At 61.1% G+C, this 57,671-nt stretch carries 50 protein-coding genes, 4 tRNA genes and 1 pseudogene (2 of these 55 cut by a window edge); 17 read left to right on the plus strand and 38 right to left on the minus strand.

Annotated elements, in window-relative coordinates; genetic code table 11:
* From rnr to nnr, 13 genes are all read right to left on the minus strand, one after another.
* Positions 1-754 carry the 5' portion of a ribonuclease R gene (gene rnr / locus GF111_RS11100; RefSeq protein WP_015376392.1) on the minus strand. 1,721 nt of this gene lie to the left of the window's left edge, so 754 of the gene's 2,475 nt are visible here — the first part of the coding sequence; its start codon is at positions 752-754; the stop codon falls past the left edge of the window.
* 59 nt (positions 755-813) lie between these two features.
* On the minus strand, positions 814-1,239 hold the full coding sequence (gene nsrR / locus GF111_RS11105) for a nitric oxide-sensing transcriptional repressor NsrR (RefSeq protein ID WP_015376391.1): 426 nt from the start codon (positions 1,237-1,239) through the stop codon (positions 814-816).
* Between the two features lie 233 nt (positions 1,240-1,472).
* A complete protein-coding gene (locus tag GF111_RS11110; protein WP_033648701.1) occupies positions 1,473-2,771 on the minus strand; it encodes an adenylosuccinate synthase in 1,299 nt (432 codons plus the stop codon).
* A 98-nt stretch (positions 2,772-2,869) separates the two neighbouring features.
* Positions 2,870-3,070: a DUF2065 domain-containing protein gene (locus GF111_RS11115; protein ID WP_055311884.1), complete on the minus strand. Its 201-nt coding sequence runs from the start codon at positions 3,068-3,070 to the stop codon at positions 2,870-2,872.
* Between the two features lie 63 nt (positions 3,071-3,133).
* Entirely contained in the window at positions 3,134-4,138 is a 1,005-nt protein-coding gene (hflC, locus tag GF111_RS11120; RefSeq protein WP_004933669.1) for a protease modulator HflC, read from the minus strand.
* A 3-nt stretch (positions 4,139-4,141) separates the two neighbouring features.
* Positions 4,142-5,392, minus strand: a complete 1,251-nt coding sequence (gene hflK, locus GF111_RS11125) for an FtsH protease activity modulator HflK (RefSeq protein WP_038879209.1) — start codon at positions 5,390-5,392, stop codon at positions 4,142-4,144.
* A 68-nt stretch (positions 5,393-5,460) separates the two neighbouring features.
* Positions 5,461-6,741 carry a ribosome rescue GTPase HflX gene (gene hflX, locus GF111_RS11130; RefSeq protein ID WP_004933675.1) on the minus strand — a complete coding sequence of 427 codons (1,281 nt, stop codon included), beginning with the start codon at positions 6,739-6,741 and terminating at the stop codon, positions 5,461-5,463.
* Between the two features lie 98 nt (positions 6,742-6,839).
* Entirely contained in the window at positions 6,840-7,148 is a 309-nt protein-coding gene (gene hfq / locus GF111_RS11135; protein ID WP_004933678.1) for an RNA chaperone Hfq, read from the minus strand.
* A 114-nt stretch (positions 7,149-7,262) separates the two neighbouring features.
* Complete coding sequence (gene miaA, locus GF111_RS11140) at positions 7,263-8,204, minus strand: tRNA (adenosine(37)-N6)-dimethylallyltransferase MiaA (RefSeq protein ID WP_038879212.1); 942 nt, start codon at positions 8,202-8,204, stop codon at positions 7,263-7,265.
* On the minus strand, positions 8,197-10,080 hold the full coding sequence (gene mutL / locus GF111_RS11145; RefSeq protein ID WP_060433556.1) for a DNA mismatch repair endonuclease MutL: 1,884 nt from the start codon (positions 10,078-10,080) through the stop codon (positions 8,197-8,199). Before mutL ends, miaA begins: the two co-directional genes overlap by 8 nt.
* Before the next feature lie 22 nt (positions 10,081-10,102).
* Positions 10,103-11,899 (minus strand): N-acetylmuramoyl-L-alanine amidase AmiB, encoded by a 1,797-nt coding sequence (gene amiB / locus GF111_RS11150; RefSeq protein WP_047729293.1) that lies wholly within the window; start codon positions 11,897-11,899, stop codon positions 10,103-10,105.
* Positions 11,900-11,906: 7 nt separating this feature from the next.
* Positions 11,907-12,377: a tRNA (adenosine(37)-N6)-threonylcarbamoyltransferase complex ATPase subunit type 1 TsaE gene (gene tsaE, locus GF111_RS11155; RefSeq protein ID WP_038879220.1), complete on the minus strand. Its 471-nt coding sequence runs from the start codon at positions 12,375-12,377 to the stop codon at positions 11,907-11,909.
* 10 nt (positions 12,378-12,387) lie between these two features.
* Complete coding sequence (nnr, locus tag GF111_RS11160; protein WP_055311882.1) at positions 12,388-13,902, minus strand: bifunctional ADP-dependent NAD(P)H-hydrate dehydratase/NAD(P)H-hydrate epimerase; 1,515 nt, start codon at positions 13,900-13,902, stop codon at positions 12,388-12,390.
* Between nnr and queG the strand changes: the two genes are divergently transcribed.
* Positions 13,901-15,040: a tRNA epoxyqueuosine(34) reductase QueG gene (gene queG, locus GF111_RS11165; RefSeq protein WP_047729298.1), complete on the plus strand. Its 1,140-nt coding sequence runs from the start codon at positions 13,901-13,903 to the stop codon at positions 15,038-15,040. The two genes, nnr and queG, sit on opposite strands and share 2 nt — an antisense overlap.
* Before the next feature lie 311 nt (positions 15,041-15,351).
* Here queG and GF111_RS11170 read toward each other — a convergent pair.
* The 4 genes from GF111_RS11170 to orn all read right to left on the minus strand — a co-directional run bounded on the left by GF111_RS11170 (position 15,352) and on the right by orn (position 16,437).
* Positions 15,352-15,427 (minus strand) — tRNA-Gly (locus tag GF111_RS11170).
* 54 nt (positions 15,428-15,481) lie between these two features.
* Positions 15,482-15,557: transfer RNA gene (locus tag GF111_RS11175), tRNA-Gly, on the minus strand.
* Positions 15,558-15,623: 66 nt separating this feature from the next.
* A tRNA-Gly gene (locus GF111_RS11180) sits at positions 15,624-15,699 on the minus strand.
* Between the two features lie 192 nt (positions 15,700-15,891).
* A complete protein-coding gene (orn, locus tag GF111_RS11185; protein ID WP_033636776.1) occupies positions 15,892-16,437 on the minus strand; it encodes an oligoribonuclease in 546 nt (181 codons plus the stop codon).
* Between the two features lie 240 nt (positions 16,438-16,677).
* On the opposite strand from orn, the gene rsgA reads away from it, so the two are divergent.
* The 3 genes from rsgA (at position 16,678) to mscM (ending at position 22,058) form a co-directional block, all read left to right on the plus strand.
* Positions 16,678-17,727 carry a small ribosomal subunit biogenesis GTPase RsgA gene (gene rsgA, locus GF111_RS11190; RefSeq protein WP_038879228.1) on the plus strand — a complete coding sequence of 350 codons (1,050 nt, stop codon included), beginning with the start codon at positions 16,678-16,680 and terminating at the stop codon, positions 17,725-17,727.
* Between the two features lie 76 nt (positions 17,728-17,803).
* The gene (gene asd / locus GF111_RS11195) at positions 17,804-18,697 is read left to right on the plus strand and encodes an archaetidylserine decarboxylase (protein ID WP_038879230.1); all 894 of its coding nucleotides are present in this window, start codon (positions 17,804-17,806) and stop codon (positions 18,695-18,697) included.
* 13 nt (positions 18,698-18,710) lie between these two features.
* A complete protein-coding gene (gene mscM, locus GF111_RS11200; RefSeq protein ID WP_038879233.1) occupies positions 18,711-22,058 on the plus strand; it encodes a miniconductance mechanosensitive channel MscM in 3,348 nt (1,115 codons plus the stop codon).
* Between the two features lie 68 nt (positions 22,059-22,126).
* On the opposite strand, the gene epmA is transcribed toward mscM, so the two are convergent.
* Entirely contained in the window at positions 22,127-23,104 is a 978-nt protein-coding gene (epmA, locus tag GF111_RS11205; RefSeq protein ID WP_004929681.1) for an elongation factor P--(R)-beta-lysine ligase, read from the minus strand.
* Between the two features lie 385 nt (positions 23,105-23,489).
* On the opposite strand from epmA, the gene frdA reads away from it, so the two are divergent.
* From frdA to blc, 5 genes are all read left to right on the plus strand, one after another.
* Entirely contained in the window at positions 23,490-25,286 is a 1,797-nt protein-coding gene (gene frdA / locus GF111_RS11210; RefSeq protein ID WP_038879239.1) for a fumarate reductase (quinol) flavoprotein subunit, read from the plus strand.
* Positions 25,279-26,013, plus strand: a complete 735-nt coding sequence (locus tag GF111_RS11215) for a succinate dehydrogenase/fumarate reductase iron-sulfur subunit (RefSeq protein ID WP_033648713.1) — start codon at positions 25,279-25,281, stop codon at positions 26,011-26,013. Before frdA ends, GF111_RS11215 begins: the two co-directional genes overlap by 8 nt.
* A 15-nt stretch (positions 26,014-26,028) precedes the next feature.
* Positions 26,029-26,421 (plus strand): fumarate reductase subunit FrdC, encoded by a 393-nt coding sequence (gene frdC, locus GF111_RS11220; protein WP_038879241.1) that lies wholly within the window; start codon positions 26,029-26,031, stop codon positions 26,419-26,421.
* A 12-nt stretch (positions 26,422-26,433) separates the two neighbouring features.
* On the plus strand, positions 26,434-26,793 hold the full coding sequence (gene frdD, locus GF111_RS11225; protein WP_004929672.1) for a fumarate reductase subunit FrdD: 360 nt from the start codon (positions 26,434-26,436) through the stop codon (positions 26,791-26,793).
* An 84-nt stretch (positions 26,794-26,877) separates the two neighbouring features.
* Positions 26,878-27,411 (plus strand): outer membrane lipoprotein Blc, encoded by a 534-nt coding sequence (blc, locus tag GF111_RS11230; RefSeq protein WP_038879243.1) that lies wholly within the window; start codon positions 26,878-26,880, stop codon positions 27,409-27,411.
* On the opposite strand, the gene sugE is transcribed toward blc, so the two are convergent.
* The 4 genes from sugE to efp form a co-directional block, all read right to left on the minus strand.
* Positions 27,405-27,722 carry a quaternary ammonium compound efflux SMR transporter SugE gene (sugE, locus tag GF111_RS11235; RefSeq protein WP_004929669.1) on the minus strand — a complete coding sequence of 106 codons (318 nt, stop codon included), beginning with the start codon at positions 27,720-27,722 and terminating at the stop codon, positions 27,405-27,407. The genes blc and sugE overlap by 7 nt on opposite strands.
* A gap of 192 nt (positions 27,723-27,914) precedes the next feature.
* Positions 27,915-28,046, minus strand: a complete 132-nt coding sequence (locus tag GF111_RS11240) for an entericidin A/B family lipoprotein (protein WP_033636766.1) — start codon at positions 28,044-28,046, stop codon at positions 27,915-27,917.
* 121 nt (positions 28,047-28,167) lie between these two features.
* Positions 28,168-28,299, minus strand: coding sequence for an entericidin A/B family lipoprotein (locus GF111_RS11245; RefSeq protein ID WP_038879245.1), 132 nt, complete (start codon positions 28,297-28,299; stop codon positions 28,168-28,170).
* Positions 28,300-28,369: 70 nt separating this feature from the next.
* Positions 28,370-28,936 (minus strand): elongation factor P, encoded by a 567-nt coding sequence (gene efp, locus GF111_RS11250; RefSeq protein WP_004929666.1) that lies wholly within the window; start codon positions 28,934-28,936, stop codon positions 28,370-28,372.
* 42 nt (positions 28,937-28,978) lie between these two features.
* Between efp and epmB the strand changes: the two genes are divergently transcribed.
* Positions 28,979-30,007, plus strand: a complete 1,029-nt coding sequence (epmB, locus tag GF111_RS11255) for an EF-P beta-lysylation protein EpmB (RefSeq protein WP_033636765.1) — start codon at positions 28,979-28,981, stop codon at positions 30,005-30,007.
* Between the two features lie 81 nt (positions 30,008-30,088).
* Here epmB and GF111_RS11260 read toward each other — a convergent pair whose 3' ends face one another.
* From GF111_RS11260 to GF111_RS11280, 5 genes and pseudogenes are all read right to left on the minus strand, one after another.
* The gene (locus GF111_RS11260) at positions 30,089-30,433 is read right to left on the minus strand and encodes a DUF4156 domain-containing protein (RefSeq protein WP_025305007.1); all 345 of its coding nucleotides are present in this window, start codon (positions 30,431-30,433) and stop codon (positions 30,089-30,091) included.
* A gap of 191 nt (positions 30,434-30,624) precedes the next feature.
* A pseudogene (locus GF111_RS11265) lies at positions 30,625-31,122 on the minus strand (transposase); the annotation flags it as partial.
* A gap of 60 nt (positions 31,123-31,182) precedes the next feature.
* A complete protein-coding gene (gene groL / locus GF111_RS11270) occupies positions 31,183-32,829 on the minus strand; it encodes a chaperonin GroEL (RefSeq protein WP_004929662.1) in 1,647 nt (548 codons plus the stop codon).
* A gap of 44 nt (positions 32,830-32,873) precedes the next feature.
* A complete protein-coding gene (locus tag GF111_RS11275) occupies positions 32,874-33,167 on the minus strand; it encodes a co-chaperone GroES (protein WP_004952634.1) in 294 nt (97 codons plus the stop codon).
* Between the two features lie 189 nt (positions 33,168-33,356).
* The gene (locus GF111_RS11280) at positions 33,357-33,845 is read right to left on the minus strand and encodes an FxsA family protein (protein ID WP_019453406.1); all 489 of its coding nucleotides are present in this window, start codon (positions 33,843-33,845) and stop codon (positions 33,357-33,359) included.
* 369 nt (positions 33,846-34,214) lie between these two features.
* Between GF111_RS11280 and aspA the strand changes: the two genes are divergently transcribed.
* The 6 genes from aspA to GF111_RS11310 all read left to right on the plus strand — a co-directional run bounded on the left by aspA (position 34,215) and on the right by GF111_RS11310 (position 40,391).
* Positions 34,215-35,651, plus strand: a complete 1,437-nt coding sequence (gene aspA, locus GF111_RS11285; protein WP_147190231.1) for an aspartate ammonia-lyase — start codon at positions 34,215-34,217, stop codon at positions 35,649-35,651.
* 249 nt (positions 35,652-35,900) lie between these two features.
* On the plus strand, positions 35,901-37,202 hold the full coding sequence (locus tag GF111_RS11290) for an anaerobic C4-dicarboxylate transporter (RefSeq protein WP_038879248.1): 1,302 nt from the start codon (positions 35,901-35,903) through the stop codon (positions 37,200-37,202).
* Between the two features lie 109 nt (positions 37,203-37,311).
* Positions 37,312-37,635, plus strand: coding sequence for a divalent cation tolerance protein CutA (gene cutA, locus GF111_RS11295; RefSeq protein ID WP_004929657.1), 324 nt, complete (start codon positions 37,312-37,314; stop codon positions 37,633-37,635).
* Positions 37,611-39,332 (plus strand): protein-disulfide reductase DsbD, encoded by a 1,722-nt coding sequence (locus tag GF111_RS11300; protein ID WP_047729307.1) that lies wholly within the window; start codon positions 37,611-37,613, stop codon positions 39,330-39,332. The genes cutA and GF111_RS11300 overlap by 25 nt, the downstream gene beginning before the upstream one ends.
* A gap of 247 nt (positions 39,333-39,579) precedes the next feature.
* Entirely contained in the window at positions 39,580-40,155 is a 576-nt protein-coding gene (locus GF111_RS11305) for a transcriptional regulator (protein ID WP_047729309.1), read from the plus strand.
* 160 nt (positions 40,156-40,315) lie between these two features.
* Positions 40,316-40,391 (plus strand) — tRNA-Phe (locus GF111_RS11310).
* Between the two features lie 396 nt (positions 40,392-40,787).
* Here GF111_RS11310 and GF111_RS11315 read toward each other — a convergent pair.
* The 10 genes from GF111_RS11315 to fes all read right to left on the minus strand — a co-directional run bounded on the left by GF111_RS11315 (position 40,788) and on the right by fes (position 54,082).
* Positions 40,788-41,168, minus strand: a complete 381-nt coding sequence (locus GF111_RS11315; protein ID WP_038879301.1) for a hypothetical protein — start codon at positions 41,166-41,168, stop codon at positions 40,788-40,790.
* Between the two features lie 158 nt (positions 41,169-41,326).
* Entirely contained in the window at positions 41,327-41,947 is a 621-nt protein-coding gene (locus GF111_RS11320) for a DUF2238 domain-containing protein (protein ID WP_038879304.1), read from the minus strand.
* 121 nt (positions 41,948-42,068) lie between these two features.
* Positions 42,069-43,088 carry a PQQ-binding-like beta-propeller repeat protein gene (locus GF111_RS11325; RefSeq protein WP_369916763.1) on the minus strand — a complete coding sequence of 340 codons (1,020 nt, stop codon included), beginning with the start codon at positions 43,086-43,088 and terminating at the stop codon, positions 42,069-42,071.
* Positions 43,089-43,193: 105 nt separating this feature from the next.
* On the minus strand, positions 43,194-44,054 hold the full coding sequence (locus GF111_RS11330; RefSeq protein WP_004930014.1) for an isochorismatase: 861 nt from the start codon (positions 44,052-44,054) through the stop codon (positions 43,194-43,196).
* Between the two features lie 3 nt (positions 44,055-44,057).
* On the minus strand, positions 44,058-45,686 hold the full coding sequence (locus tag GF111_RS11335; protein ID WP_038879311.1) for a (2,3-dihydroxybenzoyl)adenylate synthase: 1,629 nt from the start codon (positions 45,684-45,686) through the stop codon (positions 44,058-44,060).
* A 7-nt stretch (positions 45,687-45,693) separates the two neighbouring features.
* Positions 45,694-46,899, minus strand: a complete 1,206-nt coding sequence (locus tag GF111_RS11340) for an isochorismate synthase (RefSeq protein ID WP_038879314.1) — start codon at positions 46,897-46,899, stop codon at positions 45,694-45,696.
* Positions 46,900-47,111: 212 nt separating this feature from the next.
* Positions 47,112-48,368 (minus strand): enterobactin transporter EntS, encoded by a 1,257-nt coding sequence (gene entS, locus GF111_RS11345; RefSeq protein WP_110610717.1) that lies wholly within the window; start codon positions 48,366-48,368, stop codon positions 47,112-47,114.
* 176 nt (positions 48,369-48,544) lie between these two features.
* The gene (locus tag GF111_RS11350; RefSeq protein ID WP_224217839.1) at positions 48,545-52,489 is read right to left on the minus strand and encodes an enterobactin synthase subunit F; all 3,945 of its coding nucleotides are present in this window, start codon (positions 52,487-52,489) and stop codon (positions 48,545-48,547) included.
* 32 nt (positions 52,490-52,521) lie between these two features.
* Entirely contained in the window at positions 52,522-52,728 is a 207-nt protein-coding gene (locus GF111_RS11355; protein ID WP_038879323.1) for an MbtH family protein, read from the minus strand.
* The gene (gene fes / locus GF111_RS11360; protein ID WP_164491938.1) at positions 52,703-54,082 is read right to left on the minus strand and encodes an enterochelin esterase; all 1,380 of its coding nucleotides are present in this window, start codon (positions 54,080-54,082) and stop codon (positions 52,703-52,705) included. The genes GF111_RS11355 and fes overlap by 26 nt, the downstream gene beginning before the upstream one ends.
* 284 nt (positions 54,083-54,366) lie before the next feature.
* Between fes and GF111_RS11365 the strand changes: the two genes are divergently transcribed.
* Entirely contained in the window at positions 54,367-56,661 is a 2,295-nt protein-coding gene (locus GF111_RS11365; RefSeq protein WP_055317486.1) for a TonB-dependent siderophore receptor, read from the plus strand.
* A gap of 219 nt (positions 56,662-56,880) precedes the next feature.
* Here GF111_RS11365 and GF111_RS11370 read toward each other — a convergent pair whose 3' ends face one another.
* Positions 56,881-57,671: the 3' portion of a YncE family protein gene (locus GF111_RS11370; protein ID WP_038879328.1), read on the minus strand. Its footprint extends 442 nt past the window's final position; only the last 791 of its 1,233 coding nucleotides appear in the window; its start codon lies off the right edge, out of view — the gene reads right to left on this strand; its stop codon occupies positions 56,881-56,883.

The following is a 57,671-nucleotide window of genomic DNA, read 5'->3' on the forward strand; positions in this document are numbered from 1 at the left end:
CCTGCTCACTGAGATCGGCCACCTGCTTTTCCACCTGCGGCGGCCAGGTATGCGGGATCTCATGGGTGCGCAGCGCGATGTCCACCGCCATGCTGGTGCCCATCTTGTCGCCGAGGATCTCGACGATCTTGCCGACCGCCTTGGTGCGACGGGTCGGACGCTGCGTCAGCTCCACCACCACCATAAAGCCCATGCGCGCGCCGCTGACGCTGTCCGCCGGGATCAGAATATCGAAGCTCAGACGGCTGTCATCCGGCACCACGAAGCCGGTGCCGGCATCCATAAAGAAGCGGCCGACAATCTGGCTGGTTTTCGGCACCAGCACGCGCACGATGCGCGCTTCGCGGCGCCCTTTGCGATCCGCGCCCAAGGCCTGCGCCAGCACCACGTCACCGTGGATCGCCATTTTCATCTGTTCGGCAGACAGGTACAGATCGTCTTTGCTGCCTTCCACGCGCAGGAAACCGTAGCCGTCGCGGTGGCCGATCACCGTGCCGCGCAGCAGATCCAGACGTTCCGGCAGCGCGTAGCACTGGCGGCGGGTAAACACCAGCTGGCCATCGCGCTCCATGGCGCGCAGGCGGCGGCGCAGCGCTTCCAGCTGCTCTTCACCGCTGAGGCCCAGTTCGTTGCCCAGTTCTTCGCGGCTGGCCGGCGTTTCACGTTTCGCCAAATGGGCCAGGATATATTCACGACTGGGGATGGGGGATTCGTATTTTTCTGCTTCTCGTTCCAGGAATGGATCTTGTGACATTGCGGTTCCTCCGTTGTCATCAGCAGGATGACGTTGAGCCTTGTCTTCTCAACGTCGTTTTATTCGACAAGCAATAGCTTGTAGAGCGGCGGATTGTCTTCGACCATATCGGCCAACGTATGCTTATCCAGCTCTTCAAGGAAATTCTGTACGCCCTGTTGGAGCACCTGCTTCAGTCGGCAGGCAGGGGTGATGTGGCAAAACTCGCTGCTGCAGTTAACCAGCGCAAGCGGCTCCAGCGCCCGCACCACGTCGCCGAGGCGAATGCTCTCGGCCGGTTTGCCCAAACGGATGCCGCCATGCTTGCCGCGCACCGCCGTGACAAAACCTACCCGGCTCAACTGATTGATGATCTTCACCATATGGTTGCGAGACACGCCGTAAACCTCGGTCACTTCCGAGATACTGGTCATCTTGTCCTGCGGCAACGAGGCCATGTAGATCAACGCCCGCAGGCCATAATCAGTAAAACTTGTTAACTGCACATCTTACCTCTGGGTATCACTTTACCCGTCTGATACGCCGCTTTTCGGCGCTATTCAAAAGATTACTCATTGGATAATAAACCAGCCGGAGAGTTCGTCGCTAATTATTTAGCGAATCCCGCGCCCTAAGGCGGGTTTATGAAAGGATTTTTTGACGTGAAACCGCAATCGGAGGGAGTCAGGATAAAAACAAACCGGGACGCGCCCGGTTTGTTTAATGCCGCAAAGCCTGATTATGCGTCGAACGGGTCGCGCAGGATCATGGTTTCGCTGCGATCCGGGCCGGTAGAGATGATATCTACCGGTACGCCGGTCACTTCTTCGATGCGCTTGATGTAGTTCAGCGCAGCCTGAGGCAGCTTGCTGTGCTCTTTCACGCCAAAGGTGGTTTCGCTCCAGCCCGGCATGGTTTCGTAGATAGGCTCAATGCCTTCCCAGCCTTCAGCCGCCAGCGGAGTGGTATCCACTTCACGGCCGTCCGGCATGCGGTAACCCACGCAGATCTTCACTTCTTTCAGGCCGTCCAGGACGTCCAGTTTGGTCAGGCAGAAGCCGGACAGGGAGTTGATCTGCACGGCGCGACGCACCGCTACCGCGTCCAGCCAGCCGGTACGACGACGACGGCCGGTGGTGGCGCCGAACTCGTTACCCTGCTTGCACAGGTACTCGCCGGTTTCATCGAACAGTTCGGTTGGGAACGGGCCTGCACCCACGCGAGTGGAGTAGGCTTTCACGATGCCCAGCACGTAGTCCACATAACGCGGGCCGATGCCGGAACCGGTAGCCACGCCGCCGGCAGTGGTGTTGGAAGAGGTGACGTACGGGTAAGTACCGTGGTCGATATCCAGCAGGGTGCCCTGAGCGCCTTCGAACATGATCAGGTCGCCACGCTTGCGCGCGCCGTCCAGCAGTTCGGAAACGTCAACCACCATGGCGGTCAGGATGTCGGCGATAGACAGCACGTAGTCCAGCGTCGCCTGATAATCGACGGCTTCAACTTTGTAGTAGTTGACCAGCTGGAAGTTGTGGTAATCGACGATCTCTTTGAGCTTAACGGCGAAGGTTTCTTTGTTGAACAGGTCGCTGACGCGCAGGCCGCGACGAGCCACTTTATCTTCGTAAGCCGGGCCGATACCGCGACCGGTGGTGCCGATCGCTTTCGCGCCGCGCGCTTTCTCACGCGCGTTGTCCAACGCGACGTGGTAAGGCAGGATCAGCGGGCAAGCTTCAGAGAGTAACAGACGTTCGCGTACCGGGATGCCACGCGCTTCGAGTTCACCCATTTCTTTCATCAATGCGTCCGGCGCCAGAACAACACCGTTGCCGATGATGCTGGTGACGTTTTCACGCAGAATACCTGAAGGAATTAAATGAAGGACGGTTTTTTCACCGTTGATTACCAGAGTGTGGCCAGCGTTATGGCCACCTTGGTAGCGCACAACATATTGAGCCCGTTCAGTCAGCAGGTCTACAACCTTGCCTTTACCTTCGTCACCCCATTGGGTGCCCAGTACGACGACGTTCTTACCCATTTTTCAAAATCACCGATTGCTTAAAAATGGATTCTACCACCGTAATTTTCGATTTTCAGCACTTTTAGCATACGATTGCATAAATTTTGGGCTAGACTTTAAAGACCCGTGCGGCCGCTCAACATGTAGTAGATCACGCAGCCCGCAACCACTATTCCACCGCCAAATCGCCGCAGCGTCGCGTCCGGCAATTGCGACATCGCCAAAATCATTTTGCGCCAGGCCTGCGGAAACAGCATCGGCCCTAATCCTTCCAGCACCAGAACCAGCCCGAGCGCCAGCCAAATCGTTGAGTTCATGCATCCCCCAAAAACGAGAAAGGGCCCGCGTAAACGGGCCCTCGATCAGATTGCCTGCCGCGCTTACTTGCGCAGGGTATCAGGCGACTTCATGTAGCGGAAGAAATCGCTGTCCGGGCTCAGTACCAACACGTCCTGGTTGTCCTTGAAGCTGGCTTCATAGGCACGCAGGCTGCGGATAAAGGCATAGAAGTCCGGATCCTGGCTGAACGCGTTGGCGAACAGCTTGGCCGCTTCGGCATCGCCTTCACCGCGGGTGATACGCGCCTGACGCTCGGCTTCCGCCAGGGTACGGGTCACTTCGTAGTCCGCGCTGGCGCGCAGCTTCTCGGCTTCTTCCTGGCCCTGCGAGCGCAGACGACGGGCTACCGCTTCACGCTCGGCGCGCATACGCTGATAGATAGCGTCGGACACTTCCGCCGGCAGGTTGATCTGCTTGATACGCACGTCGATCACTTCGATGCCCAGCGCCGCCATGCTGTTCGGGTTCACCTGCGGCTGTTTGCCGGTGGTTTCCCGCTCAACGCGCGCCGCCGCAGAGGCGATAGCGTCATCGGCTTCGGTGGTCGCCACTTCTTCGCCGTCACCCACGGTGCCGGTGTTCAGCGCGTCACGCACGTCGGACATCAGCTTGCCGCGCGAGTCGGTCACGATGTCTTTCACGTCCAGGCGGCCGATTTCGGAACGCAGACGGTCGCTGAACTTACGCTTCAGCAGCACTTCAGCCTGGGAGACGTCGCCGCCGCCGGTCGCCAGATAGTAACGGCTGAAGTCGCTGATGCGCCACTTCAGATAGGAATCGACGATCAGGTCTTTCTTCTCGCTGGTCACGAAGCGATCGGCCTGGTTGTCCATGGTCTGGATGCGCGCATCCAGGTTCTTCACGGTCTCGATGAACGGGATCTTGAGGTGCAGACCCGGCGCATACACCAGCGGCTTGTTTTCGCCGTCGCGCAGAACCTTGCCGAAGCGCAGCACGATGCCGCGCTGGCCTTCCTGCACCACGAACAGCGAAGCGTACAGCACCACCAGCACCGCGAGGACAATAACTACAAAAGACTTACGCATTGATTACTCTCTCCCTACGCGAGTGGTGTCGTCACGCTGCGCATTCGCCCGGCGCTGATCCATAATCGAACCGCCGCTGGTACGCGGAGTGCTGCTGTTGGCAGCCGGCGCAGGATTCGGATTGAGGCGAATCAGGCTGGTATCCTTGTTGCCGCTCTCCGGCGCCGCGCCTTGACCGCGCAGCATCTGATCCAGCGGCAGCACCATCAGGTTGTTGCCTTTGTCGCTCACCAACACCTTACGGGTATGGCCCAGCACTTTTTCCATGGTTTCGATATACAGACGCTCGCGGGTGATCTGCGGAGCGGACTTGTATTCCGGCAACAGTTTGGCAAAGCGCGCCACCTCACCCTGCGCTTCCAGGATGGTACGGTCTTTATAAGCCTTGGAATCTTCCAGCAGACGCTGCGCCTGGCCGTTCGCACGTGGCTGAACTTCGTTGGCGTAAGCTTCCGCTTCACGGATGTATTGCTGCTCGTTTTCACGCGCGGCGATCGCATCGTCGAACGACGCCTTCACCTCTTCCGGCGGACGCGCCGCCTGGAAGTTGACGTCCAGCAGCGTGATGCCCATGTTGTAAGGACGAATGGTCTCTTCCAGCATGCGCTGCGTATCGTTACGCACCACGGTACGGCCTTCGGTCAGGATGCGGTCCATCGAGTATTTGCCGATCACGCCGCGCAGGGCGCTGTCGGTCGCCTGGCTCAGGCTGTCGTCGGCATTGACGACGCTGAACAGGTACGCTTCCGGGTTGGTCACGCGGTACTGCACGTTCATTTCCACGCGCACCACGTTTTCATCGGAGGTCAGCATCACGCCGGACGCCGCCAGCTCGCGCACGGATTCCACGTTCACCGGACGCACGTCGTCGATGAAGGTCGGCTTCCAGTTCAGGCCCGGCTGCACCAGGTGGCTGAACTTGCCGAAACGCGTCACGACGCCGCGCTCGGCTTCCTTGATGGTGTAGAAGCCGCTGGCGGCCCAGATCACCACCACGGCCACCGCCGCGATACCGATAATGCGGCCGCTGAAGCCCGGACCAGAGGTGCCGGTGCCGCCACTATTGCTGTTGGAGCCTTTGCCCCCGCCAAAACCGCTCAATTTCTTGCTCAGTTTACGGAAGATATCGTCCAAATCAGGTGGCCCTTGATCACGACCGCCTTTGTTGTTACCGCCAGAGTTGCCGCCATTGTTATTGCTGCTCCCCCACGGGTCGCGGTCCTGTCCGTTATTACCGGGCTGATTCCACGCCATGTTTTAGCTCCATATTCTGTGATTGGGTACTTCAGGCTTTCGCGAAGCATAAATGTAACAGGATATGATCATACGATAAAGTCAATCAGGTCCTGTTCTTGCTTGCAGAGACGACGCCATTCGACGATCGGCATTCGCACCACCACGCCAATGCTGCCGTCCTCTTCGTTCCACTCTTTTTCAATCGCCTGAAGCTGGTAAAAACGGCTGCGAAGACGGCCTGCCCGTGGCGGTAAGCGCAATTCGTAATGCGCGATCTCCCCCGATAAGCGCTCCGTCAACGCCTGATACAGCAACGGAATACCCTCTCCGCTGGCGGCGGACAGCCACACCCGGATCGGCAGGTTTTCGTCGTTGCGGTCGATACGCGGCACAAAATCGTCCAGCATATCTATTTTGTTCATCACTAACAGTGTAGGGATTTCATCCGAGTCTATCTCCGCCAACACGGTGTTCACCGCTTCGATGTTCTCATCGACGCGCGGATCTGCGGCATCGATGACGTGCAGCAGCAGAGATGCCTGGCGCGTTTCCTGCAGCGTCGCCTTGAAGGCGGCCACCAGATCGTGCGGCAGGTGCCGGATAAAGCCTACGGTATCCGCCAACACGGTATCCCCCACGTCCGGCACGTCAATGCGCCGCAACGTAGGATCCAGGGTGGCAAATAGCTGGTCCGCCGCATACACCTCGGCAGACGTTATTCGGTTAAACAGGGTGGATTTGCCGGCGTTGGTGTAGCCCACCAGCGATACGGTCGGCACATCGGCGCGGGTCCGCGCGCGTCGGCCTTGTTCACGCTGCTTTTCTACCCGCTCAAGGCGGCGCAGAATCAAGCTGATGCGATCGCGTAACAGGCGACGGTCGGTCTCAAGCTGGGTTTCCCCCGGCCCGCGCAGGCCAATCCCCCCTTTTTGCCGCTCCAGGTGCGTCCAGCCGCGTACCAGACGCGTGGCGATGTGACGCAACTGCGCCAGCTCCACCTGCAGCTTACCTTCATGGGTGCGGGCACGCTGGGCGAAGATGTCTAAAATCAGCCCGGTACGATCGATCACCCGGCATTCGCACAGGCGCTCAAGGTTTCTTTCCTGCGCCGGGGAAAGGGAATGATCAAACAGGACAACAGACGCGCCGCTGGCTTTCACCGCATCTGCAATTTCTTCGGCCTTTCCTTCGCCGACAAAGTACTTCGGATGCGGGGCTTTGCGGCTACCAGTCACCACTTGCAAAGCTTCGACACCGGCTGAGGAAACCAACGATTCGAACTCGTTGAGGTCTTCCGTATCTTTGTCTTGCGAGAAATAGATATGAACCAGTACGGCCTGCTCACCGGCTTCATAACGGTCAAACAAGCGTGCAACCTCTCAAACGGACACTCACCGTGAGTTTGGGGGACATAAACAGCCCGCGGCTGCTTATGCTCCCCGTCATGGTTGACTTGCAACGCGCTTTATTCAGCGTCATCGCTTTCCTGCTGCGGCTGTTGCTGCGCAGACGGATTGTTGCCATGGTGATAGTTGCTTGAACCGCCGCTCGGGTTGTTGCTGTGATGCGAAACCGGACGTGACGGGACAACGGTAGAGATAGCGTGCTTGTACACCATCTGGCTAACCGTGTTCTTCAACAGGATGACAAACTGGTCAAAAGACTCAATCTGGCCTTGCAGCTTAATACCATTCACCAAATAAATAGAAACCGGAACACGTTCACGACGCAATGCGTTCAGGAACGGATCTTGCAAAGATTGCCCCTTAGCCATTCTATCTTTTCCTTATTTGCTTGTTGTTTGTAACTAAGAACCTGTCGGCTCTAAAATAAACGACGTAAAAAATTTGCGCGCTGAATACTCAGCAATTGTACACAATCACCCAACCTATGCACTAACAACCTGTATCACCGAGTCCAAAGCCTCTCCCGGCTTTTCACTGTCCAACCAATGGACCGACTCCCAACCCCGTAACCAGGTCATCTGGCGTTTAGCCAACTGACGTGTTGCGCAAATACCACGATAAACCATCTCATCGTAACTAATTTCACCAGACAAGTATGACCACATCTGGCGGTAACCGACACAGCGAATGGAGGGCAAGTCCGTATGCAAATCACCCCGTGCGAAAAGTGCACGCGCTTCCGTCTCAAAACCCGCCGCCAACATTTGATGGTACCGCAGCTCGATGCGTTGATGGATCAACTCACGGCTGGTCGGCGCTATCGCAAATTGGTGAACTTGATACGGTAACGATTCACCCGAAATTTTAGTCAGTTCCGTTAAAGTTTTACCCGAAATAAAAAAAACTTCCAGTGCTCTGGACAGTCTCTGCGGATCATTCGGATGAATTCTCAATGCCGCGACCGGATCGATCGCCTGTAACTGACGGTGCAGCGCCTCCCAGCCCTGCTCCGCCGCTTGCCGTTCGATGCGCTCGCGCACCGCGGGATCGGCGGACGGCAGCGGCGACAATCCTTCCAACAACGCCTTGAAATACAACATGGTGCCGCCGACCAGCAGCGGAATGCGCCCGGCGGCGGTGATGTCGGCCATCTCCTTCAGCGCGTCGGCGCGGAACTCCGCGGCCGAGTAAGCTTCGGCGGGATCGCGAATATCGATCAGCCGATGCGGCGCCTGCGCCAATTCTTCGGCGCTCGGCTTGGCGGTGCCGATATCCATGCCGCGATAAATCAGCGCGGAATCGACGCTGATCAGTTCCACCGGCAGGCGTTCGCGCAGCGCGATCGCCAGCGCGGTCTTGCCCGAGGCGGTCGGCCCCATGATGAAAATAGCCGGGGGACGTGGTGTCATTTCAGTTTCAGTCATGCTTGAGGGCCGCCAGTGCAGCCTGTAAATCAACGGGTTGTAAAAGTCCGCTCGGTGGCGATTTGACCAGCTGCGGGCAAAGTCGTTCAACGTCGGTCAGCAATTGTATCGCTTGCGAGGTGTTCCACTGCTCATGTTCGCTGCCAAGGCGGCGAGCGAGCCAGGTGGCCAGCACCGCGGGCGACATCTCCTGATGTTCGGCCAGATAGCCTAACAGTTCGGGTATCAGTTTTTGTAAATTTTGTTGGCGTAATGGTAAAGGCACTGCGCGCAGCGTCACACGGCCGTGATCCGCCTGCAGATCCAGCCCCATCATCGTCAGCAGCGCCTGATGCCGCGCGATGGCCGCCACTTCGCGCTTGTCCAACGTCAGCTTGACAGGGATCAGCAGCGGCTGCGGCCGCAACCCTTCCGTCGGCGGGTTGAGCTGCGCCTGGCGCAGCCAGCGCTCGGCCACCGTCAGATTGAGCAACGCCGGCTGCTGGCGCTGTTCAATCAACGCGTAGCACGGCGGGTGAATCATCAGCACCCGGCCAAAACTGTGCTGGCCGCTCGCTAACGGCGTTTCCGCTGCGGCTTTCGCCGGCGGGAACAGCGGCGGCTTGCTCGAAACTTCCGGCGCTGCATCGGCCTGCGGCTCGGCGGCGGGCTGCATCAGTTTACCGTACAGCTCGCCTTCGCGTTTCTGGTAACCACCCGCCGTTTGCCAACCCGGCTGCGGTGCGCGCTCGCGGGCGACGCCGGCCGGTGGTGGCGTTTCGCGACGCGGCGCAGGCTGAGAAAAATGGTTGCCGCCGGCGGCGACGCGGTTTTCCGGCTGCCAGACCGGCGCAGGCGCTTCGTCAGGCGTTTCCGCCAGCGGCAGCGGCGGCGTCTGACCGGCCTGCTGCAGCACGGTGGTTACCGCCTGGTAGATAAAATCGTGCACCAGCCGCGCCTGATGGAAACGCACCTCGTGCTTGGCGGGATGAACGTTGACGTCCACCTGGTGCGGATCGACCTCCAGATACAGCACGTAAGCGGGCTGCTGATCGTCCTTCAGCTGATCCTGATAGGCCTGACGAATGGCGTGATTGATCAAGCGATCGCGCATCATGCGGCAGTTGACGTAGCAGTACTGCATTTCACCCAGCTGGCGCGCCCCGGCCGGATCCGCCACCCAGCCGCGGATGCTCAGATCGCCGTGTTGCCAGTCGATGTTCAGCGCATGCTGCAAAAACGCCGGACCGCAGATGCTGCCCAAACGGCGCTCGTGCTGGCTCTCTTCTTTCGCCGCCCGGTATTGGCGGATCAGTTTGCCGTTGTGGCTGAGGTTGATCGCCACATCGAAACGCGCCAGCGCGATGCGCCGTACCACTTCGTCGATATGGCCGAATTCGGTTTTCTCGGTGCGCATGAACTTGCGGCGCGCCGGGGTGTTGTAAAACAGATCCAGCACTTCCAGCGTGCTGCCGACCGGGTGCGCGGCGGGTTTGACCGTCACCGCCTGCTCGCGCCCTTCGGCATAGGCTTGCCACGCCTCGCTCTGGTCGGCGGTGCGCGACGTCAGGGTCAAACGGGAAACCGAGCTGATACTGGCCAGCGCTTCGCCGCGAAAACCGAGGCTGACGATCGCCTCCAGGTCGTCGAGCGTGCTGATTTTACTGGTGGCGTGCCGCGCCAGCGCCAGTGCCAGATCGTCCTTGCCGATGCCGCAGCCATTGTCGCGAATGCGGATAAGCTTGGCGCCGCCGCGTTCAATATCGATATCGATGCGCGTCGCCCCGGCGTCCAGGCTGTTTTCCACCAGCTCCTTGACGACCGACGCGGGGCGTTCAACCACCTCTCCGGCGGCGATCTGGTTGGCAAGCTGTGGCGGTAACACCTGGATAGGCATGCTGACTCCTGTAGCGATGGCGCTAGGCCTGCGGAATAGTCAGCGTCCGATCCAGCGGCGCGACGTCCGACTTCAGATTATTGACCCGTTTCAGATCGCCGACGCTGACCCCGTAGCGAGAAGCGATGGAGGAGAGCGTATCCCCGCGGGCCACTTTATGTTTAGACGGCTTCTTGGCCGGCGTTTTCGCCTTGGCGACGGTAGTGACGGCGGCGGTTTTCCCCGCCGGCACCTTCAGGCGTTGCCCCACCCACACGCCGTCTTTTTTCAGTTTGTTCAGATCCCGCAGCGCCGCCATGGTGGTGCCGTAGCTGTCGGCGATGCCGGACAGCGTTTCCGCCCGCTTCACCACGTGGATCTGGGTCTTGCCGCTTACGCTGCGGCTCGCGCCGGCCGAGCTGACGATAGGCTCAGGCTGGCGCACGTCTGGTGTTGAGGTGTTAACCGCCGCTGCGACGTCCAGCGGTCGGTTTTCCACCTTTGGGTCGGCTTGCAGCGGATGCGCCAGGAAGTAGCTGCGCAGGCCATTATGAATGGCCTTGGCAATCTTCTCCTGATACGCGCTACTGCCCAGCAGCCGCTCCTCCGTGCTATTACTGATAAATCCGGTTTCCACCAGCAGCGAGGGAATATCCGGCGAGCGCAGCACGCCCAGGCTGGCGTGTTCCGGCCGGCGTTTGTGCAGCGATCCGACGCTCTGCAGCTGCTGCAGCACTTTCACCGCCACATCGTACCCGACGCGCTGCGAGTGGCCGAACTGCAGATCCAGCACCGCCTGGCTCAGGTAAGGGTCGGCCTGGCTGTTGGCCAGCAGATCGCCGGCGCCGCCGAGCAGCTCGGACTGCTTCTCATGCTGTTCGAGCCAACCGGCCATTTCGCTGTTGGCGCGGCGGTTGGACAGCACCCAAACGGAAGCCCCGCTGGCGCTGCGGTTTGGCGCGGCGTCGGCGTGGATGGAGACCAGCACGTTGGCGCCCTGTTTGCGCGCAACGTCAGAGCGCCCCATCACCGAGATGAAGTAGTCGCCGTTACGCGTCAGCACCGGTTTGAACTGTGGATCGGCGTCCAGCATCGCCTGCAGGCGGCGCGCAATGGCGATGGTGACATTCTTTTCTTTCAGCCCGCTCGGGCCAATGGCGCCCGGATCCTGGCCGCCGTGGCCGGCGTCGATCGCCACCACCACCCGATCGCCGGAACCGGCGGAAACGCGGCTGCTGCGCGGCGTGACTTCGGTGGCGGTGCCTGCGACGACGCTCTGTTTATTGGTAAAGGGATTCGATCCCGTCGGCGCTTTGCGCAGCGGCGGCTCCGGCGCTTCACGCACCGCGACCGGTGCCTGACGCGGTGGTGGGTTGACCGCAACCGGCGCAGGCGTTTGCACCGGCGCCTTGCGCACCACCGTATTGGCACTGCCTTCGGCCGTAATGGTGAACACCACGGTATGCACGCTGCCGTTCTGGCGGGTGGAGACGCGGGTCTTGGCGCGCTGGGTCAGATCAAACACCAGGCGCACGCTCTGAGCGTCTTTCGGCGCGCTGGAGCGAATGCTTTTCACCAGGTTTTGGCCGCTGAAATTGAGCGGCAGGCCGCCGACCTTGCCCTTCTGGTTAACGTCCAGCACCACGCGATCCGGGCCGTGCAGCGGGAAAAACGCGTAGTCCGGCGGGCCATTGAAGCTCACCGACACCGTCGCTTCACGCTGGGCGTTGGACACTTTGATATCGGACAGCGAGGACGCCGCCAGCGCGTTCAGCGCGCCGAGCGGCCCCAGCACGGCGATCAGCATGATGACCGCAAATTTTTTCAACACGTGCGTCATTGCGGCATCATCCCTGTGATCCATGAATGCGGTCTAACAGCTGGCTGCCGTAAGTGGAAATCGCCTCGATCTTTGCCTCTCGCCCCTCGCCCTGATAGCAAAGATGCAGCGCCAGATCCGGCTCCGGCAGCACGCCGGTGCCCTGTTGCGGCCATTCGACCAGGCAGATGGCGTCTTGCGCGAAGTAATCGCGAATGCCCATGAATTCAAGCTCTTCAGGATCGGCCAGGCGATACAGATCGAAGTGATACACCGCCAGCGGCTGCAAGGCATAGGGTTCCACCAGCGTGTAGGTCGGGCTTTTGACGTTGCCCTGATGCCCTAACGCCTGCAGGAAACCACGGCTGAAGGTGGTTTTACCGGCGCCCAGGTCGCCGTAGAGATAGATGACGCTGGCGCGATCGCAGGCCTTGGCCAAAGTGGTGCCCAAAGCGACAGTCGCTGCCTCGTCCGGCAGAGGTAAAACGAGTTCTTTCATTCGATAAAGTCTATTTTGCCCACTCAGGGTTAACGAAATGAAGGATGTCCGGCAGTAAATCGGTCGCCAACATGCCTCTTGTTCCTTGTCTTTCCGCTACGCGATCGCCGGCCGCGCCATGTACGACGCAGCCCGCACAGGCGGCATCATACAGCGGGAGCTTTTGCGCCAGCAAACCGCCGATGATGCCCGACAGCACATCGCCCATGCCGCCGGAGGCCATGCCGGCGTTGCCGACGTCGGCGATCGCCATCTGCCCCTGCTCATCGGCGATCAGCGTGCCGGCGCCTTTCAGCACCGCCACGCCGCCGTAGCGCGCCGTCAGCTTGCGCACGGCAAGTAAGCGATCACTCTCGATGTCGGCAGTGCTGCAGCTCAACAGCCGCGCCGCCTCTCCAGGATGCGGGGTCATCACGCGATTCTGCCGTTTCTCGGGATTTAATGCCAGCAAGTTCAGCGCATCGGCGTCCCACAAGGCCGGTTTATCGCTGGTTTGCAGCATGTTCAAGGCGTTTTTTCCCCATTCAGCCTGGCCCAGCCCCGGGCCAATCACCAGCACATCCGCCCATTGCATCGCCTGCCGCAGCGTCGCCTCGTCCAGCGCCTGCGCCATCAGCTCCGGCCGGGCCGCCAGCAGCGGTGCAACGTGTTCAATGTGAGTAAGCACTCGCACCAATCCCGCCCCGCTGCGCAGCGCCGCTTCCGCCGCCATGCGAATGGCGCCGCCGAATCCGCGGTCGCCGCCCACCAACAGTAGGCGGCCATGCTCGCCCTTATGGGCGCAGGGGCGGCGCGGATGCAGCCAGCGCGGCAACGCCTCGGCGGTAAGCCGCTGAATCTGTTCCGGTTGCTTCGCCAGCCAACCCGATAAGCCTAGCGCATTCTGATGAAGTTGCCCGACCCAGTCGCGCGCCTGGCCGGTCAGCAATCCCGGTTTGAGGCCGATGAACGTGACGGTATGCGCGGCACGCACGACCGCACCCGGCACCGCGCCGCTTTCCGCCAGCAGGCCGGACGGGATATCGAGCGCGACCACCGGCGCCGAATGGCGGTTGGCGGCCTCGATCAGCGCGTCGTAAGGCGCACGCGGCGCACTGCCAAGGCCAGTGCCTAACAGGCCGTCGATAATGAGAGAGACGGACGCCGGCCAGCGGCTGTTCGCCGGCAGAATATCACCGCCGGCGGCCAGCCAGGCCTGACGGGCCGCTGCGGCTTCCGGCGGCAAAGGCCGTGCGCCTTCGCAGGCGATCAGCGTCACCTGCAGGCCCGCCGCCTTCGCCAGGCGCGCCACCACATAGCCGTCGCCGCCGTTGTTGCCGTGGCCGCACAGCACCAGCCAGTGGTCGCGGGAGGGGTACGCGTTGCGCGCCAATGCGTAGGCCGCCTGACCGGCGCGCTGCATCAAATCGTAAAGAGAAATACCGAGCGAGGCCGCCGCCGCGGGTTCCGAGCGACGGATCCAATCCGCAGGCCAGACAGAGTGTGGTAAACTGTCAGCGTATGCTTTTTCACTGTGGCCCGTCATGACGCACCCCCTCGATTTCCATCAACTCGCCCAACATATCAAGCAATGGGGGCAATCGCTAGGATTCCAACAGGTTGGCATCTGCGATACCGACCTAAGCCTCGAAGAGCCGAAGCTGCAGGCCTGGCTCGACAAGCAATACCACGGCGAGATGGAATGGATGGCGCGCCACGGCATGCTGCGCGCGCGCCCTCACGAACTGTTGCCGGGCACGCTGCGGGTGATCAGCGTACGCATGAACTACCTGCCGGCCAAGGCGGCGTTTGCCAGCACCTTGCAAAATCCGCAGCTGGGTTACGTCAGCCGCTACGCGCTGGGGCGCGACTATCACAAACTGTTGCGCCAGCGCCTGAAAAAGCTGGGCGATCAGATCCAGGCCTACTGCGGCGAGTTGAATTTCCGCCCCTTTGTCGATTCCGCGCCGGTGATGGAACGCGCGCTGGCCGCCAAGGCGGGCATCGGCTGGGTTGGTAAACACTCACTAATTCTCAACCGCGAAGCCGGGTCGTGGTTTTTCCTCGGCGAGTTGCTGATCGACCTGCCGCTGCCGGTGGATAAGCCGCAGGAAGAGCAGTGCGGCCGCTGCGTCGCCTGCATCACCACCTGCCCGACCGGTGCCATCGTCGCCCCCTATACCGTAGACGCCCGGCGCTGCATCTCCTACCTGACCATCGAGCTGGAAGGCGCGATCCCGGAGGAATTCCGGCCGCTGCTCGGCAACCGCATCTACGGCTGCGACGACTGCCAGCTGATCTGCCCGTGGAACCGCTTTTCGCAGCTCACCGACGAAGACGATTTCAGCCCACGCGCCGCGCTGCATGCACCGCAGCTGATCGATCTGTTCAACTGGACGGAGGAAAAATTCCTGCGCATCACCGAAGGCTCGGCAATACGCCGCATCGGCCACCTGCGCTGGCTGCGCAATATCGCCGTGGCGCTGGGCAATGCGCCCTACGAGGACGGCATTGTGCTCGCGCTGCGCACGCGCCTGGGCCAGGACGCCATGCTGGACGAACATATCCACTGGGCGCTGGCGCAACAGCTTGCCCGCCGCGAGGCGCAGGGCATCGAGGTGCAGACGGCGCAGAAAAAACGGCTGATACGGGCTGTGGAAAAAGGTTTGCCGAGGGACGCCTGACGGCGTGCGCCGCGCGGCCATCTCACCGGATGTCTCACTCTGTGGATTTGTGCATAAAAATAAAAACACGTTGTCTTTCAACTGCAACAAAAAGAGCAAGTGATCGGTATAACGTTTTGGGATAAATAAATAAGCTTATAAATCAAATAAATAAATATTTAATTTGTATGACGTTGATTTTTCAGGCAGGCGGGTTTATGTACAGAGGCTGTGGATAACTCTGTTTACAACATTTTTACCAGGCGTGTAAAACGGGACAAAAATCCCCGCCGAATAAGGCGTTGGATTTGAGTTTGAAACGAAGAGAAAATTGGAGCGGGAAACGAGACTCGAACTCGCGACCCCGACCTTGGCAAGGTCGTGCTCTACCAACTGAGCTATTCCCGCATTGAGATGCTTTTGGCATCCGGTCACCAAACACTGGCGTGACCTTTGAATTTTTGGAGCGGGAAACGAGGCTCGAACTCGCGACCTCAACCTTGGCAAGGTTGCGCTCTACCAACTGAGCTATTCCCGCGTCGCATAGGTACTGCTTGATACTGCTTTATTTATTCATCATGCCGCATCGCGACATTGTTGAATTTGGAGCGGGAAACGAGACTCGAACTCGCGACCCCGACCTTGGCAAGGTCGTGCTCTACCAACTGAGCTATTCCCGCCCGGCGTATCGATGGTGGAACATTACGAAATTCTTCATCGGTACGGGGTGCGCATTATACGAGAAATCCTTTTTGCCGCAAGCCCCTGAAAGCAAAAAAACGCGTTTTTTGTTTGATTGCCGATTAAAACGCCAGATTGGCGAATTAAGCGGCTAAAAACGGCGTTTTTTCCCCAGAGGGGCCGCCATCGCCTTAAAGCTGAATGAAATGTTCGCGGTAATAAGCCAGTTCGGCCACCGATTCGCGGATGTCGTCCAGCGCCTGATGGGTGCCCTGCTTCTTAAAGCCGGCGAGAATTTCCGGCTTCCAACGGCGCGCCAGTTCCTTCAAGGTGCTGACGTCCAGATAGCGGTAATGGAAGTAAGCCTCCAGCTCCGGCATGTAGCGAAACAGGAAACGGCGGTCCTGGCCCACGCTGTTGCCGCAGATCGGCGATTTGCCGGCCGGCACCCACTGCTGCAGGAAGGCTATCGTTTCCAGCTCGGCGGCGCGATCGTCCTGGCGGCTGGCTTTCACCCGCTCCACCAGCCCGCTACCGGTATGGGTGCGCACATTCCACTCGTCCATCAAGGCCAGCTGCTCGTCGGATTGGTGCACGGCGATCACCGGCCCTTCCGCCAGGATGTTCAGGTTGGCGTCGGTGACCAGCGTGGCGATTTCGATAATGCGGTCACGCTCGGGATCCAACCCGGTCATCTCCAAATCGATCCAAATCAGGTTATTTTCGTTTCCTGTCATGATGTTTCCTGCCTAAAAGCCGAGAGAAAAACGCTGTGCGGACGAGACGGCGGGCGCCGCCGGTGGCGACGCGCCGCAGCCGGCGGCTAACAACGGTTATTTAATATAAAATAGCGTGTATCATAGTCTTTTTGGTCGCCCTGGGCGACATATACCCCGATGGGTTCAAGGCTGCGGCCGGGGAAATCCCCTACCGCCGCCGTACGTGTAAAGGTATAAAACCGAGTCAAGTGAGGCGCAGTGAGTAAGAACAAACTGTCCAAAGGCCAGCAACGCCGCGTGCAGGCGAACCATCAGCGTCGCCTGAAGCGCACTGATAACAAACCGGAACCGGATGATTCCCAACTGGGCGAGCCGCAGGAAGGCGTCGTCATCAGCCGTTTCGGCATGCACGCCGACGTTGAGGCGCCGGATGGCACTCAGCACCGCTGCAACATCCGCCGCACGCTGCGATCGCTGGTCACCGGCGATCGCGTGGTGTGGCGCCCCGGCCTGGGCACCCATGAAGGGGTGAAGGGCATCGTGGAAGCGGTGCATGAACGCACCTCGGTGCTGACGCGCCCGGACTTCTACGACGGCGTGAAGCCAATCGCCGCCAATATCAATCAGATCGTCATCGTGTCGGCGATCCTGCCCGAGCTGTCGCTGAACATCATCGATCGTTATCTGGTGGCCTGCGAAACGCTCGAAGTCGAACCGCTGATCGTGCTCAACAAAATTGACCTGCTGGACGCCGAAGCGCGCAAGCTGGTCGACGGCATGATGGATATCTATCGCAAGATTGGCTACCGGGTGCTGGAAGTTTCCAGCCAGACGCGGGAAGGCATGGCGGAGTTCGAACAGGCGCTGGCCGGGCGCATCAGCATCTTCGCCGGCCAGTCGGGGGTCGGCAAGTCCAGCCTGCTTAACGCGCTGCTGCCGCCGTCTGATGAGCAAATTCTGGTAAATCAGGTTTCCGACGTCTCGGGCCTCGGGCAACATACCACCACCGCCGCACGGCTGTACCATTTCCAACACGGCGGCGACGTGATCGACTCCCCGGGGGTGCGCGAGTTTGGCCTGTGGCATCTGGAGCCGGAACAAATTACCCGCGGATTTGTCGAATTCCGTGATTATTTAGGCGGTTGCAAATTCCGCGACTGCCGCCACGATACCGATCCCGGCTGCGCCATCCGCGCGGCGATGGAGAAAGGCGATATCGCGGAAGAACGTTTCGACAACTATCACCGCATTCTGGAAAGCATGGCGCAGGTGAAGGTTCGCAAGAACTTCACGGACGCCGCAGACTGACACTGATGGGCGGGCATTGACGACGGCGGAACCCTCGTTACAATGCGCGCCCTTTACCCTGATTCACGAGGTTAACGTGCTGGATAGCATCAAGATTAAATTGCAATATTGGTTGCCGAAGCTGGCGCTGACCCGCCTGGCGGGCTGGGGCGCCGACAAACGGGCCGGCTGGCTGACCCAGCTGGTGGTCAAGGCCTTTGCCCGCTTTTACCGCGTAGACATGCAGGAAGCGCAAAATCCGGACCTGGCGTCTTACGCCACCTTCAACGATTTCTTCGTGCGCCCGCTGCGCGACGGCGCGCGCCCGATCGTCGCCGACGCCAACTGGCTGGCGCTGCCTGCCGATGGCGCCATCAGCCAGCTCGGCCCGATCCGCGACGATCAAATCTTCCAGGCCAAAGGCCACTACTACAGCCTGGAAGCGCTGCTGGCCGGCAACTACCTGCTGGCCGAGCCATTCCGCAACGGCCTGTTCGCCACCACCTATCTGGCGCCGCGCGACTACCACCGCGTGCACATGCCGTGCGCCGGCGTGCTGCGCGAGATGATCTATGTGCCGGGCGATCTGTTCTCGGTCAACCCGCTCACCGCCGCCAACGTGCCTAACCTGTTCGCGCGCAACGAGCGCGTGATCTGCGTGTTCGACACCGACATCGGGCCGATGGTGCAAATCCTGGTCGGCGCCACCATCGTCGGCAGCATCGAGACCGTCTGGGCCGGCACCGTCACGCCGCCGCGCGAAGGCATCATCAAACGCTGGACCTACCCGGCCGCCGGTGAAGAAGGCGCCATCGCGCTGGAAAAAGGCGCCGAGATGGGCCGCTTCAAACTCGGCTCCACGGTGATCAACCTGTTTACCGCAGGCAGCGTGCAGTTCGCGCCGCAGCTGCATAACGGCACCGTCACCCGTATGGGTGAGGCCTTCGCCGAAATCCCGGCCGCCGCTGAAACACCACAGACCCCGCTCTAAAGGAATCGACGCCGTGCGCCTTTTCATCACGCTTTTGCTCGGTTGCCTGGTGTGGCAACCGGCGCTGGCCGCCCCCGTGCCGACCGAGAACCAGCTCAAACAGGAGCTGAAGCAGGCGGAAAGCAGCAAAAACGCGCCGAATCAGGCGGAGACCACCGAGGCGCTGCAAAGCGCCCTCAACTGGCTGACGGAGCGTAAAGAGTCGCAGACTCGCTCCGAACAATATCAGAAGGTGATCGACGATTTCCCTAAGATGACGCAGGAGCTGCGCCGTCAGTTGGTGCTGGAAAGCAACAAGATCCTGCCGAACGGCGACGATCTGCCGGCCGCCGAGCTGGAACAGCAGATCCTGCAAACCAGCAGTCTGCTGCTGGAACAGGCGCGCCTGCTGCAGCAAGAGCAGGATCGCACGCGGGAAATCAGCGATTCGCTTGGCCAGCTGCCGCAGCAGCAGACCGATGCCCGCCGCGCGCTGACCGAAGTGCAGCGCCGTCTGCAGGCGCAGCCCGCCAACCCGACCACCCCGTACGCGCAGGCCGCCCTGGCCCTGCTGCAGACCGAAGCCGCGGCGCGCAAAGCCAAAGTGGACGAGCTGGAGCTGGCGCAGCTGTCGGCCAACAACCGTCAGGAGCTGGCGCGCATGCGCGCAGAGGTCTATAAAAAGCGCCACGAGAAAATAGACGTTCAGCTGCAGGCGCTGCGCAACAACCTCAACGCCCAGCGCCAACGCGAAGCGGAACTGGCGCTGGAAAAAACCGAGCAGTTGGCCGAGCAGAACGGCGACTTGCCAAAAAGCATCAGCCAACAGCTGCAGATCAACCGCGAATTGTCCGCCGCGCTGAACAGCCAGGCGCAGCGCATGGATCTGATTTCGTCGCAGCAGCGGCAGGCGGCGGCGCAGACGCTGCAGGTGCGCCAGGCGCTGAGCACCATCATCGAACAGGCCCAGTGGCTCGGCTCGTCGTCGGCGCTGGGGGAAACCCTGCGCGCCCAGGTGGCGACGCTGCCGGAGATGCCCAAGCCGCAACAGCTGGACGGCGACATGGCCCAGCTGCGCGTGCAGCGCCTGCAGTTTGAAAACCAGCTGGAAAAACTGTCGCAGCGCGAATTCAAACGCGACGACGGCAGCGCGCTGACCAACCAGGAGCAGCGCATCGTCGATGCCCAGCTTCGCACCCAGCGCGAGCTGCTGAACTCGCTGCTGTCCGGTTGCGACACCCAAATCCTCGAGCTGACCAAGCTGAAGGTGGCCAACACCCAGCTGATCGAAGCGTTGAACGAAATTCGCGATGCCACCCACCGCTATCTGTTCTGGGTGCCGGACGTCAATCCGATCAACTTCTCTTACCCGCTCAACGTGGCGCACGATCTGACGCGCGTCCTGTCGCTGGACACGCTGTCGCAGCTCGGCGGTGCTTTCATGATGATGGTGACCAGCCGCGAAACGTTGATCCCGATCTTCGGCGCCCTGCTGCTGGTGATTTTCAGCATCAGTTCGCGCAAGCACTATCACGCCTTCCTCGAGCGCGCCAGCAGCCGCGTCGGCAAGGTGACGCAGGACGAATTCTTCCTGACGGTGCGCACCGTTTTCTGGTCGATTCTGGTGGCGATGCCGCTGCCGGTGCTGTGGGCCGCGCTCGGCTACGGCCTGCAGAGCGCCTGGAACTACCCGGTGGCGGAGGCGATCGGCAAAGGGGTGACCGCCACGCTGCCGATCCTGTGGATCTGCATGATCTGCGCCGCTTTCGCCCATCCGCAAGGGTTGTTCATCGTGCACTTCCGCTGGCCGGCGAAGCAGGTTTCGCGCGCCATGCGCTACTACAAGATGTCGATCTGGCTGATCGTGCCGCTGATCATGGCGCTGATCACCTTCGATAGCCTGAAAGAGCGCGAGTTCGCCAACACCCTGGGGCGGCTGTGCTTCATCCTGCTGTGTCTGGCGCTGGCGCTGGTCACCCACAGTCTGAAGCGCGCCGGCATCCCGCTGTATCTGGATAAAAACGGCTCCGGCGACAACATGCTCAACAGCGCCTTCTGGGGGCTGCTACTGTCGGCGCCGCTGCTGGCGGCGTTGGCCTCGACCGTCGGTTACCTCACCACCGCGCAGGCGCTGTTGGCGCGCCTGGAAACCTCGGTGGCGATCTGGTTCCTGCTGCTGGTTGTCTATCACATCATCCGCCGTTGGATGCTGATCCAGCGGCGGCGCATCGCCTTCGATCGCGCCAAACAGCGCCGTGCCGACATCCTGGCCCAGCGCGCCCGCGGCGAAGACGAAACTTCGCACACCCCGAACAGCACCGAAGGATCCATCGATCCGGACGATTCGGAATTCGATCTGGACACCATCAGCGCCCAGTCGCTGCGGCTGGTGCGTTCGATCCTGACGCTGATCGCACTGGTGTCGGTGATCGTGCTGTGGTCGGAGATCCACTCCGCGTTCGCCTTCCTGGAAAACATCTCGCTGTGGGACGTGACCTCGACGGTCAACGGCGTGGAAACCGCCCATCCGATCACCCTCGGCGCGGTACTGATTGCCATTCTGGTGTTGATCATCACCATGCAGCTGGTGCGCAACCTGCCTGCGCTGCTGGAGCTGGCGGTGCTGCAGCACCTGGATCTGACGCCGGGCACCGGCTACGCCATCACCACCATCACCAAGTATCTGCTGCTGCTGTTCGGCGCGGTGCTCAGCTTCGCCTGGATCGGCATCGAATGGTCGAAACTGCAGTGGGTGGTTACCGCACTCAGCCTGGGGTTGGGCTTCGGCATGCAGGAGATCTTCTCCAACTTCATCTCCGGCCTGATCATCCTGTTCGAGAAACCGATCCGCATCGGCGACACCGTGACGATCCGCAACCTGACCGGCACCGTCACCAAGATCAACACCCGCGCCACCACCATTTCGGATTGGGACCGCAAAGAGATCATCGTGCCGAACAAAGCCTTCATCACCGAACAGTTCGTCAACTGGTCGCTGTCGGATAACCTGACCCGTGTGGTGCTGACCGTGCCGGCACCGGGCGAAGCCAACAGCGAAGAGGTGACCAAGATCCTGATGAACGCCGCCGAACGCTGCTCGCTGGTGCTGGATAACCCGGCGCCGGAGGTTTACCTGGTCGATCTGCAGCAAGGTATCCAGATCTTCGAGATGCGTATTTACGCCGCCGAGATGGGCCACCGCATGCCGCTGCGCCACGAGATCCACCAGTTGATTCTGGCGGGCTACCGCGAGCACGGCATCACGCTGCCGTACCCGCCGTTCCAGGTGCGCACCGAGACGCTGTCGCGGCTGACCAACAACGGCCGTACGCCGCCGTCTACGCCGGCGCCGAACACCAAGCGCGACGCCGGGGGCCTGTAAGCGGTTCTCGCGATAAAAAAAGGGCCGGCAAATGCCGGCCCTTTTTGCTTTTCTTACCGCCTGAAACGTCAGGCGATCCCGACCGGGAAGGCCAACACGTCGCTCAGGCTCTCGGCGCCCAGCGCCAGCATCACCAGGCGATCCACGCCCAGCGCCACGCCGGAACACTCCGGCATGCCGTGCTGCAACGCCGCCAGCAGGTTATAGTCGATCGGCTGCTGCGGCAGGCCGCGCTCCGCGCGCTTACGGTTGTCCTGCTCGAAGCGCTGCTGCTGTTCACGGCCGTCGGTCAGCTCGCGGAAACCGTTCGCCAGCTCGATGCCCTTGAAGTACACCTCAAAACGCTCCGCCACGCGGTGGTCCTCGGTGCTGATCTCCGCCAACGCCGCCTGGCTGGCCGGGAAGTGGTAAACGAACGCCGGCTTTTCACGGCCGATATGCGGCTCCACGCCCACGGTGAACAGCAGCTGCAGCAGCGTATCACGATCTTCTTCGGTATCGGCGATGTTGCTCAAGTCGAGTTTGGCCGCCGCTTCGCGCAGCTGCGCCTTCTCCGCCGACAGCGGATCGATGTCCAAATGGCGCAGGAAGGCCTGCTGATAAGACAGGGTCTCCGCGCTCTCGCAGTCCAGCACCTGTTGCAGCAGATCGTCCACTTCGTTCATCAGGCGGTACATGTCGTAGTGCGGACGGTACCACTCCAGCATGGTGAATTCCGGGTTGTGATGTCGCCCGGCTTCTTCATTGCGGAAGCTACGCCCCATTTGGTAGATCGGGCCGCTGCCCGCCGCCAGCAGGCGCTTCATGTGATATTCCGGGCTGGTCATCATGTATAGCGTCAGGCCCTCTGCCGCCCCCGGCCCGACGAAACGCGTCTCGAACGGGAACAGGTGAACGTCGGTGACCGTCGCCTGGCTCATGGTGGGCGTCTCAACTTCCAGCACGCCACGATCGGCGAAGAAACGCCGGATCTCAGCCAGAATCGCTGCGCGTTTCAACAAATTGGCGATGGGTGCACTAGGCTGCCAGCTTGCCGTTTCGCTCATGGTAATTAACTCCGAAATCAAACAGGGGATGCAGTCTACTCGCATCCTTGCAGCCAAACAAATTCTTCACGATACACAACCGGCCATAACGCCAATTTCCGATAAATAGGCGGCAAAAGCGCGTTAAAAAGGGTAAAGCACGCCGAACACGCGAAAAGACAGGCAAGCCTGTTGGTCGAGCGTTAATCGACAAAACAATCGATCACATCAAATTTCGACTACTTAACTTTAGGTATAGTGAATTCCCCATTATTGGTGGGAGATATCTATCCTTAACCTTTAAGCAACATTAATCGGTTCAATTAGTTAGCACCCGAAGAGTTCGCTAAATTTTAAGCATAGATATTTAACTTGCCGTTCTTAATAAGAACATTGGAGGAATGCAGTGCAAACCTTTAACGCCGATCTTGCCATTATTGGGGCCGGGGGCGCTGGTTTACGTGCAGCAATAGCCGCAGCGGAAGCCAATCCCCAACTGAAAATCGCGCTGATCTCTAAGGTCTACCCGATGCGCAGCCACACGGTCGCCGCCGAGGGGGGCTCCGCCGCCGTCACTCAGGATCACGATACCTTCGACTACCACTTCCACGACACCGTCGCCGGCGGCGACTGGCTGTGCGAACAGGACGTGGTCGATCACTTCGTGCATCAGTGCCCGCGCGAGATGACCCAGCTCGAGCAGTGGGGCTGCCCGTGGAGCCGCAAACCGGACGGTTCGGTCAACGTGCGGCGCTTCGGCGGCATGAAGATCGAACGCACCTGGTTCGCCGCCGACAAGACCGGCTTCCACATGCTGCACACCCTGTTCCAGACCTCGCTGAAATACCCGCAGATCCAACGCTTCGACGAGCACTTCGTGCTGGATATCCTGGTGGATGACGGCCAGGCGCGCGGCCTGGTGGCGCTCAACATGATGGAAGGCACCCGCGTGCAGATCCGCGCCAACGCGGTGGTGATGGCCACCGGCGGCGCCGGGCGTGTCTACCGCTACAACACCAACGGCGGCATCGTTACCGGCGACGGCATGGGCATGGCGTTCCACCACGGCGTGCCGCTGCGCGACATGGAGTTCGTGCAGTATCACCCGACCGGCCTGCCCGGTTCCGGCATCCTGATGACCGAGGGCTGCCGCGGCGAAGGCGGCATCCTGGTGAACAAGGACGGCTACCGTTACCTGCAAGATTACGGCATGGGCCCGGAAACCCCACTGGGCGAGCCGAAGAACAAATACATGGAGCTGGGCCCGCGCGACAAAGTGTCCCAGGCCTTCTGGCACGAATGGCGCGCCGGCCGCACTATCGCCACCCCGCGCGGCGACGTGGTCTATCTCGATCTGCGCCACCTGGGCGAGAAAAAGCTGCTGGAGCGGCTGCCGTTCATCTGCGAACTGGCCAAGGCCTACGTCGGCGTCGACCCGGTGAAAGATCCGATCCCGGTGCGCCCTACCGCACACTACACCATGGGCGGCATTGAAACCGACCAGAACTGCGAAACCCGCATCAAGGGGCTGTTCGCGGTCGGCGAATGCTCCTCCGTCGGCCTGCACGGCGCCAACCGTCTCGGCTCCAACTCGCTGGCAGAACTGGTGGTGTTCGGCCGCGTCGCCGGTGAGCAAGCGGCCCGCCGCGCGCTGGAAACCGCGCCGGCCAACGGCAGCGCGCTGGATGCGCAAACCCGCGACGTCGAAACCCGCCTGAGTAACCTGATGAAGCAGGAAGGCAACGAAAACTGGGCGAAGATCCGCGACGAAATGGGGCTGTCGATGGAAGAAGGCTGCGGCATCTACCGCACGCCGGAGCTGATGCAAAAAACCATCGATAAGCTGGCGGAGCTGAAAGAGCGCTTCAAGCGCGTCAACATCACCGACAACTCCAGCGTGTTCAATACCGATCTGCTGTACACCATCGAGCTGGGTTACGGCCTGGACGTCGCTGAATGCATGGCGCACTCCGCGTTTAACCGCAAAGAGTCGCGCGGCGCTCACCAGCGCCTGGACGAAGGCTGCACCGAGCGTGACGATGTCAACTTCCTCAAGCATACGCTGGCGTTCCATAACCCGCAGGGTGCGCCACGCCTCGAATACAGCGACGTGAAAATCACCAAGCTGCCGCCGGCCAAACGCGTCTACGGCGCAGAAGCCGAAGCGCAGGAGAAAAAGAATAAGGAGCAGGCAAATGGCTGAGATGCAAACCCTGAAGATCGAAGTCATGCGCTATAACCCGGAAAGCGACGCCGAGCCGCATTTCGTCACCTACGCCGTGCCTTACGACGAACAGACCTCGCTGCTCGACGCGCTGGGCTACATCAAGGACAACCTGGCGCCGGATCTCTCCTACCGCTGGTCCTGCCGCATGGCGATCTGCGGCTCCTGCGGCATGATGGTCAACCGCGTGCCGAAGCTGGCGTGCAAAACCTTCCTGCGCGATTACGTCGGCGGCATGAAGGTCGAAGCGCTGGGCAACTTCCCGATCGAGCGCGATCTGGTGGTCGACATGACCCACTTCATCGAAAGCCTGGAGGCGATCAAGCCTTACATCATCGGCAACGATCGCAAACCGGAAGACGGCCCGAACGTGCAGACCCCGGCGCAGATGGCCAAGTATCACCAGTTCTCCGGCTGCATCAACTGCGGCCTGTGCTACGCCGCGTGCCCGCAGTTCGGCCTTAATCCCGAGTTTATCGGCCCGGCGGCGATCACGCTGGCGCACCGCTACAACCTGGACAACCGCGACCACGGCAAGAAACAGCGCATGCCGCAGCTTAACGGCCAAAACGGCGTCTGGAGCTGCACCTTCGTCGGCTATTGCTCCGAAGTCTGTCCGAAACACGTCGATCCCGCCGCCGCCATCCAGCAGGGCAAGGTGGAGAGCGCCAAAGACTTCATGATCGCCATGCTGAAGCCGCAATAAGGGAGAAAAATTGCCATGACAACTCAACGTAAGCCCTATGTGCGCACCATGACGCCCACCTGGTGGCAAAAGCTCGGCTTCTACCGTTTCTACATGCTGCGTGAAGGCACCTCGGTGCTGGCGGTCTGGTTCAGCATCGTGCTGCTCTACGGCGTGTTCGCGCTGAAGGGCGGCGCCGAGAGCTGGGCCGGCTTCGTCGGCTTCTTGCAGAACCCGCTGGTGCTGTTGATCAACGTCGTCGCCCTGCTGGCGGCGGCGCTGCACACCAAAACCTGGTTCGATCTGGCGCCGAAGGCCGCCAATATCGTGGTCAACAGCGAGAAAATGGGGCCGGGCCCCATCGTGAAAGGGCTGTGGGCCGTCACGGTCGTCGTCAGCGTGGTCATCCTGGCCGTGGCCCTGATCTAATCCGGAGGAAACATGATAAATCAAGCACCTAAACGCTCCGACGAGCCGGTTTTCTGGGGATTGTTCGGCGCCGGCGGCATGTGGGGCGCGATCGTTGCACCGGCCATCGTGCTGCTGGTCGGCATTCTGCTGCCATTGGGGCTGTTCCCCGGTGAAGCACTGGGTTACGAACGCGTGCTGGCATTCTGCCAGAGCCTGATCGGCCGCCTGTTCCTGCTGCTGATGATCATTCTGCCGCTGTGGTGCGGCCTGCACCGCATCCACCATGCGATGCACGATCTGAAGATCCACGTACCGGCCGGCAAATGGGTGTTCTACGGTCTGGCGGCGATCCTCAGCGTGGTCACCGTTATCGGCGTCGTCACCCTGTAAACCGCTCAGGCGGCCAACGCCCGTTGGCCGCCCTTTTCTCATCGGCTACACTGTCTACTCGTCCCCGGTAAACAGGAGTCACCGATGCGTTTATGGTCAAAGCTTAGCGTCATGCTTTCCGCCCTGCTCTCCGTCGCCTGCAGCGTCTCCCCGCCTAAAGACATCAAGGTCGTGACCCCTTTCGACAGTCAGCGTTATCTCGGCACCTGGTACGAAATCGCGCGTCTGGATCATCGTTTTGAACGCGGTTTGCAGCAAGTGACCGCCCACTACAGCCCACGCGCCGACGGCGGGCTGAAAGTCATCAATCGCGGCTTCAATCCGCAGAAACAGCAATGGCAAGAAAGCGAAGGCAAAGCCTACTTTATCGGTTCACCGCAGGTCGCGGCGCTGAAAGTGTCGTTCTTCGGCCCCTTCTACGGCGGCTATAACGTGATTGCCCTGGACCCGGACTACCGCTACGCGCTGGTGTGCGGCCCAAACCGCGACTATCTGTGGATCCTGTCGCGCACCCCGACGCTTGACGCCGGCGTACGCGACAGCTTATTGCAGACGGCCAAGGGCTACGGTTTCGCCACCGATGCGCTGATCTGGGTGCAACAGTCCGCCGATCAGTGACTGCTGAACTTCAGCCCGAGGATGCCGACCACGATCAGGCACAGGCTGATGATACGCGCGATATTGGTCGACTCGCCCAACAGCACCATGCCCATGATGGCCGCGCCCACCGCGCCGATGCCGGTCCACACCGCATAGGCGGTGCCGGCGGGCAGCGTTTTCATGGCGTTGGCCAACAGCAACATGCTGACCACCATCGCGGCGATGGTGATGATGCTCGGCGTCAGCCGGGTAAAACCGTGGGTGTATTTCAGACCGATAGCCCAAACCACTTCGAGCAAACCGGCGATAAGCAGAATAATCCAGGCCATGAGACGGCCTCCCTACCACTGGGGTCGTCCCCGATATAATGACGCGTAAACGGGTCGTCCCGTTCAGCGGGGTGATGAACGGCGGGTAACCTCACCCGCACTGCGGCAGGATAGCAGCAGCGTTAACGCTCAGGCAAGAGGAGGAAATGCGGCGGCCCTCCGCGCGCGGAACGCCGCCGGGTGGAGAACGGATTATTCCGCGCTGCGCTGAATGGCCTTGCCGCCGGCCTGAATGTCCTCACCCACACCGCGGGTGGTGTTACAGGCGGTCAACGAGGTCAAAATCATCAAAGAGAAGATCGCGATAATACTTTTCTTCAGCATAAGAAAGTCCTTATTTGTCGTTGATGAAAAAGTACGGCTTTCTAAGCTTAGTCAAAATTGGCGCAGGGAGTGGGATCGCCACCGGCTTTGTGACGCAAATACATCGGGTTAAAGGGTGGGATCAGCCGGCCGTGCGGGAGATGGCGCCGCCGAGATGCTGAACGTCTTCGCCGAAACCGCGAAACGTATTGCAACTGCTAAGGGAGAAAAGGAACAACAGGGAGAGCACGGCCAACAACGTTTTCTTGAACATGCGGGTTTTCTGCCAACGAACGGGGATAGGATAAAACAGAGGAACCGCGAGGGTTCCTCTGCTTTGAAACTTATTTAACGCGAGAGACGTATTCGCCAGAGCGAGTGTCAACTTTGATCACTTCGCCGATCTGGACGAACAACGGCACTTTAACCACGGCGCCGGTGCTCAGGGTAGCCGGCTTGCCGCCAGTCCCTGCGGTATCGCCTTTCAGGCCCGGATCGGTATCGGTGATTTCCGCTTCGATGAAGTTCGGCGGCTGAACGGCGATTGGACGGCCATCCCACAGGGTGATGATGCACTCTGCGTTGTCCTGCAGCCATTTGGCCGCATCGCCTACGGTTTTGCCGTCAACCTGATGCTGTTCGAAAGACTCAGGGTGCATGAAGTGGTAGAACTCACCGTCGCTGTACAGGTAGTTCATGTTGGTGTCCATCACGTCTGCGCCTTCGCAAGAATCGGTAGACTTGAAGGTTTTTTCCACGCGGGTGCCGGTCAGCAGACGACGCATTTTCACGCGTGCAAACGCCTGGCCTTTGCCCGGCTTAACGAACTCACTGGCTTCGACGGCGTAAGGTTCGCCCTCGAACATGATTTTAAGACCCGGACGGAAATCGTTGCTAGAATAAGTCGCCATGATGGCCCTCTGAATATTTGAACTGGTAGCTTAGCCAAAAAAATGGCACACATTATAACCCAAAGTACGGCACATAGAGAAGATTGGTTGCATCAACTCGCCGATGTTATTACCGATCCTGATGAATTACTGCAGCTTTTGTCACTGAATACGCACCCGGAACTGCCGCAGGGGCGCGATGCCCGCCGGCTGTTCGCCCTGCGCGTGCCGCGCGCCTTCGCTGCGCGCATGCGCCCCGGGGATGCCAACGACCCGCTGCTGCGCCAGGTGCTGACCGCCAGAGAGGAGTTCATCAACGCCCCAGGGTTCACCACCGATCCGCTCGATGAGCAGCGTAGCGTGGTGCCGGGCCTGCTGCACAAATACCGCAATCGCGCACTGCTGCTGGTCAAGGGCGGCTGTGCAGTCAACTGCCGTTACTGTTTCCGCCGCCACTTCCCCTATCAGGATAATCAGGGCAATAAGAACAACTGGCGGCAGGCACTGGATTATATCCGCCAACACCCGGAACTGGACGAGATCATTTTTTCCGGCGGCGATCCGCTGATGGCCAAAGACAGCGAGCTGGAATGGCTGGTCGGTGAGCTGGAGGCCATCCCGCACCTGAAACGCCTGCGCATTCACACCCGTTTGCCGGTGGTGATCCCGGCGCGCATCACGCCGGCGCTGTGCCGCCTGCTGTCGGCCTCACGCCTGCAGGTGCTGATGGTCACGCACATCAACCACGCCAACGAAATTGACCGCGACCTGCAAAGCGCTATGGCGCAGCTGCGCCTCGCCGGCGTCACGCTGCTCAACCAGAGCGTGCTGCTGCGCGACGTCAACGACGATGCCGACACGCTGGCGGCGCTCAGCAACGCGCTGTTCGACGCCGGTATCCTGCCTTACTACATCCACGTGCTGGACAAGGTGCAGGGCGCGGCGCACTTCATGGTCAGCGACGATGAAGCGCGCGCCATCATGCAGGCGCTGCTGAGCAAGGTGTCCGGTTATCTGGTGCCGCGCCTGACGCGCGAAGTGGGCGGCGAACCGAGCAAAACGCCGATCGATCTGCGCCTGATGCAGGAGTGACGCACGCCAAGTCCCCCAACGAAAAGAGGAATGCCGTGGCATTCCTCTTTTTTATCTCTTTGCGGCTGCGGCCTCAGCGCCTTACGGGCACTTGTAAACCTGGCCGACCATTTTGCTGTCCAGCGGTGCGAAGCTGGAGAGCAGATTCTGGCTCGGGCTGTTGGCGCCGTAGATCACGTTGCCGCCCATGGCCGCCGCCTTGTTGCGCAGATCGTTGGCCGCACCGCGCATGGAGCTGCCTTCACCGCCGTTGCCGGACAGCCAGTTGCTCTGAGTGCCGGTCACTTCCCCCAGCAGCTGGCATTCCGCCGCCGGCTTGCTGTCGGTGAACTTGATCTGCTGACCCGCAGCGGTCAGTTCATGAGTGGTGCTGCAACCCGCCAGCAGCATCGCTGCCGAGAGACCCAGTAAGGCTTTAATCCGCATCTTGTTCCCCATTCGATGTTGAGAATTACGCAAAAGCTTATCAGAAAGCGATGCCATCTCTTAAGCATCCGTTGCCACGCGAGCGGGCCAACGTCTTGAGCGACAGCTGATGACTTACCAGTTTACCAGCTAAATTAAATTGCCCCGGGCGGCAAAAATATCATCAAATACAGTGCGGCGGCGCGCAGGCATCGGAGTTGATTGGCCTGGTCGACGCGGACCCGGTCGATAACCTCCCGGCCATACTTTGCCACCACATGGAACAAGTCATAGACCACTTCCGCCTGCGGGCAGTGATGCCTGACCTCCAGGTCTAACGCCGTATTCATATCCATGGCGACAGACTGGATAGCGGCACAGCCTTCAGCGCCCAGCCAGACGAAGAAGGGGCGGAAGGCCGCTCTGCTGCGGCCTTCGCCCACCCACAACACCTGTTGCGTATCCGCATCCATCACCACGGTGGCATAACGATGTCCTTTGAACAGGGCGAACTCATCCATCACCAGACGGCGGAGGGTATGGCGCTGCGGCTCTGTCCGTTCCCGCAGCAGACGCCGGTAGTCGATATTCTTGACCGTATGCCAGTGCAGGCCGGTGAGTTGTGCAACGTGCTTAATCGGCAGTAAACGGACCAGTGACTCAACCCATACGGATAGTGTCGTGGTATATCTCTGGCGTTCAGGCAACCAGCTAAAAAAAACCCCGGTCGTTTGACCGGGGTTCTCAGCACACAAGCGTGTGGGGGATGATTACATCATGCCGCCCATGCCGCCCATGCCACCCATGCCGCCTGCTGCGCCCAGATCCGGTGCGTCAGCCTTCGGCAGGTCGGTGACCATGCATTCGGTGGTGATCATCAGGCCAGCCACGGAAGCCGCGTACTGCAGAGCAGAACGGGTCACTTTGGTTGGATCCAGGATACCCATCGCGATCATGTCGCCGTATTCTTCAGAGTAAGCGTTATAGCCGTAGCTGCCTTCGCCCGCTTTCACCTGGTTGGCGATAACGGAAGCTTCTTCACCGGCGTTGACCACGATCTGACGCAGAGGGGCTTCCATTGCGCGCAGCGCAACTTTGATACCCACGTTCTGGTCTTCGTTGTCGCCTTTCAGCGCGGCGATTTTGCCTGCAACGCGGATCAGCGCTACGCCACCGCCGGCCACCACGCCTTCTTCCACTGCAGCGCGGGTCGCGTGCAGGGCGTCTTCAACGCGGGCTTTCTTCTCTTTCATTTCAACTTCAGTGGCTGCGCCAACCTTGATAACGGCAACGCCGCCGGCCAGTTTCGCTACGCGCTCCTGCAGTTTTTCACGATCGTAGTCAGAGGTCGCTTCTTCGATCTGCTGACGAATTTGAGCAACGCGGCCCTGGATGGTCGCTTCGTCGCCCACGCCATCGATGATGATGGTGGTGTCTTTGTTGATCACAACGCGTTTTGCCTGGCCCAGGTCTTCCAGGGTGGCTTTTTCCAGCTCCAGACCGATCTCTTCAGAGATAACGGTACCGGCAGTCAGGGTCGCGATGTCCTGCAGCATGGCTTTACGGCGGTCGCCGAAGCCAGGCGCCTTAACGGCAGCCACTTTCACGATGCCGCGCATGGTGTTGACCACCAGGGTCGCCAGCGCTTCGCCTTCTACGTCTTCAGCGATGATCAGCAGCGGTTTGCCTGCTTTGGCAACGGCTTCCAGCACCGGCAGCATTTCGCGGATGTTGGAGATCTTTTTGTCAGCCAGCAGGATGAACGGGCTTTCCAGCTCAACAGAACCGGTTTCCGGCTTGTTGATGAAGTATGGGGACAGGTAACCGCGGTCGAACTGCATACCTTCAACCACGTCCAGCTCGTCTTGCAGGCCGGTGCCTTCTTCAACGGTGATAACGCCTTCTTTGCCCACTTTCTCCATCGCTTCGGCGATCAGTTTACCCACGGTTTCGTCGGAGTTGGCGGAGATGGTGCCTACCTGAGCAATAGCTTTGGAATCGGAGCAAGGTACGGACAGTTTTTTCAGTTCTTCAACCGCAGCGACAACCGCTTTGTCGATGCCGCGCTTCAGATCCATCGGGTTCATGCCTGCAGCAACCGCTTTCAGGCCTTCGGTGATGATGGATTGCGCCAGTACGGTTGCCGTGGTGGTGCCGTCGCCCGCCGCGTCGTTCGCTTTGGAGGCCACTTCTTTCACCATCTGTGCGCCCATGTTCTCGAACTTGTCTTCCAGTTCGATTTCACGCGCAACGGAAACGCCGTCTTTGGTGATGGTCGGTGCGCCGAAAGATTTATCCAGCACTACGTTGCGGCCTTTCGGGCCCAGGGTCACTTTTACTGCATCAGCGAGAACATTCACGCCGCGGAGCATTTTCACGCGAGCGTCATTGCCGAATTTTACGTCTTTAGCTGCCATTAGTATTTCCCTTCAACTCGTTCAGTTCAGAAGATAAAGCGCAATTACGCTTCAACAATTGCCAGAATGTCGCTTTCGGACATGATCAACACTTCTTCATTGTCGATCTTCTCTGCTTTCACGCCGTAGCCGTCGTTGAAAATCACGATATCGCCAACTTTCACATCCAGCGGTTGGATGTTGCCGCTTTCCAGCACACGCCCTTTACCCACTGCAACCACTTCACCACGAGTGGATTTACCCGCCGCAGAGCCAGTCAGGACGATGCCGCCAGCAGATTTTGATTCAACTTCTTTGCGCTTGACGATAACGCGGTCATGCAATGGACGAATACTCATTGAACGCTCTCCTGTAAGAAGGTCTCTATCAGATTTAGGGTTGTACACCGGATGGTTGTTATTACCGGCCTCGTGGGATTTGAGATGGGGGCGTTCCAGCCCCCTTCAAGGGGGCTAACGAAAAAAATTTCGCATTTTTGGTCGTGCGGATGCTGCAGAGATGAAAAACGCGGCCTGAGCCGCGTTTGCTTAACGATCGTGGGGCTTGCGCTCCTCGTCCGGGCGGTGTTCCAGCACCGGGCGTTCGTCGTCCTTGCGCTGGAATTCGCCGTCGAAGGTGTTGCCGTTAGCGGCGTCGCCGCCCGTCCAACCGCCGGGGCGATAAACCGACAGATGTGGCATCAGCTTCAGCGTCAACGATTTTTGCACCGGCGGCAGCAGCAGCAACAGGCCGAGGAAGTCGGTGAAGAAGCCCGGGATCAGCAGCAGGAAGCCCGCCAGCACCAGCGAAACGCTTTTCACCATTTCCGCCGCCGGGCTTTCGCCGGCCGCCAGTTTTTGCTGCATCTGCACGAAGGTTTTCATGCCCTGATTGCGCACCAGCGAAATGCCGACGCAGGAGCTGAACACCACCAGCAGCAGGGTGACAGCCACGCCGAGCACGGCGGCGACTTTGATAAAGATGGATATTTCTATGTAAGCCAGCAGAAATATCAGCAGTAGCGGTAACCAGCGCACCTGGTTCTCCTATTGGTAGGTAAAGCACGGCCGCCACGGGGCGACGGCGCGAAAAAAGAGGCCGTAAACGGCCGACACCATTACAATGAGGGCGTCACCCCACCATTTCAACCGAGAGCCGGTTTTTATTGCTAAAGTTCACAAACGTGAAAGAAGTCACAGAACCGGAAAAGGGCATATCCTTAAACACCATAAGGTGATCTGGATTCAGTCATTTCTTACCAACCAGCATATGATCTGGGCAGCAACGGGCGATTTGGTTAATCGTTTCACGCCCCAAGCCTTCGGCAATATTAATTTAGGCTGTGCCCTTACTAGCCTTGACCTGACAAATTATTAATTCGGCAGCAACACATAGAGAAGGTTCTCATGTCAAACAACATTCGTATCGAAGAAGACCTGTTAGGAACACGTGAAGTCCCCGCAGACGCTTACTACGGAGTTCACACTCTGCGTGCGATTGAAAACTTCTACATCAGCAACAGCAAAATCAGCGATGTCCCCGAGTTCGTTCGCGGCATGGTGATGGTGAAAAAGGCCGCGGCGATGGCCAACAAAGAACTCAAAGCCATCCCGCGCAAAATCGCCGACGTGATCATCCAGGCCTGCGACGAGGTGCTGGATAAAGGCAAATGCATGGATCAGTTCCCGGTGGACGTGTTCCAGGGCGGCGCAGGCACCTCGCTGAACATGAACACCAACGAAGTGCTGGCGAACATCGGCCTGGAACTGATGGGCCACCAAAAAGGCGAATACCAGTACCTGAACCCGAACGATCACCTCAATAAGTGCCAGTCCACCAACGACGCCTACCCGACCGGGTTCCGCATCGCGGTGTACGCCTCCAACCAGAAACTGATCGATGCCATCAACCAGCTGCGCGAAGGCTTCGACCGCAAGGCGAAAGAGTTCGAAACCATCCTGAAAATGGGCCGCACCCAGCTGCAGGACGCAGTGCCGATGACCCTCGGCCAGGAGTTCCACGCCTTCAGCGTGCTGCTGAACGAAGAGACCCGCAACCTGCACCGCACCGCGGAGCTGCTGCTGGAAGTGAACCTGGGCGCCACCGCCATCGGCACCGCGCTCAACACCCCGGAAGGCTATCAGCCGCTGGCAGTGCAAAAACTGGCGGAAGTCAGCGGCCTGCCGGTGGTGCCGGCGGAAGACCTGATCGAGGCCACCTCCGACTGCGGCGCCTACGTGATGGTGCACAGCGCGCTCAAACGCCTGGCGGTGAAACTGTCCAAAATCTGCAACGACCTGCGGCTGCTCTCCTCCGGCCCGCGCGCCGGCCTGAACGAAATCAACCTGCCTGAGCTGCAGGCGGGATCGTCCATCATGCCGGCCAAAGTGAACCCGGTAGTGCCGGAAGTGGTCAATCAGGTGTGTTTCAAGGTGATTGGCAACGACACTTGCGTTACCATGGCGGCCGAAGCGGGCCAGCTGCAGCTGAACGTGATGGAGCCGGTGATCGGCCAGGCGATGTTCGAGTCGATCCACATCCTGACCAACGCCTGCTACAACCTGCTGGAAAAATGCATTAACGGCATCACCGCGAATAAAGAAGTCTGCGAACACTACGTCTTCAACTCGATCGGTATCGTCACCTATCTGAACCCGTTCATCGGCCACCATAACGGTGACATCGTCGGGAAGATCTGTGCAGAAACCGGCAAGAGCGTGCGTGAAGTGGTGCTGGAACGCGGCCTGCTGACCGAAGCCGAGCTGGATGACATCTTCTCCGTGGAGAACCTGATGCACCCGGCCTATAAAGCCAAACGCTATACGGATGAAAATGAACAATAACAGACCTACCCGGTAGCCCTGAAAGGCACGCTAAATCCTCTGGATAGCGTGCCTTTTTACTTTCCGGCGCCCACAAAATTTTAACGTTTTATTTTCAATTTACACCCTAAATCATTGGGACTGCATCAAGGCGGCAAGCGCGCAAGTCCCCAGGAGCTTACTCAAGTAAGTGACTGGGGTGAGCGCTCGCAGCCAACACCGATGCAGTTTCAAGGATGACGGGAAATCTCATTTTAAGGAGTAAACACTATGCTAGCCTTGGAATTGGTTATCGTTCTGCTGGCCATCTTTTTAGGGGCCAGGTTGGGCGGTATCGGTATCGGGTTCGCGGGGGGATTGGGCGTTCTGGTCCTGGCGCTGATCGGCGTCAAGCCGGGCAGCATTCCCTTCGACGTCATCTCCATCATCATGGCGGTGATCGCGGCGATCTCCGCGATGCAGGTCGCCGGGGGGATGGACTATCTGGTGCAGCAGACCGAAAAGCTGCTGCGCAAGAACCCCAAGCACATCACCATTCTCGCTCCTATCGTCACCTACTTCCTGACCATCTTCGCCGGCACCGGCAACATCTCGCTCTCGGCGCTGCCGGTGATCGCCGAAGTGGCGAAAGAACAGGGCATCAAGCCTTGCCGCCCGCTGTCGACCGCCGTGGTGTCCGCCCAGATCGCCATCACCGCCTCGCCGATCTCCGCCGCGGTGGTGTATATGTCTTCGGTGATGGAAGGCCACGGCGTCAGCTACCTGCACCTGCTGATGGTGGTGATCCCGTCCACCTTCTGCGCCGTGCTGGTGATGTCGCTGCTGGTGACCTGGCTGTTCGACTCCAAACTGTCTAACGATCCGGTGTACCTGAAACGCCTGGAAGAAGGCCTGATCACCCTGCGCGGCAACAACGCGCTGGCGATCAAACCGCGCGCCAAAGCCTCGGTGCTGCTGTTCCTGCTGGGCGTGCTGTGCGTGGTCGCCTACGCCATCATCAACAGCCCGGGCCTGGGCCTGGTGGCCAAGCCGCTGATGAACACCACCAACGCCATCCTGATCATCATGCTGAGCGTCGCCACGCTGACCACCCTGCTGTGCCGCGTCGACACCGACATGGTGCTGAACTCCAGCACCTTCAAGGCCGGCATGAGCGCCTGTATTTGTATCCTCGGCGTCGCCTGGCTGGGCGATACCTTCGTGCAGGCCAACATCGACTGGATCAAAGAGACGGCCGGCAGCGTCATTCAGGCGCACCCGTGGCTGCTGGCGGTGATCTTCTTCTTCTGCTCGGCGCTGCTGTACTCGCAGGCCGCTACCGCCAAGGCGCTGATGCCGATGGCGCTGGCGCTGAACGTATCGCCGCTGACCGCCGTCGCCTCCTTCGCCGCCGTCTCCGGCCTGTTCATCCTGCCAACCTACCCGACGCTGGTCGCCGCGGTGCAGATGGACGATACCGGCACCACGCGCATCGGCCGCTTCGTGTTCAACCATCCGTTCTTCATTCCCGGCACCATGGGCGTGATCTTCGCCGTGGTATTCGGCTTCCTGCTCGGCAGCATCATGCTGTAACGCTTCGACCGGGGCTGCGGCCCCGGTTTTCCTTCTGGCGATAAACTCGCCTTCTAGCCAATCCGCCTTCAGGGTATAGTGCCCATTCGAACCGATGAGAGGGCTGAAGATGTCTGATTGCGAAGCTGTCGTCATACTCTGTACCGCACCCGATGAAGCCAGCGCCCAGGAACTGGCGGCGCGGGTCTTGGGCGATAAGCTGGCGGCCTGCGCCACGCTGCTGCCCGGCGCTACCTCGCTGTATTACTGGGAAGGGAAACTGGAACAGGAATATGAAGTGCAGATGCTGTTCAAAAGCGATCGCCGCCGTCAGCAGGCCCTGCTCGACACCCTGAAACAACATCACCCTTACCAGACGCCCGAGCTGCTGGTGCTGCCGGTGATGGCCGGAGATAAAGACTACCTGTTATGGATCAACGCTTCCTTAAACTGATTTTGCTGCTGTGCAGCCTGTTCTTCCTGCCCCAGGCGGCGCAGGCTTCGCTGTTCGCGCCGAAGGGCGGCAGCCAGTTCGTGCCTGTCGATCAGGCCTTCGCCTTCGATTTCAAACAGCAAGGCAGCCAGGTAACGCTGAACTGGCAGATCCGCCCCGGCTACTACCTGTATCGCCAGCAGATCAAACTGGTGCCGCAGCAGGCGACGCTCGGCGCCTTTACCCTGCCCGCAGGGTTGAGCCACAAGGACGAGTTCTTCGGCGAAGTGGCGATTTTCAAACAGCAGCTGAATCTGCAGGTGCCGCTGCAACAGGCGGCGGCCAACGCCAGCCTCAGCGTCACCTATCAGGGCTGCGCCGAGGCAGGCTTCTGCTATCCGCCGGAAACCCGGATCATCCCGCTGGACGCGGTCAGCGCCGGCACGGCCGCCCCGCTCCCGGCGGTTAACACTGCACCAACCGAACAGCCCGCTACGCCGGCCAGCCTGCCGTTCTCGCCGCTGTGGGCGCTGCTGATCGGCATCGGCATTGCCTTCACCCCGTGCGTGCTGCCGATGTACCCGCTGATCTCCGGCATCATCCTCGGCCGCGACCGGCCGCAAAGCAGCGGCCGCATTCTGGCGCTGGCGGTGGTTTACGTGCAGGGCATGGCGCTCACCTACACCCTGCTGGGGCTGGTGGTGGCCGCCGCCGGTCTGCAGTTCCAGGCGGCACTGCAGCACCCTTACGTGCTGATCGGCCTGTCGGTGCTGTTTATCGCGCTGGCGCTGTCGATGTTCGGCCTCTATTCCCTGCAGCTGCCCTCGGCGCTGCAAACCCGGCTGGCGAGCTGGAGCAACACCCAGCGCGGCGGCTCGCTGACCGGCGTGTTCCTGATGGGCGCCCTGGCCGGGCTGATTTGCTCGCCCTGCACCACCGCGCCGCTCAGCGCCATCCTGCTGTATATCGCCCAGAGCGGTAACCTGTGGGCCGGCGGCGGCACGCTGTACCTGTACGCGCTGGGGATGGGCATTCCGCTGGTGATCGTCACCCTGTTCGGCAACCGCCTGCTGCCGCGCAGCGGCCCGTGGATGCAGTATGTGAAAGAGGCCTTCGGCTTCGTCATTCTGGCGCTGCCGGTGTTCCTGCTGGAGCGGGTGATCGGCGATCTGTGGGGCCTGCGCCTGTGGAGCCTGCTCGGCCTGGCGTTCTTCGGTTGGGCCTTCGCCCTGAGCCTGAGAAGCGCGCGCGGCTGGGCACGCGTCCTGCAACTGCTTCTGCTGGCGGCGGCGGTGATCGCCGCGCGGCCGTTGCAGGACTGGGCCTTCGGCGCCGATCAGGCGCAGCAGGCGGCTCAGCCGCACCTGACTTTTACCCGCATCAACAACGTCGAGCAGTTAGATCTGGCGCTGCAGCAGGCGCGGGGCAAGCCGGTGATGCTGGACCTGTACGCCGACTGGTGCGTGGCCTGTAAAGAGTTTGAGAAATACACCTTCAGCGATGCGGCGGTGCAGGCGAGCCTGGCCAACGCGGTGCTGCTGCAGGCGGACGTCACCGCCAACGGTGCGGAACAGGCGGCGCTGCTGAAGCATCTGCAGGTGCTGGGATTGCCGACGATCCTGTTCTTCGATCCGGCGGGCCAGGAGCTGACGGCCCAGCGGGTCACCGGTTTTATGAAGGCGGAAGCCTTCAACGCGCATTTGCAGAAAGTGATGTGATATACCCTATAGCTTTCGAGTTGCAGCTAGGCGGCAAGCACAGGAGTCCCCAGGAGCTTACTAAAGTAAGTGACTGGGGTGACAAATCTGCCGGGAGCAGATTTGAACACTGCCTACAGTGGCTCCGCAAGGGGTGAGGCCCATGGAGGGGCCGAATAACGGTGAGCAGCCAACAACGCTGCGGCTCGAAAGATGACGGGTATAATAAATAACACTGAGGATCTGAACTGAAGAGGAGGAAGCACAAGTGCAACGTGAACACGTCCTTGATAACGCGCTGGGCCTGTTGGAACAACAGGGCCTGGCGACCGCCACATTAGAGATGCTGGCGGAAAAACTCGACGTTCAGCCCGGCGATCTCAAACGGTTCTGGCCGGATCGCGAAGCGCTGCTGTACGACTGCCTGCGCTACCACGGCCAGCAGATCGACACCTGGCGCCGCCAGCTGCTGCTGGATGAGAACCTGAGCCCGCAGCAAAAGCTGCTGGCGCGCTATGACGTGCTGGCGGAATACGTGCAGCAAGACCGCTACCCCGGCTGCCTGTTTATCGCTGCCTGCAGCTTCTTCCCGGAAACGGATCACCCGATCCATCAGTTGGCGGAGCAGCAAAAGCTGACCTCGCTGGAGCTGACCCGCGAACTGCTGCGCGAAATGGACGCCGACGACGCCGACATGGTGGCGCAGCAAATGGAATTGATTCAGGAAGGCTGCCTGAGCAAACTGCTGGTAAAACGCCAGCTCCAGGACGTATCGGTCGCCAAACGGTTGGCGGAAGACATCTTGCAGGTGGCACAGTGCCGCCGCAACGGGGCGCTGAGCTGAGCAAACCGCGCTTGCGGCGCCGCCAGCCCAAGGCGATAGCCGGAACAGGCGCATTTTTTGCGCCCTTTGCCTGAAAAGCCAGCAACCGGAGGCGTTTTAACGTCTTTCACGCATAAAGCCGTTGACGGCCATCGGCCAATACGGTTTAATGCTGCCCGTTGCCCGGATAGCTCAGTCGGTAGAGCAGGGGATTGAAAATCCCCGTGTCCTTGGTTCGATTCCGAGTCCGGGCACCATATTCAGAGAACCCAGCCTATGGCTGGGTTTTTCGCTTTCTGGAGTACGGACTCTCCATCGAACTGCGTTCGATTATTCGGCCTTAAGGCCTCACCCTGCGGGCCAACGCTAAAGCGCTGTTCAACGCGGCGCCAGCGCCGGTTGTCCGAGTCCGGTCGCCCTATTCAGAAGAACCCGCCTATGGCTGGGTTTTTCGCTTTCTGAAGTACGGACTCTCCATCGCACTGCGTTCGATTATTCGGCCTTAAGGCCTCACCCTGCGGGCCAACGCTAAAGCGCTGTTCAACGCGGCGCCAGCGCCGGTTGTCCGAGTCCGGTCGCCCTATTCAGAAGAACCCGCCTATGGCGGGTTTTTCGCTTTCTGGAGTACGGACTCTCCATCGCACTGCGTTCGATTATTCGCGCTCTCGTTTCCTCGGCGGAACCAGCCCAATCACTGCCAGTACGCAAGATTTAGCGGCCAACACCAGATTGAGATGCCCGGGGAAAGCGACGTTAACAAACCAAAAGACCAAGAAGACCGCCAGAGAAATAGGCCAGGCGAGCACGAAGAGCCGGGTATCGCATAGCCGCTGGGCGCAAAACAACAGCGTCAGCACGATCGCCAACAACCCGAAAGGAAGATACAGAATCAGCCTTAGGTAAGAGGCGATAACGTCGGCGAACGAGGTGTTATTGATGACGGAAATCGTTAACTTCTGAAAGAACAACGTGTCGTTGTTATAGAGATCCAAAAGATTTAGCCACGTAAAGCTGAGCCCTATCGTTAACGACATCCATACTGCATACTCTTTTCGGGATAGGGGGGTAGTGATCAAACTCAGTCTCGCATTCAAACAGCCGTTCCGAACCCATGATATAGCACAAATACGCTGAACCGGCGGTAAACGCGATTAAATGCGGCTCCCGTCAGCCACGCCTTTGTTGCCAAAGTTTATCGGCGCAGGCGGCGAATTTGCCGGTCTTGCCAGCCGGCGAACAGCAGCAAGCCACATAGCGCGCCGAGCAAGGCGCAGAACATGTCGGACTGGGTATCCCACGGGTCGCCCTGGGTGCCGAGAAACTCGTCGGCGCCCTGGCCCAGCGCCAGCGCCGCCCACCATTCGATCAGCTCATACACGGCACTGATGGCCAGCGCGATGCAGCACACCACAAAGCCCAGCATCTTGCGGCCCTGCACATAGCCGCCGCGCAGCAGGATCTCGCGCGCCACCAGCGCCGGCACCAGCCCCTGGAAGAAATGCCCCAGTTTGTCGTACGGGTTGCGGCCAAGATCCAGCCACTGCTGCACCTCAAACCCCAGCGGCACGCGGGCGTAGCTGTACATGCCGCCGAAAATCAGGATCAGCGCATGGAAGAAAATCAGCGTATAGAGCAGCGGCGTCAGCGGATAACGGCGATGGGTCAGCCACAGCAGCGGCAAGGCGATCAAAACCGGCGCCACCTCCATCAGCCAGGTGGTGCGATCGTAAGGGCGGATGGCGCTGTGGATCAGCGCGGCCAGCAGCAGCAGGGTGATAATGGACAACAACAGCGGGGTGCGCGAGGCGGGCATAACCAACGTTCCTTCAGATTAACGGATCAATGCACTCTTTATACCGCAGATCCTGGGGCGAAAAAAAACAGGCGGAGCGTCGCCGCTTCGCCTGTTCGGTGTGCGCTTATCCTGCGCGGGATTACTTCAGCGCTACGCGGATCACGTCGTCCGGCGCGGTGGCTTCTTTCTCGCGGCTGGAAGCCTGCTTGACGCTGACGTACAGCGTCTGGCCGTCCGGCGACAGCGCCAGGCTGTTCGGGTGGGTCGGCGTCTTGATGGTGTTCAGTACCTTGTAGCTCTTGGCGTCGATTACGCTCACTTCGCCCGCCTGGCGATGGGTGACGTAAACTTCATTGCGCGCCGGGTTGAACAGCACCGCCAGCGATTCCGGCACGTCGATCTTGCTCAGGATGTTGCCGTTGCGGGTATCCACCACCAGCACCTGCGGCTGCTTGGAATCGGTGATGAACGCGCGATGGGTAGCGGTATCCAGGCTGATGTTCAGGAAGAAGTGCTCTTTGGACTCATCCAGCTTTTTGCGCGACAGCACCTTGTTGGATTGGGTGTCGATGGTCACCAGCTCGCCGTCGGCGTTGGTGACGTACAGGCGCTTGGCGGCGGCGTCCAGCGCCAGGCCGGTGCCGTATTTGCCGGTGTCGGTCACGGTGGCGCGCAGGGTCAGATCCTTGCCGTCCACCACCCACACCACGCTGGATTCACCCAGCCCGGTGATGTACAGGGTATCGCTGTCGGCATCCGCCACCAGTTCGCGCGGCGCCAACGGCTTGACGGTCTCGGAACGCTTGCGCGCGTCCAGCACCAGGCGGCCTTTCACGTCGCCGGTCTTGGCGTCGATGGCGGTCACCGAGTTATTGACGGTGTTACCGAAGAACAGCGTGCCGGTCTTGGCGTTGACGGCGGCGCCGAACGGTTTGATGTCGTTATGGATAATTTGGGTCACGTCCAGCGTGGTCGGATCCAGACGGTAAACGATGCCGCCCTTGTCCAGCTTGCGGCTCTGCGACGTCGCCAGGTAGAGCGCGTTCTCGCTCGGGCTGTAGGCCATTTCATAGGCGCCCTTGCCAACCGGCTTGCGCAGCACTTCCGGCGCGGTCTGCGCCAGCAGCGTATTGGAGAACAGCAGCGTGGACAGCAGCATCAGCGGGAATGCCGCACGTTTTCCCTTGGTGATCAAAGTATTCATCAAAATCTCCTTATAGAGCCAACGGGGCGGCCACTCGGCCGCCCTCTCTCGTTATTAAAATCAGGCTTTCTCTTCGGAAAGCAGCGCCCACCAGCTGTCGATGGTCGGGTTGCGCGCCAGCGCGATAAAGTCGATGTCGCCGCGGATCTTGCGCCAGCGGGTCGCCAGCTCCATGATGCGCACCGAATCCAGACCGTAATCGATCAGGTTCTCATCGTTGCCCATGTCTTCGCTGTCTTCGTCAAGCAGCGGCAGGATCTGCTGACGCAGCGCATCGATGCTGGCGATACCGGCAGCCGGCAACAGAGACGCGGTGGTCACCACCCGGCCGCAGCGGCCGGCGGTGTAACGCAGCGCCATCAGGTGTTCGTCGCGCGAGAAGTCCGCCAGGCCGTCGGCCACCATGAACGGCTGGATGTTGCGCATGAAGGCGTCGATGGCGGTGGTCAGGCAGCCGATGTGCGCATACACGCCGCAGATAATCAGCTGATCGCGGCCGGACTCCTGCAGGATCTCCTGCAGCGGCGAGCGGTGGAAGGCGCTGTAGCGCCATTTCACCAGCACCGTGTCGTCTTCGTCCGGCGCCAGCGCGGCGGTCACCGCCTGCTGCTCGGGGTGTTTGTTCAGACCCGGCCCCCACATGTCATTCAACAGCGCGCGATCTTCATCGCTCTGCTGGTTCGGCTGCGCGGTATAGAACACCGGAATGCCCTGCTGTTTGCAGTAGCGGCGCAGGTTGGCGATGTTCTCCACCACCTGTTTAATCAGCGCGCTGTCTTCGCCCCAGAAATTGAGGAAATACTGCTGCATGTCGTGGATCAGCAGCGCGGCGCGCTGCGGTTCTACCTGCCAGGTGACTTTATTTTGCGGCAGTTCGTCCGCCGTCGGCAGCGCGTAATCATTAAGTTTTGGAATGGCCATCGATTAATCTCCCTGAGCCTGAGTCTGTAGTTGCGCGTCGAGCTGCTGGCGCAGCCGTTTTTTGTCCACTTTGCCGACCGGGGTCAGCGGCAGGCTGTCCACCTGAATAAAGCGATCCGGCAGTTTGAAATCCGCCACGCCCTGCTCGCGCAGGTGGCGACGCAGCACCACCGGCTTCAGCGGCGCGTTGGCGATGATATAGGCGCAGCTCTTCTCCCCCATCAGCGCGTCCGGCATCGACACCAGCGCGGTGTTGATCACGTCCGGATGACGCAGCAGCAGGTTCTCGATCTCCTCGGCGGCGATCTTCTCTCCGCCGCGGTTGATCTGATCTTTCTGCCGCCCCTGCACGGTGATGTAGCCGTCTTCGCTGATGCTGATCAGATCGCCGGAGCAGTAGAAACCGTCGGCGTCGAAGGCGTCGGCGTTGTGCGCCGGGCTCTGGTAGTAACCGCGGAAGGTATAAGGCCCGCGCGTCATCAACCGCCCGACCTCGCCCGCCGGCAACGGATTGCCGTCGTCATCCGCCACCCACACTTCGTCGTCCGGCGACATCGGCCGCCCTTGCGTCGTCAGGATGTGGCGTTCGTCGTCGTCCAGCCGGGTGTAGTTCACCAGCCCTTCCGCCATGCCGAACACCTGCTGCAGTTGGCAGCCGATTTCGTTCTGAATGCGCGCCGCCAGCGTTTCGCCCAGCTTGGCGCCGCCCACCTGCAGCAATTTCAGGCTGGCGAGTTGGGCATTGCCGCCCCACTCTTCGATCGCCTGCAGCCACAGCGTGACCGCCGGCGGCACCAGCGCCGTCACGTTGATTTGGTGCTGTTCGATCAGGCGGAAGCACTGCCCGGCGTCCGGATCGGCGGCGAACACCACCAGCCCGGCGCCATAAAACACGCCCAGTACGCCCGGCGAACTCATCGGGTAGTTGTGCGCCACCGGCAACGCGCACAGATAGCGGGTCTGCGCGTCGAAACGGCAGATCTCCACGCTGCGGCGAATGCTGTAGTAGTAATCATTGTGGGTGCGCGGGATCAGCTTCGGTGTACCGGTGCTGCCGCCGGAAAGCTGGAAGAACGCCACCTGATCGGCCACGGAAGGCTGCGCGACGAAACCGTCGCTCGCTTCGTCCAGCCAGGCGGCCAGCGCCAGCTCGCCCTCGGGCTGGCTGCGCAGCGCCACGACCCGCAGCGAAGGATGCGCATCGCGGAAGGCGTTCAGGAATTGATCGTCGGCAAACAGCCCGTGCTGGCGATCGGCGATCAGCAGCGCCGGTTTGATCTGCTCGGCATAGGCGTTCAGCTCGCTGCGCTGATGGCTGAACAGCGCGTTGACCGGCGCCACGCCAATTTTCAGCAGCGCGAAGAACACGATATAGAACTCCGCCACGTTGCCCAGCTGGACCAACGCGGTGTCGCCGGATTTCACGCCGCGGCGCAGCAGAGCGGCCGCCAGGCGATCGGAACGCTGCTGCAGCTCGCGGTAGGTCAGGCTGCCCTGGGCGTCGATAATCGCCGGGGCGTCGTTGTTGGCCTGGCGGTCGAGGATCTCGGTCAGCGGCTTGTCAGTCCAGTAGCCGCGTTCGCGATAGCGGCTGGCGAACTCCGCCGGCCAGGGGGTAAAGGCAATGCTCATCTTGTCGTTATCCTTGATTCATACCAAAGGCACGCAGAATGGTGCTGAGTTTGGTGCCTGTTTCATGCCATTCAGATTCGGGTGAAGAGTCTTCCACGATGCCGGCGCCGGCGAACAGCCGCACCCGGTTACCGTCAACGGTGCCGCAGCGGATAGTCACGACCCACTCGCCGTTGCCTTCATCGTCGCACCAGCCGACGATGCCGCCGAACAGGCCGCGATCGAACGGCTCCAGCTTGCCGATCAGGGCGTGCGCCTCGGCCGTCGGCATGCCGCACAGCGCCGGCGTCGGGTGCAGCAAGCAAGCCAGCGACAGGGCATTTTCGTCTGGAGACGCCGCCTCGCCGTCGATCGGTGTAGAGAGATGCCACAGCGTCGTGGTGGTCAACAATTCAGGGGTGTGCGGCACGTTCAGGTAGCGACAGCGGCCGGCCAGCACGTCACGCATGCTTTCGGTGACGATGCGATGCTCGTGGCGATCCTTCGCCGAAGCCATCAGCCGCTCTCCCACTTCGCGATCGCGCTGCGGGTCGGCCTCGCGCCGGGCGGAACCGGCCAGCGGATTGGAATAGAAACGGCCGCCGTCCTGGCGCAGCAACAGCTCCGGGCTGGCGCCCAACAGCGCGCCCTGCTCCAGCGGCACATGGAAATGGAAACCGTGCGGGTTCTGGGCAATCACACGCGCCATCAGCGCATGGCGATCCACCGGCTGGCGCGTTTCAATCTCCAGCAGGCGTGACAAGACCACTTTATCCAGCTCACCGGCCTTCATCGCGTCGACGGCGTCGCTGACCATCTTCATAAACGGCTGCTGCGGCGGCAGCTCCGTCACGCCGGCCAGTTCAGGGCAGTTCGCCGCCGGCCGAACGCCGGCCATAAAGGCGGCGCGATCGAACCAGCGGCTCTGCTGCGGAATAAACAGCGCCGAAGGCTGCCGGGTATCGAACGGGATGGCGCCGCACAGCAGCGGTTTTTTGATGCCGGCCTGACGGGCCTCGGCAAACGCCCGCCGTACGCTGCGCTGGAACTCGCCGTTCAGGTCGGCGCCGTCTGCGGCCGGCAGGCGAATGCGGCTGAAACAACCGGTGGTGGTCAAGCTGCGGAAAGGAGAGGTAAAGAAGAAGCCCGACGCCGGAGAAAAATCAGCGGCGAACCGGTGTTCTTCGCGCTCCTGCATTTCCTTTCGATTGATGTCGTTCACGGCAGTAACCATCGCTTCGCCCTCAAGAATTTGAAGTGATAACCAATATAATAATGATTATCATTTGAGTTGATTCCGCGCTAAATTACTCGCCGATATTTGCTATGTCAATAAACGTAAGCACTTCTTTCATTTCGAAATCATGACATAAACGCTGTGGGTTTTACGCATGCCGATGATAAGCATTGCTATTTGATCCCACAGCGTTGTCTTAACGCGTTCGACTACTTTTCTGTGGCGGGCTGTGGCTCCGGTTTGTGCAGCGTGACCTGGCGCAAACCGGTCATGGCGAACAGCAACAGGATGCCGAGCACCGCCGCGCCGAAGCCGAAACCGCTGGCGCTCATCGCCGGCAGCATGAAGGCGCCCATCGCCCCCAGCAGCAATGCGCCCAGCGCATCGCCCACCACGTTCTGCGCCGTCCACAGGCCGTTGATGCGGCCGAGGAAGTTGTCCGGCGTCAGGCTCTGGATCAGGCCGTATTGCAGCAGCGAGTTCAGCGCGCTCAGGTAGCCGAACGCCACCAGGCACAGCAACGCCAGGCTGTACCACGGCATCAGGCCGAACAGGCCAATGGCGGCGAACGCCGCGATCGCCGTCAGCAGCATCACCCAGCCGGGGCGCGCCACGTGCGCCACGCGCCCGCTGGTGAACGCACCGATGGCCGCGCCGAGCGGCACGGCGGCGTACATATAACCGAGGTGGGCAGCGTCGATGTGCCAGCTTGCCGCCATCGCCGGGTACAGTACGCGCACCGCGCTGGCCATGGTCAGCAGCGCGCCGATCAGCGCCACCATGCCGATCACCTTGTTCTGGAACAGGAAGGCGAAGCCGCCCGCCAACGCGCGCAGCGGGTGTTCACGCGGCTGCGGCGGCGGCATCAGCTGCGGCAGGCTCAGCAGCGGCAGCAGCGTCAACAGGGTGCCAAACGCCGCCAGGCCGTAGTTCCAGGCAATGCCCATATGGGCAATCACCAGGCCGCCAATCGCCGGGGAAAGAATCGAGCCGAAGCGCACCGTCAGCATGCTGATGGCGCCCGCCTGCACGATGTTTTCGCGGCCCACCAGCGCCGGCGTAGCCGCCAGCAGCGCCGTGACCCCCACCGCGCCGAAGAAACCGTCCCACACCGCCAGCAGATAGATGGCCGCCAGCGAAGGCGACGGCAGCATGGCGTTGAGGCACAGGCCGACGAAGCCGACGCCGCAGGTAGAGCGCGCGAACAGGATCAGCCGGCGCCGCTCATAGCGATCCGCCAGCACGCCGCCCATCAGCAGCCCGGCGAACATGCCGCCGCCGGCCAGCGTCACCGCCAAACCGACCTGCAGGGTGGAGCCGGTCAGCGCCTGGATCTGCACCGGAATGGCGATCGCCATCAGTCCCAGCGCCACAATGGAAATAAAGCGCGCGCAGAACACCGCGCGGAAAGCCCGGTTGGTTTTCAGCAGGCTAAAATCAAGCAGGATGGAGGGTTTGCTACTCATCGGTTGTTCACCACATCTTTAAACGGGGATTCTGCAGTTGCGGGGCGCTATGCTAGCACAGATGGCGAAATCAATAATGATAATAAAACTCATTGATATTCAACTGTGAGCAACCGCAAAAAACGCCGCCACACGCGGGGTCATCCCCGTGCCTGGCGGCGAGATGACGGGCGCGATTACAGCGTGCGCAAGATCCGGTTCAGCAGCGGCCCCAACACTTTGAACGACGCCGGCGAAACGATATCGACATGCGCGCAGTCCAGCTCGTGCGCCTGCAGCGCATCGACGTACTGCGACCAGGTCTGCTGCACGTCCATCCCTTCCTGCAGCGTGCGTTTGGCGACGAACAGCGTCGCCTGGCCGCGGAAACGGGCGGTGCGCGTGTGCGACAGCAACCGCACCGAATCGGCGTAGTTGGCTTCGATATTGTCGAACATCGCCGTGCGCGTCTCGCCCAGCGCCGGATCGAGCGTATCCTGCGACACCGCCAGGAACTGCTCGCGCTCGCGCTGCACTTCCTTCAACACGTTGTCGTCCAGCATCACGTCCCAGTTTTGGGTCTCCGGCGGATAGGTATCCAGCAGGCCGAGGAACGCCACCTGCTCGCCGCGCGCCTGCAGCCGGGCGGCGATGCCCTGCGCCAGCGTGCCGCCCAGCGAGTAGCCGATGAAGTGGTACGGCCCGTGCGGCTGTACCTGCAACACCGTCTGCAGGTGGGCATCCACCACCTGATCCATATCTTCGCTCAGCGCCAGCGGGCCGTCCGGCCGAGGCGACTGAATGCCGACCAGCGACCAGTGCTGATCGAGATAGCGCGGCAATACGCTGAACTGCCAGGAGAAACCGGACGCCGGATGCAGACAGAACAGCGTCGGCCCCTCGGTGACGCGCAGCGGCAATACGCTGTCGAAGCCGCTGCGATCGGCCTCTTCCTGCGTGCGATCTTCCGCCAGCAAGGCAGCCAACTGCTCAACGCGCGACGCCACCATCACCTGGCCGACGGACACCGCCTTGCCCAGATCGCGACGCAGCTCCGCCGCCAGCCGCATCGCCAGCAGCGAATGGCCGCCGAGCGCGAAGAAATCGTCGTCGGCGAACACCTGCTCGCGCTGCAGCAAGCGGGCGAACACCGCCGCGATCTCGCTTTCCAGCCCGGCCTGCGACGGCCGTCCTGCCTTGCGTTCACCGCCCTGCGGCTGCGGCAAGGCCTTGCGATCCAGCTTGCCGTTGGCGCTCAGCGGCAAATCACTCATTTCCACCAGCGCCACCGGCACCATGTGCGGCGGCAGACGGTCGGCCAGCGCCGCGCGCAGGGCTTCCGCATCCCAGTTCGCGCCAGGCTGCATCACCAGATAGCCCACCAGCTGGCGCGCATCGCCGCCGGCATCCACCGGCGTGCCCTGCAGCACCAGCGCGTGCGTCACCGCCTGGCGCACGCCCGGCAGCGACAGCAAGGCATGGTCGATTTCACTCAGCTCGATACGCTGCCCGCGGATCTTCAGCTGATCGTCGCTGCGGCCCAAATATTCCACCGCGCCGTCCGGCAGCCAGCGCGCCACGTCTCCGGTGCGGTACATGCGCCCGCCCTCGCCGAACGGATCGGCGACAAAGCGGCTGGCGGTCAGATCCGGTCGGCCAAGGTAGCCGTGTGCCAGCTGCACGCCGGTCAGATACAGATCGCCCGCCACGCCCGGCGGCACCGGCCGCAGGCGCGCGTCAAGAATGCGCAGCCCGGTATTCCATACCGGCAGACCGATCGGCACGTTGGCGCCGGTCACCTTCGCCAGCGCCTCGCCGTAGGCCGGATGCCAGGTCACGTCCACCGCCGCTTCGGTCGGGCCGTAGAGGTTGTGCAACGGCACCGCCGTGCGGCTTTGCCACAGGCGGCACAGCTCCGCCGGCAGCGCTTCGCCGCTGCAGAACACCTGGCGCAGCGCGGCGCAGCTCGCCACCGCCGCGTCGTCGTCCAGGGCGGCCACGAAAGCCGCCAGCATCGACGGCACGAAGTGCAGCGTGGTAATGCGATGTTGTGCGATCAGCTGTTGCAGCTGCTGCGGGTCGCGATGCGCCTCCGGCGGCGCCATCACCAGCCGGGCGCCGACCATCAGCGGCCAGAAGAATTCCCACACCGAGACGTCGAAACTGCACGGCGTTTTCTGCAGCACCGCGTCGTCCGCCCCCAGAGGATACTGGTGCTGCATCCACAGCAAGCGGTTGACGATCGCCTGATGGCCGACCAGCACGCCTTTCGGGCGCCCGGTGGAGCCGGAGGTAAAGATGATATAGGCCGCATGGTCCGGCGTCGGGCCCGCGATCGCCACCCCGGCGGCGTGATCGGCCGCCAGCGGCGCGTCATACAGCAAGATTTCGCCCTTGTCGGCGAAACGCGCCTGCTGCGCCGGGTTGGTGATGACCAGCCGCGGCGCGGCGTCTTCCAGCATCATCGCCAGCCGCTCGTCCGGATAACCGGTGTCCAACGGCAGATAGGCGGCGCCCGCTTCCACGATCGCCATCAACGCCAGCGACAGGAACACCGAACGCGGCAGCGCCACCGCCACGATGTCGCCCGGCCGCACGCCCAGCGCCACCAGCTCGCGCGCCAGCGCCGTAACCTGCTCGCGCGTTTCGCGGTAGGTGAAGCTGAAATGCGCATCCGCCAGCGCCGGCGCGTCCGGCGTGGTTTGCGCCTGCTGCGCCAGCAGCTGGCTCAGCGTGGTCGCCGGTACCGGGTGCGCCGTGTCGTTGACCCGCGCCAGCAGCGCGTGATCGTCGACGGTCAGCATATCGGCTTCGCCGATCGGCAACGCTGCCTGCGCGGCGAACTGCGCCAGCAGCAGCGGCAGCCGCTGCAGGTACGCCTGCAGTTCCTGGCGGCTGTAACGCTCGGCGTTGGCCAGCAGCTCCACCTTCAGCTGATGGTGTTCGTCGATAAACAGCGCAATCTCCAGATCGCGCACCGGCCCGGAGGCCAGATCGTGGGTGATGCCTTCGATACCGGCGAAATCCAGCTGGTAATCGAACATTTTGAAGTTGAAGACCGTGCCGTACAGCGGTTCGCCGTCGCCGATGCGCCCCAGATCGCGCTGCACCTGTTCGGCGTCGTAGCGCTGATGGCGGCGCACCGTTTTCAGCTCGCGGCTGATGCGGGCGGCGGCCTCATACAGCGTGGCCTGCGGCTCAAGGTGCATTTCCATCGGCAGCACGTTGATCACCGGGCCGGCGGCGCACAGGGCGGCCGATCCGGTACGGCGCATGAAGATAAAACCGGCGCTGAAGCTCGGTTGGCCGCTCAGGCGCGATACCCACAACGCCAGCAGCGCCACCGCCATATCGGCGGCGTTCAGCTTCTGCTGCGCGCCGCACTGCACCAGTTCGGCGAAGGCCTGCGGATCGCAGCGCTGTTCCAATCGATGGATGCGCGGCGTGGGGGTTTGCCCGGCCAGCGGCTGCGGGCAGAGCGTGGCCGGCGGCGGCAGCTGCCGCGCTTTTTCGAGCCAGAAATCGGCGTCGCGCTGCCAGGCCGGCGCCTCCCGGTAAGCCTGGTATTCCGCCACCACGTCGCTGAACGCCGTGAAAGGCGTCGGTTCCAGCGCGTCGCCGCGGCAAAGATGGGTGTATATCGCTGCCACGCGGCGAGCGATGGCGGTGAAGCTGAAACCGTCCACCAGCAGATGGTGATAGCGCTGATACCAAAACCAGCGGTCATCCGCGAGGCGCATCACCACATGGCGATACAGCGGCGCGCCGCTGCCGGCGCGCAAATCGCTCGCCAGATCGATGTCCATCAGCGCGCGCGCAGCGGCTTCGGGGTCCGGCGACGTCGTCAGATCGACAAGTTCCGGCTCGTGCACCGCCAGCGTGTTATCCCACCATTGCACCGGCACGCCGTCGCGTTCCGCAAAACGCAGGCGCAGCATGTCCACCTCGCCCAAGCCCTGGAGGATGGCCTGCAGCAAGAGTTCCACGGCGACGGGGCCGTTGAGTTCGATGGCGTGGGCCACCGCGTAGGCATTGCGATGCGGGGAAATTTGATCGGCGACCCAGATGCCGGGTTGCGCCGCGACCAGCGGCCATTCGCCCGCAAGCGCCGGGCCGCTGAGAGAGTTAGGGGTGTGTGACACTGCTTATTGCTCCCGTGATTACCTGGCGCCGGTCACGCCTCGCGTGCTGCGACCGGCAGAATGTCTTGCCAATGCTGTTCCAGCCACTCGGCGCACGCGTTGCGCGCCGCCGGGCCGAAGACGATCGTCCACTCGGACGGAATGGCGCGGAAATCCGGCCACAAACTGTATTGTTGTTGTACGTTGCGCAGCACCAGGCTGCGCTGCTGTGGATCATCGAACGGATTCAGGCTTTCCATCATGTGTTCCTCGTGCCGTTGCCGTCGCCGATGCCGGATAAGCGGTGGCGAAAGCGGAAGCCCAGACCGCCTGCAGCCCGTCGGTCAGGCCGCTGCGCCAGCACAGCGCGTCGTGCCCGCCTTCCACCACCCGGTAGTGCACCCGATGGCCGGCGTCGCTCAGGCGCGCCGCCATTTCGCCGCTGACCCGGTGCACCAGCTTTTCCTGCGAACCGGCTTCCATAAATACCTTCAGCGCGCCGTGGTTGCCCAGGCCGTGCCGTTCCACCTGCTGCATCAGCCAACAGGCATCGTCGGGAATGCTCGGCAGCTGCAGCATGTCGCGCCGCGGCCACCAGTAGGAACCGGACTGAGCGATCACCGCGCCGAAGCGCTGCGGCCAGCGCAGCCCGGCATACAGGGAAGCCAGGCCGCCAAAGCTTTGCCCCGCCACCACCGTATCGGCCGGTTTGCCGCTGTGCGGCGCCCAGTCGGCCAGCTGCGGCATCAGTTCTTCCTGCACCGCCAGCCAGAAGTCGTCCTTACAGGTCAGTTCGCGCGACCGGTGCGGCAGATCGATAATGTCGATCAGCACATACACCGCTTCCGGCAATGCCCCTTCGCGGGTCAGCTGCATCAGTGGCTCCCAAACCGGCATCTGCTTCGCCCAGAACTGGCCGTCGAGCAGGATAGCCAACGGACGCTCGGCCGGCTTGCTGTCGCCGGTGGTGTAGATCCAGACGTCGCGGCTGTTGCCCAGGCGCTCGCTTTGCCAGGTATGGCGCTGCAAACGCGCCGGCAGCGGTGGCGTACAGCGCCCGCTGGCGATCTCGTACTCGTCGAACGAGCGCCATACCGGCTGCGGTGGCGCATCCGGCATATGCAGACCGGAGACGCTGTGGCCGCTGGCGCTTTGCCAGGAGCGATACGGGTTGAGCAGATCGGGGGTGGCGCTGGCGAACACCTGGTGCCACCAGTGGCGCAGGTTGTGCATGTTGGCGTGCGCATCGTCGCCGCTGAACGCCGGCGGCCGCTCGTCAAAGCAAGGGATAAAGCAGTAGCTGCCGCGCCAGGCGCCGCTCAGCTCGGTCTGCCAGTACCACACGTCGGTGCCGGCCAAACGCTGCAGGCTTTGCGGCGGATTCGGCTGATGGTGGTCGGTCAGGCAGTTGATGTTGATCCACACGCGACGGTAGGCGGAGGTCAATTCGCATCCCTGAGGATCGCGCCAGAAAAAGGTGGCTCGCCAGCGTCCGTTACCCGCCGGTTCTACCCATGGCGTACCGCGTCGTGCCACCGTCAACCACCACCCTGGACTGCCCGCATTGCTGCTGGCCAATAATCTGCTGCTTTCTGACTGTAGTTCTGTATTCACAACGCCTACCCATTTTGTAGTTGGCGGCACCGGGAACATCGACCTTTCCCTATCGCCGGCCACCGCCCGAACGCACTGTACGCCAAATACTATTGATAATAATTTGCATTTGCAATAGTGTGTAAGGCTTGGAGATCGTGCTGGTATTGCGCGCAACGGACAGGGATCGGGGATACATCAATGGCATCCCTTGCCGCAGCCGATTTTCTATTTCCGACTACACAAAAACTACAACCGCCCTTCCCCCCGTTCGGCGAGGGATGGCAGCAAGGTAGGACACTCAGATGAAAAGCAAGCTATCACGTTATTCTTTAGCCACTCTTATCGGCTTGGGATTGGGCGCGACCGCGTTCGCCAACGCCGCACAGCAGACCGACACCCCCACCACGGAAGAAAACAGCGGCACCACGGATAAAAAGCCGCGCGGCGAAGACACCATCGTCGTGACCGCCGCCCGGCAAAACCTGCAGGCGCCGGGGGTATCCACCATCACCGCCGAAGAGATCAAAAAACGCCCGCCGGCGCGCGACATCAGCGAACTGATCCGCACCATGCCCGGGGTTAACCTGACCGGTAACTCCACCAGCGGCCAGCGCGGCAACAATCGCCAGATCGATATCCGCGGCATGGGCCCGGAAAACACCCTGATTCTGATCGACGGCAAGCCGGCCTCCAGCCGCAACTCGGTACGCCAGGGTTGGCGCGGCGAGCGCGACTCGCGCGGCGATACCGCCTGGGTGCCGCCGGAAATGATCGAACGCATCGAAGTGCTGCGCGGCCCTGCCGCAGCGCGCTATGGCAACGGCGCCGCGGGCGGCGTGGTCAACATCATCACCAAGAAGGCCGGCGATGCGCTGCACGGCTCGCTGAACGGCTACTTCAACGTGCCGCAGCACAAGCAGGAGGGCGCCACCAAGCGCACCGACTTCAGCCTGTCCGGCCCGCTGAGCGATTCCCTGAGCTTCCGCCTGTTCGGCGGTTACAGCAAAACGCAGGCCGACGCCTGGGACATTAACGAATCGCATAAATCCGAACGCGTAGGCACCTACGCCAACAGCGTTCCTGCAGGGCGCGAAGGGGTGGTCGATAAAAACATCGACGCCCTGCTGCACTGGGACTTCGCCCATCTGCAGTCGCTGGAATTCGAGTACGCCTACGGCCGCCAGGGCAACCTGTACGCCGGCGATACCCAAAACACCAACACCAATGCCCTGGTGCAGAATAACTACGGCAAAGAGACCAACCGCATCTACCGTGAAACCTTCGGCCTGACCCATCGCGGCGCCTGGGACAACGGCGTGAGCACCAACAACTACGTGCAGTTCGAGCGCACCCGTAACACCCGTATAAACGAAGGGCTGGCCGGCGGCACCGAAGGTATCTTCGATGTCAACAATACTGGGTTCGGCACTACCAAGCTGGACGACTTCCTGGCGCACAGCGAAGTCAGCGTGCCGTTTGAGCTGGGCGTTTCACAGACCGCCACCCTGGGCACCGAGTGGAGCCAGCAACGGATGAAGGACGGCTCTTCTATCGCACAAGCGCTTGAAGGGGCTAAAACCGGGGGAGCCATTGAAGGCGTATCCAGCAAAAATCGCAACCCTTATGCCTCCGCGCATATCTTCTCGCTGTTCGCCGAAGACAACATTGAGCTGACCGACACCACCATGCTGACGCCGGGCCTGCGTTACGATCTGCATTCAGAATCCGGTAACAACTGGAGCCCGGCGCTGAACCTGTCGCAGGAGCTGGGCGACTACTTCACGCTGAAAATGGGTATCGCGCGTTCTTACAAGGCACCCAACCTATTCCAGACTAACGGCAACTACGTGTTATACAGCGCGGGTCAAGGCTGTACGGCCGGAGATATCAAGAAAGGCTGCTACCTGCTGGGCAACGACGATCTGAAGGCGGAGACCAGCGTCAACAAAGAGATCGGGCTGGAGTTCCATAACGAAGGCTGGCTGGCCGGCGTGACCTACTTCCGCAACGATTATCACAACAAGATTGAAGCGGGCACTTCTCGCATCGCCACCAGCAGCACCGGCACGCCAGTCTACCAGTGGGAGAACGTACCGAAAGCGGTGGTGCAGGGGCTGGAAGGCTCGCTGAACGTGCCGGTCAGCGAGACCGTCACCTGGAGCAACAACGCCACCTACATGATCGAGAACAAGAACAAGACCACCGGCGACTACCTGTCGGTGATCCCGAAGTTCACCGTCAACTCGACCCTCAGCTGGCAGGCCACGCAGGATCTGTCGATGCAGTCCACCCTGACCTGGTACGGCCGTCAGAAGCCGAAGAAGTACAACTACCAGGGTAAACCGGCCACCGGCAGCGAAACCCATGAAGTCAGCCCTTACGCCGTCGTCGGCGCCAGCGCGACCTATGACCTGACCAAAAACGTCAGCGTCACCGCCGGCATCGACAACCTGTTCGACAAACGCCAGTTCCGCGCCGGCAACGCGCAGAACGTCGGCAATCCGAACACCGGTGATGTCAATATCGCCGGCGCGGGTGCGGCCACCTACAACGAACCGGGCCGTACCTACTACATGAGCATCAACACCCACTTCTGATGACATGACCCAACGACAAAGGGGTGCTCAGCACCCCTTGAGGTAAATGACAAAGCGGATGACGTTGCCGGGCTTTCATTAGGCGACAGATAGAAAACAAGGAAAATCAATTCATTGATTTTCGGCTGATAACCACAAAGGAGGAAAAACCACGCTTTTTCCTCCTTTGTCAGCCACTAGAAAGGGCGCCGAGGCGCCCTTTTTTATATTTATATTCAGTTAGTTGGTATGCAGCTGAATGCGCACCACGCTTTCCGGCTTGCCGGCCTTGGTGGAGGCACCGTCGTTTTTCACCGTCACGAACAGCGCGTCGCCTTTCGGATCCAACGCCAGGCTGTTAGGGTGCGGCGGCAGGTCTACGGTTTGCAGGCGCTTGAGCGTCTTGGCGTCGAACACCGTCAGCGTCCCGGCGCCGTGATCCACGCGCACGCCTTTGCGGTTGGCGACATACAGCCGCTGGCTGCGCTCATCGAGCAGCAGGCCGATCGGCACCTCATCCGTCAGCTCGCTGGCCAGCACCTTGCCGCTGTCCGCATCCAGCGCAAACACCCGGTGACCGCTGCTGCGCTTCACGTAGTCGTGCCCCAGATGATGGTTGCGGTAGTCGTCGCGATCGATGCCCTGATCGACGCCCAGCAGGCGATTGCTCGCCGGGTCATACACCAGATTCAGCAGTTGATCGGCCTGCACCTCGTGCGTAGCGGTGATGGCCAGCGTGTCGGCGTTCAGGGTGATCACCTGCCCCTGCATGTTGGAGACGAACACCCGGCGGCCCTTCTCATCCAGCGTGATGCCCACCGCGTTGTAGCCAAAGCCCGGGATCACTTTCTCCAGCTTGCCGGCCTTGGTATCGACCACGTACAGCACGCTGTCGACGCCGAAGCCCAGACCCGGCAGGAACAGGCGGCCGCTTTGCGCGTCATATTTGATCTCGCGGAGGCGGTACAGATAGTCCTCGGTGATTTTAAACTTCTTCAGCTCCGCCAACAGGAAATCCAGACGCTTGCCGC

It is taken from the genome of Serratia sp. HRI (assembly GCF_010119335.3).
In the GTDB taxonomy this organism is placed as follows: domain Bacteria; phylum Pseudomonadota; class Gammaproteobacteria; order Enterobacterales; family Enterobacteriaceae; genus Serratia; species Serratia nevei.

Bases quoted from the DNA above. Each gene is read 5' to 3' on its own strand.
- nnr (WP_055311882.1), bottom strand. From the start codon at position 13,902: ATGACGGGCCACAGTGAAAAAGCATACGCTGACAGTTTACCACACTCT.
- GF111_RS11245 (WP_038879245.1), bottom strand. From the start codon at position 28,299: ATGTTCAAGAAAACGTTGTTGGCCGTGCTCTCCCTGTTGTTCCTTTTC.
- blc (WP_038879243.1), top strand. From the start codon at position 26,878: ATGCGTTTATGGTCAAAGCTTAGCGTCATGCTTTCCGCCCTGCTCTCC.
- efp (WP_004929666.1), bottom strand. From the start codon at position 28,936: ATGGCGACTTATTCTAGCAACGATTTCCGTCCGGGTCTTAAAATCATG.
- GF111_RS11275 (WP_004952634.1), bottom strand. From the start codon at position 33,167: ATGAGTATTCGTCCATTGCATGACCGCGTTATCGTCAAGCGCAAAGAA.
- GF111_RS11340 (WP_038879314.1), bottom strand. From the start codon at position 46,899: ATGGTTACTGCCGTGAACGACATCAATCGAAAGGAAATGCAGGAGCGC.
- cutA (WP_004929657.1), top strand. From the start codon at position 37,312: ATGTCTGATTGCGAAGCTGTCGTCATACTCTGTACCGCACCCGATGAA.
- mutL (WP_060433556.1), bottom strand. From the start codon at position 10,080: ATGCCTATCCAGGTGTTACCGCCACAGCTTGCCAACCAGATCGCCGCC.
- GF111_RS11290 (WP_038879248.1), top strand. From the start codon at position 35,901: ATGCTAGCCTTGGAATTGGTTATCGTTCTGCTGGCCATCTTTTTAGGG.
- hflK (WP_038879209.1), bottom strand. From the start codon at position 5,392: ATGGCGTGGAATCAGCCCGGTAATAACGGACAGGACCGCGACCCGTGG.
- epmB (WP_033636765.1), top strand. From the start codon at position 28,979: ATGGCACACATTATAACCCAAAGTACGGCACATAGAGAAGATTGGTTG.
- queG (WP_047729298.1), top strand. From the start codon at position 13,901: ATGACGCACCCCCTCGATTTCCATCAACTCGCCCAACATATCAAGCAA.
- GF111_RS11330 (WP_004930014.1), bottom strand. From the start codon at position 44,054: ATGGCCATTCCAAAACTTAATGATTACGCGCTGCCGACGGCGGACGAA.
- GF111_RS11365 (WP_055317486.1), top strand. From the start codon at position 54,367: ATGAAAAGCAAGCTATCACGTTATTCTTTAGCCACTCTTATCGGCTTG.
- GF111_RS11320 (WP_038879304.1), bottom strand. From the start codon at position 41,947: ATGCCCGCCTCGCGCACCCCGCTGTTGTTGTCCATTATCACCCTGCTG.
- groL (WP_004929662.1), bottom strand. From the start codon at position 32,829: ATGGCAGCTAAAGACGTAAAATTCGGCAATGACGCTCGCGTGAAAATG.
- amiB (WP_047729293.1), bottom strand. From the start codon at position 11,899: ATGACGCACGTGTTGAAAAAATTTGCGGTCATCATGCTGATCGCCGTG.
- GF111_RS11115 (WP_055311884.1), bottom strand. From the start codon at position 3,070: ATGAACTCAACGATTTGGCTGGCGCTCGGGCTGGTTCTGGTGCTGGAA.
- GF111_RS11335 (WP_038879311.1), bottom strand. From the start codon at position 45,686: ATGAGCATTGCCTTTACCCCCTGGCCGGCGGAGTTCGCCAGCCGCTAT.
- GF111_RS11110 (WP_033648701.1), bottom strand. From the start codon at position 2,771: ATGGGTAAGAACGTCGTCGTACTGGGCACCCAATGGGGTGACGAAGGT.
- GF111_RS11315 (WP_038879301.1), bottom strand. From the start codon at position 41,168: ATGTCGTTAACGATAGGGCTCAGCTTTACGTGGCTAAATCTTTTGGAT.
- epmA (WP_004929681.1), bottom strand. From the start codon at position 23,104: ATGAGCGAAACGGCAAGCTGGCAGCCTAGTGCACCCATCGCCAATTTG.
- GF111_RS11325 (WP_369916763.1), bottom strand. From the start codon at position 43,088: ATGCTGCTGTCCACGCTGCTGTTCTCCAATACGCTGCTGGCGCAGACC.
- GF111_RS11300 (WP_047729307.1), top strand. From the start codon at position 37,611: ATGGATCAACGCTTCCTTAAACTGATTTTGCTGCTGTGCAGCCTGTTC.
- tsaE (WP_038879220.1), bottom strand. From the start codon at position 12,377: ATGAAAGAACTCGTTTTACCTCTGCCGGACGAGGCAGCGACTGTCGCT.
- frdC (WP_038879241.1), top strand. From the start codon at position 26,029: ATGACAACTCAACGTAAGCCCTATGTGCGCACCATGACGCCCACCTGG.
- GF111_RS11355 (WP_038879323.1), bottom strand. From the start codon at position 52,728: ATGGAAAGCCTGAATCCGTTCGATGATCCACAGCAGCGCAGCCTGGTG.
- GF111_RS11260 (WP_025305007.1), bottom strand. From the start codon at position 30,433: ATGCGGATTAAAGCCTTACTGGGTCTCTCGGCAGCGATGCTGCTGGCG.
- hfq (WP_004933678.1), bottom strand. From the start codon at position 7,148: ATGGCTAAGGGGCAATCTTTGCAAGATCCGTTCCTGAACGCATTGCGT.
- aspA (WP_147190231.1), top strand. From the start codon at position 34,215: ATGTCAAACAACATTCGTATCGAAGAAGACCTGTTAGGAACACGTGAA.
- orn (WP_033636776.1), bottom strand. From the start codon at position 16,437: ATGACAGGAAACGAAAATAACCTGATTTGGATCGATTTGGAGATGACC.
- GF111_RS11215 (WP_033648713.1), top strand. From the start codon at position 25,279: ATGGCTGAGATGCAAACCCTGAAGATCGAAGTCATGCGCTATAACCCG.
- miaA (WP_038879212.1), bottom strand. From the start codon at position 8,204: ATGACTGAAACTGAAATGACACCACGTCCCCCGGCTATTTTCATCATG.
- frdD (WP_004929672.1), top strand. From the start codon at position 26,434: ATGATAAATCAAGCACCTAAACGCTCCGACGAGCCGGTTTTCTGGGGA.
- hflC (WP_004933669.1), bottom strand. From the start codon at position 4,138: ATGCGTAAGTCTTTTGTAGTTATTGTCCTCGCGGTGCTGGTGGTGCTG.
- GF111_RS11240 (WP_033636766.1), bottom strand. From the start codon at position 28,046: ATGCTGAAGAAAAGTATTATCGCGATCTTCTCTTTGATGATTTTGACC.
- entS (WP_110610717.1), bottom strand. From the start codon at position 48,368: ATGAGTAGCAAACCCTCCATCCTGCTTGATTTTAGCCTGCTGAAAACC.
- sugE (WP_004929669.1), bottom strand. From the start codon at position 27,722: ATGGCCTGGATTATTCTGCTTATCGCCGGTTTGCTCGAAGTGGTTTGG.